Source organism: Hellea balneolensis DSM 19091 (genome assembly GCF_000428525.1).
Lineage (GTDB): Bacteria > Pseudomonadota > Alphaproteobacteria > Caulobacterales > Maricaulaceae > Hellea > Hellea balneolensis.
Map to the genome: position 1 here is coordinate 230,135 of NZ_AUAC01000003.1, position 57,275 is coordinate 287,409.

The window sequence follows — 57,275 nt, forward strand, 5'->3', positions numbered from 1 at the left end:
CGACTTTGTGCTTGCCGCCCTCTTCAAGTGTATGGCAGGCCCTGCAGCGTTTATAGAGTTTCGCCCCGCGTTCCATGGGGCTTAAACTGCTCGCCGTTTGCACGACTGGGGCAGAAGATGTGGCCGGAGCCGACGTAGGCGTTGATGTGGATTCACCTCCTCCGCCACAGGCGGTTAAGAAAATAGCAGGTAAAATCATATGCTTAATTGTCATTGCGCGGAATCCTGTTCTGTCTTCGGATGTTATTTAACACTTGATTAAGACATTGGATAGCGGCAAACTGAGGTTAGAAGCTTACGGGAGGTAAGTTTCACATACTTATAACTTCGGCTTCAGCCGGGAAATGGGGAAATTATGGATATTGTAAGCTTAGGCCTTGGTCTTTTAAGCGGTGGCGGTGGCGGTCTTTTAGCCGGCAAAGTCATGAATTCAAACATGGGTACAATGGGCCGTGTCATTACAGGTATTGTCGGCGGGACAGGTCTTGCGGCGATTGCGCCAATGATTCCGGGTCTTGACGGTATATTCGCTTCACCTGCTGATGGGGCTGGCCTTAATGTAGGATCACTACTTGGCGGTGTTGTCTCCGGCGGTGTTGGCGGCTCAATCCTGACATTCATTTTGGGTAAAGTCATGGGCGGCAAAGCATAGTCTGCGCCCTTTCATACTATCTGAAACCCGCTTTCGAGCGGGTTTTTTTATGGGTAGCTTCATTTAATAATGCGCAGTGACGCGTCAAATTGTGCCTTTATCTTTGGGCTATCGATATGCAATTAGATGCATATAAACACCGAGGATATTATGTCATTTACCGCCCCTGCCAAGTCCATACAATTTTTACTCAATCACAGTGTAGATCTTGACGCAATTCTATCGGCTCCAGCCTTTGAGGATGTTAACCGCGAATTGATCGGGGATATCCTGCAGGGCGCCGCTGACTTTGCCGAGAATAAATGGGCGCCGACCAATTGGGATGGTGACCAGAACCCGGCGACACTGAAAGATGATAATGTTTATTCCTCACCTGGGTTCAAAGAAGCTTATCAAGACTTCGTCGAAGCTGCTTGGCTCTCTATAGCCAGCCCCGCAGAAATTGGCGGCATGGGTTTGCCGCAACTTGTCAAAGCAGGCGCAGATGAAATGTTCTATGCGGCCAATATGGCGCTTGGCCTGTGTCCAATGCTGACCTCAAGTGCAGCAAAAGCGATCCATGCCCATGCCAATGATGCGCTTCAAGCGAAATATTTGCCCAAAATGGTGACAGGTGAATGGACGGGCGCAATGTGCCTAACTGAGCCGCAAGCCGGCTCTGACCTTGGGCCCGTGCGCACGAAGGCCGTAGATAATGGTGATGGGACTTATGCAATTACGGGCCAGAAAATTTACATTACCTGGGGCGATCATGATGTTGCGGATAATATTATCCACCTTGTGCTTGCACGGTTGCCCGATGCGCCCGAGGGCTCCAAAGGCATTTCACTATTCTTATGTCCAAAAATGTTTGTCGATGATGCGGGTAATCTTGGCGAGCGCAATGCGTTTAAACCGATCGGGCTGGAACATAAATTAGGCATTCACGGCTCCCCAACCTGCGTCATGGAATTTAACGGCGCGACAGGTTGGCTTGTGGGCGAGGAAAATCGCGGCCTTGCTTGTATGTTCACCATGATGAATGAAGCACGGCTCTTTGTCGGCGTGCAAGGCGTGGCCATAGGCGAGCGCGCCTATCAGGCGGCGCTAGATTATGCGAATGAACGCGTTCAAGGCCGCACCCTAACGGGGCAAGAGGCCATTATCGGCCATCCCGATGTGCGCCGTAACCTGATTGATATGAAAACCAAGCTGTTAGGCGCACGGGCGATTTGTATGGCAACTGCGGCAGCAGGGGATTTGGCTATTCATGCTGAAGATGAAGACACCCGCAAAGCGGCGCATATTCGCGAAGCGCTTCTCACGCCGCTCGCAAAATCTTATGGCTCGGATATTGGCGTCGAGGTCAGCTCAGTTGGCGTGCAAATTCACGGCGGCATGGGCTTTGTCGAAGAAACAGGCGCGGCACAACATTATCGCGATAGCCGTATTGCCCCGATTTACGAAGGCACAAATGGTATCCAAGCGATGGATTTGGTTGGACGTAAACTCCGCCGCGATGGCGGGGAAGGAATGAGGGCTCTTATTGCCGATTTAGAGAGCATCACGGAATTAGCGCAAGGGTCAACATTGGATTTATCTGTTTGTACGCATGCCCTTAAAAACGGCATCGAGACGGTTAAAACCGCGACAGATATCATGCTTAATGCTGACGATGGCGACGCCCTCTCGGGCGCAACGCCTTATCTAAACCTCGTCGCTCATGTGATATCAGGGGCTTACATCATCCGCGCCGTTGCAAATGGCGCGATCGCGGGGGACGAGTTGACAGAAAATATGGCGAGCCTCGCACGCTATCATGCGCTGTCCATCATGCCCCAAGCGAGTGCACAACTCGACTTCCTTAGGGGTGGTCAAAAAGCCGTTTTTGATTTCCCAGTTCAGCAGCTCGCAGATTTATAAAGGGGAACTCCTATGATTGGTGTCACAGCAAAATTAACAATCGCCCAAGGCAAAGAAGCCGAATTTGAAGAGACCGCTAAAGCATTAGTTGCGAAGGTTAATGCGAATGAAGAGGGCTGCGTTATGTATGAACTTTACAAATCCCCGCAGGATAGCTCTGTCTATATCTTCTTGGAAAAATACACAAATCAAGCCGCTTTGGATGCCCACGGAAAAACTGATTATTTCCTCGCGGCGCAAGCTCCACTTGGCGCTTGCCTTGCGGGTGCCCCAGATATTCAGATTTTTCACGCGGTGGGCTAGCAACGTAAGGGGCTTTACGGGTTTGCCTAATACGTCCTGCTAGCCCAGGACAATGGGAAAAGGATAAAGCCTTGCTTGCCCAACCTCTCCCCTCTGCCTATATTCTGCCTTCATAAAGAGGCCTAAACATGTCTGCACAAACTCACATCCCGCGCATGACGGCGCCTAAAATTACGGCGCGTAAAGGCGGGGAGCCTATTGTGTGCCTGACCGCTTATGATGCGCCGACGGCGGCGATACTGGATGAGCATTGCGATCTTATTCTTGTCGGCGATAGCGTCGGCATGGTGGTCCACGGCCTAACCACGACAGTGGGTGTGACACTCGATATGATGATAATGCACGGCCAAGCGGTGATGCGCGGCTCAAACACGGCGCTTGTTGTCGTGGATTTGCCCTTTGGCTCCTATGAGGACAGCGTTGAAACTGCGTTTAAAAGTGCGTCACGCGTGATGATGGAAACAGGCTGTCAGGCGGTAAAAATAGAGAGCGGTTCTTATGCGGCGGAAACGATTAGCTATCTGGTCGAGCGCGGAATACCTGTGATGAGCCATGTTGGGCTGCGCCCGCAAAGCATGAATGTGCTAGGCGGTTTTCGGGCAAGAGGACGAAAACAGGAAGTCGCCGACGAGATTGTAGAAAACGCGATAGCTGCGGCTGAGGCGGGGTCTTTTGCCGTTGTCGTTGAGGGAACATCTGTCGAGATTGCAGAGAAAGCCACGAAAGCCGTGGACATTCCAACCATCGGCATTGGCGCGTCAGCTGGCTGCGATGGGCAAATATTGGTCACGCCGGATATGCTCGGTCAATTTGACCGCGTTCCGAAATTTGTCAAAAAATTCGCCGATATGAAGGGACTGATAGAAGGCGCAGCCAAAGACTATGCCGCACAAGTCAAAGACCGCAGTTTCCCGGGTGAAGCCAACACCTATAAGTTCACGAAGAAATAAATAGAGAGCGCGTCCATATCTCACTTATGCGCTTTTTTTCGAAATAAGTCGCTGTGGGGAAAGCAGGAGAAGAGCGCTCTCAATATTATACCTCATCCTGAGGCTGCGCGAAGCGCAGGGACTCGAAGGATTGATAGCGTTTATCTCCTATCTTTCGCTGGCCCTCGTTTTGATAACCCAGGCAAAGCTTCATAATCACCGCGAATGAGCGCTTCTTTCTTAGCACGGCTCCAGCCTTTGATTGAGCGTTCTGCTTCGATTGCGTCAATCGCCCACTGAAATTGTCCTGCCCAGACTAATTTAACGGGGCGTCTTTTTCGCGTATAGGCTTTAGGGTAAACACCCAAATTATGCTCATCTACTCGCGTTTCAATATCCTCGCCGCGATAAGTACCCGTATAATATCTGCCATCAGCACAGAGCAATATGTAAACCCAAGTCGGACGCATAGCACACACTAACGACCAATCCTTCGAGACGCCATTCATTCCTGTAGGAATAAATAGCTCCTCAGGATGAGGTGGAAGGCTAGGTTTTTATAACCCTTATCTTGAGGCGTTGCATAGCAGCGGGATTCGAAGGACCTCCAAAATTACAGTGTCTTCATAATGACCTTAGCTGTTGCGAAAGGGCGGGTTGAGCGATAGGTTCGCGCAAATTTGGCGTCTTGCGTCTTGAGTCTTTAAAGGGTGGCCCTGTGGTCGATTTTATTAATGAAGTCGAAGAAGAACTTCGCAAGGATGAATATAACCGTCTGCTGAGGCGTTATGGACCATTTATCGTGGCCGTAATCGTGGCGATTGTCGCAACGGCTGGTTTTCTAGAGTATCAAAAATACACCAAAGATAAATCAGCTCGCGCGACTTCTGCTAGCTATGTTGCGGCGGCAAATAAGGCTGCGGCCGGAAATGACGATGACTCCATTGCTGACTTTATGGCAATCGCTGACGAGGCTCCTGCGGGTTATGCAGGATTATCGCTTGTAAGGGCTGCGGCGCTTAAACTGGAAGCAGGAGATAGCGGCGAGGCCGTGCGCCTTTTGGATCGGGCGGCTTCGACTTTTGAAGCTCCGCGTCACGCGCAACTTGCGCAGATCAAGGCGGCTTACATTTTGGCCAATGACGGAGCCTATTCTGACGTTATTAATCGCTTAGGTCCCTTGATCGAAAAAGATGCGCCTTATGAATTTTTGGCGCGGGAGCTGATGGGCTTTGCCGCGCTTAAATCCGGTGACGAAATTTTAGCGCGTGAGCAGTTTGGGTATCTTGAATCTATTCCTGGCGTTCCAGCCACGATTAAAGAGCGGGCGAAGCAAAACCTTAGCTTAATGCGCACGGCTGCGGCGTCAGCAACGATTTCAGCGCCTGAACCTGCCGCGCCTGATGCTGTTCCTTCTGAAACTGAAACAGAGACTCCTAATGAAAATTGATTTTACGAAACTCAAGATTTCAGCGGCAGCAGCTTTGATGCTCAGCGCCTGTTCGACATTGGGCGCGATTGGTGACTTAAACCCCTTTGACCGATCTGAAGAGAAGGCCAAAGAAGCTCAGGGCGATGTTGCGGGTGATACTGACCGTATCTCTATTTTGGAACTAAATGAGACATTGACTGTTTCAGGCACAATAACGCCCGATCAGGTGGTGTTACCGCCTGTCTATGCCAATACGGATTGGCCGCAAGTGGGCGGGAACCCGTCTCATGTCGTGCAGCATACAGGCGCGACGGGTAATTTTGATAAGCTTTGGTCCAAGGACACAGGTAAGGGTTCTGCCCGTAAAGGCCGTGTTGTGGCCCCGCCAGTTGTTGCGGGTGGCCGCATATATGCCATGGACGGCGCCAACCGCGTCACCGCTATGGATGCCAATTCCGGCGATAAAATCTGGGATATTAAAATCGAATTGGAAGAGCGTGAAAGAACTCGCGTGGGCCGCACAGGTATCATTGAACGCGTAAGAGACCCGCTGACATTTTTTGATGGATCAGGCACAGATAAAGAATCTGTTGGCGGCGGCGTGGCTGTTGCGGATGGTAAGCTCTATGTCACATCCGGCCTTGGTGTTGTCTCAGCCTATGACGCACAAAGCGGCGAAGAGATCTGGAGCCGCGTAACGCGCGTGCCAATGCATTCTGCGCCAACTGCGGCGGGCGGGCGTGTCTTTGCCGTTTCTGACGATAATGAGCTTTATGCTTTTAACGCTAATACAGGCGAGGTGATTTGGACCTATCAAGGTATTGTCGAAAGTGCGCGTATGCTAACCGCGCCTAGCCCCGCTGTCGTGGGGGATACAGTTATTTCAGGTTTCGCTTCTGGCGAATTGATTGCCTTCCGCGTTCAAAATGGCGGTGTGTTATGGCAAGACGCTTTATCATCTTCAGGACAATTGACGCCTTTGGCCTCTCTGAATGATATCGCCGCGGGTCCTGTTATTGCGGATGGCTATGTGATCGCATCGGCACAGTCCGGCGTAACGAGCGCATTTGATCTGCGCACGGGACAACGTATTTGGAGCCAGCCTGCGGGGTCTTTGGGCTTTCCGCTAGTCGCGGGTGATTTTGTGTTTTCCGCAACAACGGATGGGCAGGTTGTTTGCATGTCAAAGCTGGACGGTTCTGTTGTTTGGATTCAACAGTTGCAGTCGCATAAGAATTTGAAGAAGAAAAAGAAACGCATTGCCTGGTCAGGTCCAATCCTGGTGGGGGAACGTCTCATGGTGATGTCATCTCAAGGGAAAGCCGTGACGCTGAGCCCTTATGACGGAACCGTCATTAGTGAATTTAAAGTTGGCGAAGATGTTTTTGTCCCGCCGATTATCGCAAATGAAACAGTTTATGTGATGACGGATTCTGCTAAACTTATTGCACTTCGCTAGACCCGCTTCTTAAGGGCGAATGAACATGACAGACGTTGAAGATTTCGAGGAGGAAGCTCCCGAAGAGCCCACTGGGACATCTGAAGCCGCGCCCGAAATGCGCCCGGCAAAGATTGCAATTGTGGGCCGTCCTAATGTCGGTAAGTCGACCATCTTTAATCGCCTCGCCGGTAAGAAACTCGCCATTGTAAATGATACGCCGGGCGTGACGCGCGATGTGCGCGAGACGCGCTCTAAGCTGCGCGGCCATGATATGGTGTTGATGGACACGGCCGGTTTTGAAAATGCTAAAGGCGAAAAGCTAGAAGCCCGTATGCGCGCACAAACCGAGGCCGCTGTTTTGGATGCGGATATTTGCCTTTTTGTCTATGATGCCCGTGAGGGCGTTACGACGCTTGACCGTACATTCGCGCAATTTGTTCGACGTACGGGCAAGCCGATGATTTTGGTGGCCAATAAATGTGAAAGCAGTGCTTCTGATACCGGAGTCACCGAAGGTTATTCCCTCGGTATGGGAGACCCTGTTGAAGTGGCCGCCGAGCATAATATTGGCTTTGTTGATCTGGATGATGCGGTAGAGCTTGCCCTGCGGGATGTTGATTTGGGCGTGCGTGAAGACAATATTGATTTTGAAGAAGCGCCCGTGCGTATCGCTATTGTGGGCCGTCCCAATGCGGGGAAATCCACACTGATCAATACGCTTATTGGCGAAGACCGTTTATTGGTTGGCCCTGAAGCAGGGGTCACGCGCGATTCCATAACGATTGACTTTATGTGGCAGGGCCGGCGTGTGCAGTTCCACGATACGGCGGGCCTTCGCAAAAAAGCCAAGGTACAGGAGACGCTCGAAGTCCTCTCGGCACAAGATACGCTCCGCGCGATTAAATTTGCTCAAGTTGTTGTGCTGCTGATGGATGCGACCTCGCCTTATGATAAGCAAGACCTTCAAATTGCCGCGCTTTGTGAGCGGGAAGGGCGTGCCCTTGTCGTCGGCGTGAGTAAATGGGATTTGGTGCAAAATAAATCCGAAGCCTCGAAATTCCTAAGGGATGAAACGGCGCGACTCCTTCCTCAACTTAGAGGCCTCGAAGTTGTCATGTTTTCTGGCCTGACAGGGAAAAGCGTTGACCGCTTACTCCCCGCTATTGAGCGCGTGCAGATTAACTGGTCGGCTAAAGTCAAAACCTCAGAGCTCAATGATTGGCTCCGCGAAAAGGTGCAGCGCCATCCGCCCCCCGCCGTCAATGGCCGCCGCATCAAGCCCAAATATATCAGCCAAACCAAGACCCGCCCGCCGACTTTCGTGCTGAAATGCTCGCGCGCGAACAAACTCCCTGAGAGCTATCGGCGCTACCTGATTAACGGCCTAAGAGAAGATTTCGACCTCCCCGCCGTGCCGATAAGGATGTTCGTAAAAGCGGATGAAAACCCGTATGACAACACGGTCAGAAAGCAGGGCTTTGAACCGCTAAAGCAGAAAGAACGGCCTTAAAGCAAGTTCTATCCGTCCGTCATTACAAGGCTTGTCCTTGTAATCCATCACCAATTGTTTTCACTTTTACCGTTGGTTTTGTGATGTGATTGCGAGTGATGGATTGCAAGAACGGGGCCTGAGCAGTCATCACTCACTCCGATACTTTAAAATTATAGGATTTAACTCTGAAAATATTTCAGGGTAAGATTCTGAAAACCAGGAAGGCGGGTGCAAATCTAAAAACCCTTTATCCGCAATTAATTGCTCAATGCTTTTACCCCAAACACCCTCAGACTCGTAGAGGTATTCCAAGTACAACATTTGTAATTCAACCAAATATGAAAATGATGGCATCGAGCAAATACGCTCTCTATAGCATGATTTCTCTATAACGAGTTTTCCAAAATTCTGACGCCAATGCTTATAAAAACTTGGCCCCAAATTATTTCTAAAATTATACTGCTCAGACAAATAGAGAAAATTGAACAACAATAGATGTTCATCAAACCAAGCTGTGTAAAGCTTTGATGAATTATTAGAGTTTTTATAAATATTACATTCTATTAAACCTCTTTGATTAAGCCTACCTGAACTAGTAAATTTATCAGCATTACATTCCTCTAAATAAATAGTTTTCAATGAAAATAAGCTTTCATATTGAAAATTTAGGTAATCAGAAATCACCCGTAAATCACGTTGAATATTATCAAGGTCAATCTCTGACTTATCTGATTCAATAAGTGCAATTAGAAAGTTTGAAATTTCAGCATTTAATCTTTTTTTGTCATGAGATTGCGAAAGCTTAACTAACTCATATGCTTTTTCATTTGCATTCAATTCATCAATATTACTGGAATGAGTACAACTCCCCTTAGTTTTAATCTGATTTACATGCCCGCTCCCGCCCAACTTAAGCGGCGGTTGATAGACTTGCTTATAGACAGATTTACAATTTTGGTCCGATGATGGATTATTCTTTGGCGTAGTCGCGCAAGCTGATAGGATCGTGGTTGCCATGCCTAACAGCACCGCTCTGGCATATGACGCCAAATAACTCATCTACCCCACCTGACCGCGGTGCCTCAATTTATGATCCGCGAGCACACAGGCCAGCATCGCTTCTGCTACAGGAACGCCTCTAATGCCTACACAGGGATCATGACGCCCTTTTGTTCGCACATGAATCTCATTGCCATCCGCGTCGATACTTTGCACGGGGGTCAGCATAGAGGAGGTGGGTTTTATGGCTAATCGCGCGACGATTTCATCGCCATTGGAGATGCCGCCTAATATCCCGCCGGAGTGGTTGGAGAGGAAGAGGGGATTGCCGCCCTCCATACGGATTTCATCGGCATTGTCTGTGCCGTTCCAGCCTGCCGCCGCGAAGCCTGCGCCGATTTCCACACCTTTGGCGGCGTTAATGCTCATTAATCCCATAGCGAGGTCGGAGTCGAGTTTCCCGTAAACCGGCGCGCCCCATCCTGCGGGGACGCCGCTGGCGCGGACTTCTAAGATAGCGCCAACAGAATTGCCGTCTTTGCGGATGCTGTCGAGATAATCTTCCCACTCTTTGGCCGCGATGGCATCGGGGCACCAAAAGGGGTTGTTATTGACTTCATCCCAATCCCAATTTTCAGGGTCCACCATCTTCTCGCCGATTTGAATCACCGCGCCTTGGATTTTAATGTCCTCGCCGAGCACCTTACGGGCAATGGCCCCCGCTGCGACGCGGTTGGCTGTTTCGCGGGCCGAGCTGCGCCCGCCGCCGCGATAGTCGCGAATGCCATATTTGGCGTCATAGGTTAGGTCGGCATGGCCGGGGCGATAGCGGGCTTTAATCTCGGAATAATCCTTGCTGCGTTGATCGGTGTTTTCAATCAAAAGACTAATCGGTGTGCCTGTTGTCTGGCCCTCAAAGACGCCAGAAAGGATTTTGACGGCATCAGGTTCATTACGCTGGGTGACAAAGCGCGACGTGCCCGGACGGCGCTTATCCAAAAAGGTCTGAATATCAGCCTCGCTCAGCGGAATACGCGGCGGACAGCCATCCACGACACAGCCAATGGCCGGGCCATGGCTCTCGCCCCAAGTGGTAAATCTAAATAAGTGGCCGAAGCTATTATGTGACATGGGAGGGTGTTTAACGATGAAGCAGCGCTTAGGCTAGTCGGAAGTTAGTCCCACAAGCTAGAATCAAATTGAAACACCTCTTCCACGGGCTCGCCGAGGACATGGGCAATGCGAAAGGCGAGCTCTAGCGAGGGCGCATATTTTTGCGCCTCAATCGCGATGATGGTTTGCCGCGTCGCGCCGACTCGCTCTGCCAGCCCTGCTTGCGTAAACTCGGTTCGGGCTAAGCGGATACGCTTAATGTGGTTTGTGATGCTCGTCTTTTTACCGCCCATGGCCTTAGGTCCTATAGGCCCAAATGACGATGCTCTGTTTCGCAAGGTCGGCAATATAACTGATCACTAATAAGGCAAATATAATCTCCGTTGGTTTCTCAATAGAGATAGGCCAGATGAAGTCTTCTCCGCCAAGGCTATGGAGCAAAACTGTGATAATTATCCCGCCAACGCCCCATTGCATGAGACGGTAACCCCAATGCGCGCCTTTGCGTTCAATCGCGATATCGCGTTCGTCTTTTTCATAGAGCTCTTTGCGCTTTCGCATGTCGAATATACTTGCAATGACGGCATGTAGAATGACTGTCACAATTACCACACTCAGGATAATTTTCCCGAACGCCTCTATATTCGTGTGGATAAGTTGGGGCGATAGGCCAATCGTCGTCTTGGACCAGAAATAGGCAAAGACAGCGCCATCGGCGAGAAGGGTAATCCAGGCCTGACGTTGAGGCTCGCTCATATCTTCAATTTTTGTCATGCTATCTCCTTTGCGTTGGGGGTTAATCAGCCACAGCAGATTGAGCGCGGAACAAGACGATCTGCGCCGCATAATGCAAAAATTGCGACACCATCAGCGTCCCAAAAACCAAATGAAATAATTGGTTCCCATCATAGCTCAGCAGATAAAGCCCACATGAGATGAGGATGCCTATGCCCATGACGCTATCGGCCAAAGATCTCGCACGCGCCGTAATGGCGCGTTCGCGCTCATCCATCGGGTCATTGGCTGTCTTGAGGGAGGTCAGCGCTGCAGCAACATGACCTATAATCGCAATGATAGCTAATATGCCGCCATAAACCGCGACCACGGGAATAAGCGGCGGCATAGACGCGCCCAATTCCTGGCTGCCGGATATAACAACCCCAAAATAAAATACGCCGCCCAACAAAAGGGCCACGGACATAATCCAAGCGGTCTTCTCTCTAAAGGCCATAATCGTCTCCTAACGATGTAAACTATCTTTTACATAGCGAGTGGAGTGGGTGATGTAAAGTATTTTTTACTTTTATATTAACGCTGTCTCGGAAAACTATTTGTGTAAATTGTGTATGTGGTACAAATTCAACTCATGATTACAAAGTTAGCAATATCGGGATATCGTTCTCTGCGGGATATTCATTTGAACCTAGAGCAGGTGAATATTGTTACAGGTGCCAACGGAAGTGGGAAATCAAGTCTTTTTAAAGCGCTTAAATTATTGACGGAAGTGTCCCGCGGACAGCTTTTCTCATCACTTGCGAAAGAGGGTGGCTTTCCTTCAACACTTTGGGCGGGCCCGGAAAACTTCTCCAGGGCGATGCGCATTGGGGAAGAAGCTATACAAGGTACGAGGCGTAAGGGGCCGGTCGCTCTTAAATTGGGGTTTGCGAGCGAAAGTTACAGCTATCTGATAGATTTGGGTCTGCCAACACCCAGCGATTCTGCTTTTGGCCATGATCCTGAAATTAAGCAAGAAATTGTGTGGCACGGTGAGGTTTTCAGGCCTTCTACGATAATTGCCAAACGAACGGGTAAGCTTGTTTCACTCAAAAATTCTGAGACCAATTCCTGGACGAATACCCACACAGAATTGGCATCATTTGACAGTATGATGACACATGGCACAGACCCGCAATTAGCGCCTGAATTGCTTATACTTCGGGATGAAATGAGAGAGTGGCGTTTTTATGATCATTTCAGGACAGATGAAAATGCTGCCGCAAGGCAAGGTCAAATTGGAACACGAACACCTATTCTAAGTCCCGATGGTTATGACCTTGCTGCCGCTATTCAAACGATTAGGGAAATAGGGGACCGGGATAGCTTGTCCGCGGCTATTGAGGATGCTTTCCCCGGGGCATCTCTGTCTGTCGAAATTAGCGAAGGACGGTTTTATCTCTACATGCGCCAATATGGGTTACTTAGAAAGTTATCTGCTAAGGAGTTATCAGACGGGACGCTCAGATATATTCTGTTAGTGGCCGCTTTATTAAGTCCAAGGCCCCCGAAGTTTCTTGTGTTAAACGAACCGGAAACAAGTCTTCATCAAGATTTGTTAGCACCTCTTGCAAGATTGATAGCAAGAGCGTCTGAGGAGTCTCAAATATTAGTCGTATCGCATTCCGATTTGCTCATAGACTACCTAACAACCGAAATTGGATGTCAGCTCATCAGACTTGAAAAAGATCTTAGCGAAACTGAAATACCCCTAGAAAATCAATCCCGTTGGACATGGCCCAAGCGGTAAATAAAGAGCGTGCCAAGATGGGTCTTGTAAATCTCATGCAGCCCTAAAGCCCTTACCTAAAGACAGGATCGTCCAAACTTCGCAGCTTCCTTGAATGGAGCGTGCCGGATTGCGCGGCGTCCTTTAAGATCGACATGGCTTCGAGCCCGATATTAAGGTGCTGCGCGACGCGGGAGCGGTAAAAGGCTTCGGCAGAACCGGGGAGCTTAATCTCGCCGTGCAGGGGCCTGTCAGAGACGCACAGCAATGTGCCGTAAGGCACACGGTAGCGATAGCCATTGGCGGCGATGGTGGCGCTTTCCATATCGATGGCGATGGCGCGGGCTTGGTTGAGCCGTGTGCGCAGGCTCGCATAGCGCATTTCCCAATTGCGATCATCCGTTGTGACGACAGTGCCAGTGCGCACATTCTGCTTCATCTCTTTGCCTGTCAGTTCCATCACTTGGCCAATGGCTTCCGTCAGCGCGATTTGTACTTCGGCAATGGTCGGGAGCGGAATGGTTGGCGGGAGCATTTCGTCAAGGATTTGGTCATCGCGCAAATAAGCATGTGCGAGAACAAAATCTCCGAGGGTTTGCGTATTACGAAGGCCACCGCAATGGCCGAGCATCAACCAGCAATGAGAGCGGAGCACCGCAACATGATCGGTAATAGTTTTGGCATTAGACGGCCCCACGCCGATATTGATGATTGTCACGCCCTCATTATTATCACACATGAGGTGATAGGCTGGCATTTGCGGGAGCTTAAATTTCGGATCGGGTTTATAATCCAAAGGATCCGAGATAAGCCCGACGCCCGGACTGCTAAAGCTGTAACACTCTTCGGTTTTGATCACCTCTTTGGCATGTTCGATGAACTCATCGACATAGCGTTGGTAATTGGTGAAAATCACGAATTTCTGAAAATGCTTAGGCTCTGTGCCTGTATAATGTTTGAGGCGCTGCAGTGAATAATCCGTTCGCAAAGCGGGGAAAAGCGAGAGCGGTAAGGGCGCGTCATTGGGATGCTCAAACGCGCCATCCGCGAGATCGTCATGAATACGCTTTAGGTCAGGCAGAGGGAAGTAATCGCCAATTTTCTTAGACGCGCCGTCTTTCATTTCAAAAGAAGAGGGATCAATTGCAAAGGCCACCGGGATAACCTCGTCGCTATAGCCGACATAATAATCGACTTCATAAGCGGCCTCTATGTGGCCGAGTTGATCTGCGAGATAATCTTTGAATATTTCGGGGTGAGTGACGGATGTGCCGTACCACCCCGCACCGCGAATGCTCACAAAGCCATAAGGCTTGACCCCGTCGGGTTTTTTCTTGCGCAAATGCAAAAGCAGATATGGGTAAGTTGAGAGTTGGTCGCCGTGATATTCCCCTTCTTTGGCAAAGATAGAGAAGGCTTTGTTTAGGTGATCTGTGGCTTCGCTATAGAGGGTTTCAAGCTTTAAGATGGCTTCTGAGCTATCTTTGCAAAGCGTCAATGTTTCGAAGAAATGGGGCTTGTCGCCGATTTGATTTAAAATGGTCTTTTCCTTTCGTGCGGACATTTTTATCTGTCCGAATGACAAATAAAATTTCCATGTCCTATCAAAATTGGGACTGCTGTGTCAAGATTTTTGAATAGAGTGAGGGGGCAAAAAAAATGGAGAGCCGAAGGCCCTCCATTTGGAATTTTTTTTAAGTGTCGATGCCTAGAATTCGTACTTAGCACCAATTTGAATTTGCCAAAGTGACTGCTGAAGGACTTCCAGATTGTTAATCCGATCTTCGCTTTGCAGATTGTTATAGATGAACTGGTTTGTATTCGGATCAATTTGAGCCGAAACAACATCACGCTCATATTCATAACGTGTACGCTCAATACGTCCCCAGTCACTATTGATGAAGTTTCCGATGTTCTCGAAATCCAAGAACAGCTTCGTCTTGTGACCTTCCATCAAGCCTGGCAATTCTTGCTGTAGGCGGAGATCAAAGATCGTTGTTGAAGGTGATGTATCGCCATTACGGTCTGTTACACCACCAGCATATTGAGCCAGTTCAGAGCTATTGATGTAATCAAAGAAGCTAGCTTGTGCGGCAGCTGTTGCTGCTGCATCTAGATTTCCAGAGTCGTCAAACCGTTGGAAGGATTGGCTTGAAAACGCCGGATCGTTTGGTCCAGAAGGAACATAGAGCAGGTGACCCGCATCATCGACACGGCTTTCACGGCGACAACGGCCACCGCCCAGATCAAATACACACGCATTGTTTTCGCTGAATGTGTAGCTGTAAGGCTGTCCTGTACGGTGTGTACCGAAGAGAGAGACTTTCGTCGCAAGGTCGTTGAAAAACTCTTTTTCCCAATCCAAGCGAAGCTTGATATTATGCTTCACTTCAAAGTTCGAGGTGCCAACACTGAGATCAGGTCTCTGGAAGTCATAGCGCGCAGAGTCTGAATAGTTCGACGTTGCGGTTGAGGATGTACCGCCGCCGAAGTCATTGACATCAGCATAGGTGTAGCTGGCGAACATATCGATATCACCGAAAGCTGTTTCCCAGTTTTTCGTCGCTGAGAACGCAATCAAGAATGAGTCGCCTTCATCAACACTGCCAACTCCGAGCGCTTCTGGACCACTGCTACAATCATATATGCTGCGTCCATCAGGTCCTGCACTGACGGCTTGTCCGCAACGTAAGTCATACCAGTAAGGCGTATTGTTCTGAACATTATAAAGAATGTCAGCTGACAGCAGTAAATCTTCGAGAAGGAAGTTCGTATTGATAGACGTACCAAGATTAATTTTCCAAACCGTTGGAATTTCAAAGCTTTCGTCCAGAGCATTTACGCTTCCGTCAGGGGCTGTATTCGCAAGCGCATCAAGTTGCGCTTGAGGAATAAACTGACCTGTCGCAGCATCCGGCGTTGTCGGGACGTTCACAACGCCAAAGGCATTTGCACCGTCATTGATAACACCATCATTTGAATAGCTGTTAGAAATCCAAACGGTTGGTGCGCCGCCAGAGAATTTACCAACGCCGCCGCGGACACGGATATTATCCGTTGCATCCAAATCAAATGAGAAACGTGGTAACCAAACACCTTTGCCTTGAAGATCATTTGTGTTCGAGAAGCCATACCGATTGATGAAGTTTTGATTTTCACGAATTTCGCCTTCTGACTCATAGAAGTCATAGCGCAGACCAAGATCGACCGTCAGATTAGATGTGACATCATATGTGTCTTGGACATAGAGTGAGTTGAAGTTATATCCCCAAATCGCTCGAAGATCATTTTCATCATTTGTGATGGCGTTATTATAAAGCAAGCCACTCGCCTGTGCATTCGCAAGGTCGTCAATTGTGTCGAAAACATACGTACCTTCTGAGTTTTGAGCAAAGAGGTTGTTTACATTCACTTCTTCGCGCTCAAAGCCGAATTTGAAAGTATGATCACCAGCAAAATATTCACCCTTGAACTTCATCGTCAAGAATTCTTGGTCAAGTGAGTTACCATGACGGAAGCGGTCAGGGCCGAATGCAATGTCTTCATCGTCATTGAAGTCGTCATCCGTACCGGCAATACCATCTGCTCCAACGTTGTTTCCATAAATGCCGTCTACGCCTGGCGTGGTGACTGCGCCTAGGAAGAATTCAGCACCATTCAAAGAATCTTGTCCAGTATCTTGAGTGGTGTAAGCGAGTTTCATTTCTGTTGAGAAATTGTCTGTCCAATCCGAGAAGACGTGTCCAATATATGAATTCACAGTTTCCCGGCGCTCATACCAAGAGGATGAGAAAGCGACATCTGCATTGCCTAGGAAGTTGTTACCATTTTGCTCGCGAATGGAAGAGCCATCTGTCTTTAGATATGTAAACTTAGCACGGTGATTATCTGTAATGTTCCAATCAATATTGGCCAAAAACTTTTCGTCTTCAACAGGTGATTTATCAAAACCGCCGACATCAAAGCCCCAAACATTTTGGACTGTTGAACGCACGAGCTCTGCGTCTGCCGCCGTAACTCCAATTTCATTCACGGCATTAGAGCCCAGAACACCTGTTTGTGTTGTCGCGGCTTCTTCGAATTTATCGTAAGACACAAAGAAGAAGAGTTTATCTTTGATGATTGGTCCGCCTAGCGTACCGCCATAAGTTTTTTCTTCAAATGACAGATCAAACTCTCTGTCTTCTGATTTCGATCCTGCAAATGAATCGTCAGTGTAATATCCGAAGACCGAACCGTAAAACTCATTTTTACCAGATTTGGTCACAGCGTTTATTGTGCCGCCGGTAAAGCCATTATATTCGACGTCGAACGGCGCGGTTAGGACAGAGAGCGACTCAATCGCGTCAAATGATATGGGTGAACGTTGTGTCGGGTAACCATTCGCATTCAAACCGAAACGGTCGTTCAAAGCCACGCCGTCGATTGTTAGTGTGTTGAAGCGGTTATTTGCACCCGCAATAGATAGCTCTTTAGACCCACCAGATTGTACATTAATCGTGACAAATGGATTTTGCTCAGCTGCATCAGCTATATCGCGGTCAATCGAGGCAACTTCTTCCAGTGCGTCAAGTCCCAGTGTTGTTGAGAGACCTTCATTTCTAAAGCCTTGACTAGAAAGTATTGTACCTGTTGCCACGACCTCGTTTGCGCCCAGTACAGACACATCAAGCGGGTATGTTTGGTCTACGCCCAAATAGATATCTTCCACCGTTGTGCCTTGGATGCCCGCGCCGCCTATAGTAACAGTGTATGGACCGCCAACGCGAAGTCCGCGAGATGTGAATACGCCGCTATTGTTGGTAGATACGGTTGAAACTGTTCCTGTTGGCTCATGCGTGATGATAATTGTCGCATTCGTAACAGGCGCGCCTGAGCTTGTAACGATTTCGCCGCGCATAGATGACGTCGTCACCTGTGCATGTGCAGCTGTTGTGAGGCCCATTGTCAGGGCGAGAGCGGATGTGCTCAAAATGGCTCTTAAGCCGAGTGATGTGATGTGGGAATTCATATTGATCTCTCTAAATGTTAGAATTCTGTGGGATATATAAGATTGGGTGTTCCCTAAGTGCCTCGCATCACAGTTTTATGACAGATTCGTCATCTTCGTCAGGGTAAGAGTCGAGATACTTTTCAACCGTTGCATCTGTGCCACAGTTTTAAGCGTTTTAAGACAAAATTTGCCTCACTTATCCGCAAAGAGGGGTATTTAGACTCGCTTAGCTTTGAATCACGGGCTACGCATATGGCAAGGCAAGTATAAAAGACGCGAATTTAGAGAATCACTTAACATGTCAATCATCATCGCTATCGCCGGAGGAAGCTGCTCCGGCAAAACGACATTAGCGCGCCATTTGCAGCACCGATTGGGCGCGGCTGAGGCGATGCTGATCCGTCAAGATGATTATTATCATGATATTCGGGATCGCGGCGCCAAAAAAAATGGGGGCGATGAAATGCCAAATTTTGATGTACCCGAAGCTTTGGACTTTGGGTTATTGGCAGAAAATTTAGAGGCGTTAAAGAATGGTGACGCGGTTCAACTCCCTAATTATGACTTCACAACGCATCAACGTATTCGCGCAACAGAGCCGCTAGACGCGAAAACCTACACGATTGTCGAAGGACTTCTTTTGCTCAATGATCCTTTTATTCGAGAGCAAGCCGATGTCTCTATATATATGCGCTGTCCCTATGAGACCCGGTTTGAGCGCCGTTTGGCGCGGGACGTGGCGGAACGCGGCCGCACGGAAGACTTTGTGCATCATCAATTTGCACAGGATGTTGAGCCTGCGCATCAAAAATATATCCAACCCTCGGCGGTTCATGCGAACCTCTTGATTGAACAGGATGATTATGTCAGCTCTATTGATGCTGTGTTGGAACGCATCATCGAGGCTTTGCCCAATATTGACGCGCCTCAATTGACCTTGGCACTTTGAGATAAAATAGATTAGGCCGTAATTATGAATCATCCTGCTTTCGGTCTTATTGGTGTTTTTCTTATCCTGTTTGTAGCGTGGCTGCTCTCTGAAAATAAGAAAGCCATTCGCCCGCGCACGGTTGTGGTCTGTTTTGCACTGCAGGTTTTTATAGCCATACTGGTGCTTTATGTGCCTTTGGGCCAAAAGGTTCTGACGGGCATGTCTGATAAGGTGACCACATTGTTGTCTTATGCAGATGCAGGCATAAATTTCATCTTTGGGGATTTAGCCAACACGGAAAAAGTCGGCTTTGTTTTTCTGGTCAAAGTTCTGCCTGTGGTGATCTTCTTCGCCGCATTGATGGAAGTCATGTATCATCTGAAAGTCATGCAGTTCATTGTGCGCTATGGCGGCACAGCTATCCGAAAGCTAACAGGGACGCGGCCTGTTGAGTCGCTAAATGTGATTGCCAATATTTTTGTCGGCCAGACCGAAGCGCCGCTATCGCTAAAGCCTTATCTGCCAAGTATCTCGCGGCCTGAGCTATTCACGATTATGGTCACCGGTATGGCCTCAATTGCGGGCACGGTGCTCGCAGGTTACATATCGCTCGGCATTCGCCCAGAATATTTAATTGCGGCTTGCTTTATGTCAGCGCCTGCAGGTTTGCTAATGGCCAAAATTATCATGCCGGATGATCCCGAAGATGATGACAAGCCGATGGATGAAGTGTTTGAAATGGCAGATGATCGCGAACATGCCAATGTGATCTTAGCCGCCGCCATCGGCGCGCAAAACGGAATGAAGCTCGCGGTTAATATTGGCGCGATGCTCCTGGCATTTGTCTCGCTCATTGCGCTTTGTAACGGACTGCTCGGTTGGGCCGGCGGATTTTTTGGGCAGGACAATTTATCCGTTCAGACAATTTTGGGCCTTATCTTCACCCCCGTTATGCTCGCGCTCAATGTGCCTTGGGCTGAGGCGCAGCAAGCAGGAGCCATTTTTGGCGAGAAAGTCGTGCTGAATGAATTCATAGCCTATATCAGCCTCGTTAATGTGCAGGAGACCCTGTCAGAACGCACCGTCGTTATCCTGACATTTGCGTTATGTGGTTTCGCTAATTTCAGCTCCATCGCCATCCTGCTGGGCGGGCTTGGGGCCCTTATCCCCGACCGCATGTCAGAAATGGCTAAGATGGGGATTAAGGCGGTTATAGCGGCCTCGCTTGCCAACCTAATGAATGCGGCACTAGCCGGGATATTGGTCAGCGGGTTTTAAGTTTAACCCTCAGGGTGAGGACTTAAAATTTCTTCTAAGCTTTCTTAAGGCCAATCTCGATCAGCCGTTCCGTCAGATAATCCCCTGCTGTAATATCCGGCTCGCCGCGGCCGCCCATATCAAGGCAGCTTTCTAGCGGGCTTATCACGGCATCATTATTGAGATGTAAAAAGAACGGTTTGGAATAGCGCGGAAAACGTGAGCGTTCCGGCGCAGGGTTCAAAACGCGATGCGTTGTGGATGGCAGAATACCCGCTGTCATGCGCTGCAGCATATCTCCGACATTGACAACAACTGCGCCTTTGGGGGCGTTTACGTCCAGCCATTTTCCCGAGCGGTGCTTGGCTTGCAGCCCGGCTTCTTCCGCGCCGAGTAATAGCGTTATAAGATTGATATCTTCATGGGCACCCGCACGCTCTGTGCCTTCTGGAGGCGGCGTCTCTTGCGGCGGATAATGGAGCAAGCGTAGGATAGAATTGCCGACATTGACCTTGTCGTCAAAATAGGTCTCTTCCAGCCCTAGATAAATTGCTACGGCGCGGAGCAAATCTGCGCCAAAACTATCGAGCGCATCATAAAGCTCTCTTGTGCTCTCATCAAAACCATCAACTTCTGATACGCTTGGCGTATCTTTCATGCTCGCGCGATAAGGCGAATTTGCAGGGAGCTTGCGTCCCGTATGCCAAAACTCTTTGAGGTCCGCTTCTTTTTTGCCTTTGGCATTTTCTGTCCCCATCGGCGAATGTCCACGCTGAAACCCATCTTCAGGATCGGCATATTTGCGCTTGGTGTTTTCATCCAAGGCGAAGTATTTTTTAGAGGCCTCATCGGCAGCCTCAATCACATCATGCGCAATCGTGTGATCGGAAATGATGGCAAAACCCGTCTCTTTAAAAGAGTCGCCAAGGGTCTTAGCAAAAGAGGCTTTGTCGGTTTTCCAGAGATTAAAACTAATCGGATCTATAGTTGTCATTTTACGTCTTTCGGGCATTTGAGTCTTCCACTGCGCGGTCGATTTCATTAGCATATTTATGACGGGCTTAAACCCCACCCTAAGAAATATCTGTGAGAGAAAAATGACAGACATCAAAATATGTGCCTTGGGTTCCGTGAATTTGGATATGATTATTCAGACAAAAACTTTGCCGTGTGCGGGGGAGACGATTGCGCAGGGACGTTTTGAGTCGCTGCCGGGCGGGAAAGGCGCAAATGTGGCTTTGGCGGCGCAGCGTCTGGGCGCAAATGTTGAATTAAGGGCGGCAGTCGGCGGCGATAGCTACGCCCTACAGGCGCTCTATTTGTTGCAAGCAGGCGGTGTTGATTTAACTCGCCTCGTCAAAATCGCAGACAGTCATACAGGCCTTGCCTTTATAAATGTTGCCGATGACGGAGAAAACCAGATTGCCGTGGCGTCCGGCGCGAATGATAAATTTAAACCTTCGCATCTAACGCCCATATCGGCAGATGGTATTATCACCCAATTTGAAATCCCGCTTGCAACAATAGAAGCCGCGATTAAAGGCTTTGAGGGTTTTGTAGCGATCAATGCTTCACCCGTGACGGACGGATTAGAAAGGCTATTGCCTCATGCTTCGCTCATTATCGTCAATGAAGGCGAATATGAGGCCTATAAATCTGCCCTTTCACCTTATGACGGCTTACTTGCGATCACGCTCGGCTCCGAGGGGGCAAAGCTCATGAAGGGCGAAGAGTTGATTGCCGAAGCGCGGCCACCCAAGGTCGAAGTTGTGGATACGACAGGGGCAGGGGATAGTTTTGCAGCTGGGCTCACAGTGGCTTTGATGGAAGGGCAGTCGCCAAAAGACGCCTTGCAATTTGCTTGCACAGTGGGTGCACTGACAGCGACGAAATTAGGCACGCAAACGGCGACGCCGAGCCGTGCGGAGGTAGATTCTAGTCTTTAGGTAATAGCCCGAGGTAATAGCCCGAAAATACGCTCTGGTAAGGGCTTGGTCTTGCGAATTTCATCCACGGATAAGCCGTCCATTTCATGTGGGAAGACCGTCCACTGATCCGTCTCGCGTAAGTAAAAATCAGGCACGCGGGTCGTCGCATTGCGGCGCGGCTTATAATAGACGGTGGCCACGCGAATATCGTCGGGCGTGTTGCGGCGGCACTTCTCACCAAGCGTTTTGATGATGGCATCAACAGAGCGCCCGCTATCAAAAATATCATCAATGATAAGAAGATTATCATCGACATTTATCGTATCAACGAGATGTTGCAGACCAAAGACTTTGACCTCTTTGGACTGCTTATCCATGCCGTAATAAGAGGAGGTGCGAATAGCAAAATGGTTAGTTTTGCAGCCGAGTAAATCAAGCACTTCCTGTATAGCAATCCCTACGGGTGTGCCGCCGCGCCAGACACCGACAATAAAGGTTGGGCGATAGCCGCTCTCGAAAATCCGTAGGCCGAGTTCAAATGAATCGGCTAAGAGCTCTTCTGCGCTGACAAATAATTTTTCCATCATTTTTCCTTTGGGGCCGCTTAATTCATAGCGCTTTGCTAATCAACTGTTCTAATTTTCAAAAGCCGCGTTATGGTAACCTATGACGCGTAAACTCATCATCGATTGTGACCCTGGCCAAGATGACGCCATCAACCTGTTTTTGGCCCTGCCGCCAACGGAGGATTATGAGATTTTGGGTATCACAGTTGTCGCGGGGAATGTTGGGCTTGAGAAGGTTTCGCGTAATGCGAGGCTGCTGTGTGAGTTGACGGGACGCATAGATGTTCCCGTTTATGAAGGCTGCGCTGCCCCGCTAAAATACCCGCTCGTCACCGCTGAAGAAGTCCATAGCCGTGAAGGTCTGGAAGGCGTTGAATTGTTTGAACCGAGCATAAAAGCCCAAAACCAAAATGCGGTGGACTTCATCGTTGAAACACTCATGGCGGCAGAAGATAATTCCATCACCCTTGTCCCGACTGGCCCGCTGACCAATATCGCGGCGGCCCTCCAAAAAGAGCCAAAGGTTGCGGGTAAAATCCAAGAAATTGTCCTGATGGGCGGGGCGCTGCGCGAAGGGGGTAACATCACGCCCTCAGCTGAATTCAACATCTATGTCGATCCCCACGCCGCGCAAACCGTCTTTGACAGCGGCTGTAAATGCATTGTCTTCGGCCTGGACGTCACGCACCAAGTGCTGTCCTCTGATGCCGTGCTAGAGCGCATCAAAGCGGTGGATAATAAAGTCGCCCAAACCGCCTATAATCTGCTGACCTATTATGGCCGTTTCGACGCTGAAAAATACGGTAGCAACGGCGCGCCGCTACATGATCCGTGTACGATGGCTTATATTTTGAAGCCGGAACTGTTCGATTTGAAGGAATGCAACATCCGTGTCGAAGCTGACTCCGAGCTAACCCGAGGTCATACGGCTGTGGATTTTTGGTATGCGACAGAGCTGCCAAGAAACAGCCTCTGGGCCTATAAGGTCGATTCGGAGGGGTTCTTTGATTTGCTGGTGGGTCAGTTGGGGAAATATGGGTAGGGATCTATAGAAGCCGATAAAACTGAATTTCAATTATGGACTTGCTGAACAAATATCTAAATGGCTACTCTCCCTATATTCAGCGGATTACGTATGATTTGGATGAAAGAAAACTAGTTATAGCTTGTTCAGCTAACTCAGATAATCGAATCCAATTTAAGGAGCTGATTTTTAGAGATATTGTGAGTTTTAAGGAAGTTTTATTTGAGGATGCTTTTGATGATAACCTGACTGATTCAATTATTGGAATTCATATGATTTCGGATGGAGTTTATTGTGTGAATACAGAGAAGCGAGAATTGTTTATGCAGGTTGATAAAGAACCGATAGTTCAAGTTATCGAAAAGAAAGCTATTTAAACCTGCCGAGACGTTTTCTTTTCGAGCCAATGCTGCCGGCACAAGCTAATATATTTCTCATTGCCGCCGACTTTGACTTGTTTGCCTTCTGTGATGGCGTCGCCGTTTGAGTCAAAGCGCATTGTCATGGTGGCTTTACGTCCGTGCCAACACAGGGTCCTGATTTCACGCAAGTCATCGGCGATGGCTAACTGACATTTGCGATATAGCTTTTATGATGCTATAGTACATCAAATATACATCACTAAAAGGACGCTTTGCCGATGACACGTGCCAGCATTTCTCTGACAGAACCTAATGACGATTGGATACAGGCTCAAATTGAGAGCAAAGAATTTTCATCGCGGAGTGAGGTTGTTAATGACGTGCTTCGCAAAGCTAGAGAGCAGTGTCGTGAGCGGGATTATATCCGCGCGAAATTGATAGCATCGGAGCAATCCGTGTCAAAAGACGGTTGGGATGAGCGCAGTAAAGAAGACATATTAGAGAGTTTCAAAGAGAAAGCGCGTCAACTTGGCAAGCTATAGGCTGGCCCCAAATGCGACAGCTGATTTGGAACGCATTTGGCTATATGGATTTGAAAGATGGGGATTAGAGGCCGCCGTAAAGTATAATGATGATTTATTTATGCATTTCGAAGAGTTGAGCCGAAATCCAGAATTGTATCCCGTAATAAGTGAGCGTAAAAACTATAGGCGGAGTCTCTGCGGCAAAGAGAGTGTCTATTACCGCGTTGCAGATGATTGTGTAGAAATCATGGCAATTATTGGCAGGCAGGACGTTGGAAAGTGGTTAAGGTAATTACACCTCCCGAGAGCTCTTCTTCTCGAGCCAATGCCGTCTACACAGACTGATATATTTCTCATTGCCGCCGACTTCGACTTGCTTGCCTTCTGTGATGGCGTCTCCGCTTTCGTCAAAGCGCAAGGTCATTGTCGCTTTACGGCCGCACCAACATAGGGTTCTGATTTCTCTTACGTCATCGGCTATGGCGAGGAGGGTGGCACTCCCCGGGAAGAGCTCACCTTTGAAATCTGTGCGCAGCCCGTAACACATGATTGGGATTTTGGTGTAGTCTGAGATGCGGGCGAGAGCCCAAACTTGGTCGGGGGTGAGGAATTGCGCTTCGTCCAGCAGCACGCAATCAATAGGCCTCTCGGCGTGTGACGTCTTGATATGCGCTTCCAAATCCGTCTCATTTGTAAATAAATCCGCTTCTCTGTTCAGGCCGATACGCGAGACGATATGATTAGCTTTGGGATCACGGTCATCGAGCTTGGGCTTTAGCAGCATGGTATGCATGCCGCGCTCTTGATAATTATAGGCCGATTGCAGCAGGATAGCCGATTTGCCAGCATTCATGGCAGAAAAGCTGAAATATAATTTGGCCATAGGGGAGGCGCTTTCCTGCGAGTCGAATCTTACAGGGCAACCCTATGGAAAGAAAAAGATTCGGCCAAGCGCCTAGGCCGAGATTTTTAAGTTGGGGGGTCTTAAAAAGCGCGGCTTCGGGCTTGGACGCGAAAGGCTTTGGGTGCTGGGGGGATCAGCGTTTGATAGGCCTCTTTGGCTTGGAAGAAAGCCGGTATATTGGCGTAGGGACTATCTGGGTGAAAGAACTTGGCCTTCTTGCGCCATGCTGCGCGGATTTCGGCTTCGCGGGCGGATTGGCTGAGGCCCAAGGCTAGTAAAGCTTGCTGACGTGTCATGGCATTTCCCAACTCTCAAAAGGTTTCCCCAAACCTAATGTTTATACTTAACGTATTATGACTTAAGCCCTATAGGGTTAATAAGTCGCTGAAAGACATGGTTAATTTTGTGTTTCCTGCGTAAAAGTGAGCGTTTAATGCCTGATTCCGTAATTCCGTCCTCTCCCAGTGCTGATGATTATGCCGAGGAGGGCACGCGTGACCTAAGCTGGACAGACACGGAAAATCCAATTGCTCTGTTCGAAACATGGCTTGCCAAAGCCGGCGAGACAGAACCTAATGACCCGCATGCGATGTCGGTGGCGACGGTGGACAGGGCGGGTTTGCCAGATGTGCGGATTGTGCTTTTAAAAGGCTTCGATGACCGCGGTTTTGTGTTTTATACGAATAGTGAAAGCGCCAAAGGTGAGCAATTACGCGGGCAGGGTAAAGCGGCGCTGTGTTTCCACTGGAAAAGTCAAAAGCGTCAAGTGCGTGTGCGCGGCGAGGTAGAGCCTGTCAGCGAAGCGGAATCGGATGCTTATTTTGCCTCACGCGCGTGGGGCTCACGCATAGGGGCATGGGCCTCAGATCAATCCCGCCCGGTCGCAGACCGTGAGGCGTTACTGTCCAAGACAGTTGAGACAGAAACCCGGTTTGAGGGCCAGGATGTCCCGCGCCCACCCCATTGGTATGGGTGGCGCGTAAAACCCAAAATGATAGAGTTTTGGCAGGACGGCGCATTCCGTTTACATGACCGTATTGTCTTTCAGCCACAAGGTGATAGTTGGGGAAAAACGCGGCTTTATCCGTAAGGCGTTTCAGTCTATGGTTTCTGCATGGAGCTGATACCTTTTCTTATTTTTGCTGTTATTGCCTTTAATATTTTCAAAGGCTTTACCAAAGCTGCGCCCTCTAAAGATGGTAATGCGGCGCAAATACCAAATGATTTGATGCGGCGTTTGCAGATGCAAATGGACGCCTCAAATGACGCCCGCAAGACTCCGACCCAGCGGGGACAAGAAAGTCTGGCACGCAAGACTCAAAGCTCGCCTTGGGGCGAGAATGGGAGCTTTTCAGCGGGCGGACAAACGGCCTCTAAATATTTACAAACGCGCCTGAATACGAAGACAAAGTCCGATAGAGTTGCCTCACATAAAAACCCTGAACAGCATGGTCGCCGCGGTAAAAATGTTGATCAAAACCGAAACCGTACAGATGAGTGGGGAGAGCGGGGAGATAAAGGGATTTTATCCGGCAAGCCTTTGCTTTTTTTACTGGTTCTAGGCGGCATCGGACTCTATGTGCTCTCGAATCTGCCCGCCGGATAAGCGAAAATAGGATAAATCATGTCAAGTGAACTCGTAAATGTCTCGCAACCCGAAAAAGGTGTAAAGCGCCGTAAGCTCCGCCATTGGTATCTTAAGCTTGTTCTCGCGCTCGCTATTTTTGTGCCACTATTTTTCCTGATCTCGACATTAGGGGTGAAGTTTGGGTTTTGGGACTGGACTGTGGGATTGGGGTTGAATGTTAAGTATGCTCCAGTCTTGCTCCCGCTCCTCGCGCTGTCGGGGCTAATTGGACTGTTATTGTCTTTTATTATTCAGCCGCGGAAAGGCTTTGCGGTTTCACTTGCAGCGCTGATCATAGGCGCTGCAGGATTGGGACACGGAGCCAAGGTTAAAAAAACAGCCGGAAGCCTGCCCTTTATTCACGACATTACAACAGACACCCAGGATGTTCCGACATTTACCGTTGCCATTATGTCCGAGCGCGCTCAAGTCAAAGGCGTCAATACGGTGGAGTATGTTGGCAAAAAAGATAAAGAAGGCGGGACATTAGTTTCTGTCCTGCAAAGTCAGGCCGAAGCCTATGCCGATATTCGTCCGCTTATTTTGCAAGACGCCCCGAATGTTGTCTTTGGTGAAGCAAAAGCGGCTGCCAAGCAGATGGGCTGGGTCATAAAATCTGAAAATGTTGACGCAGGCCTCATTGAAGCGACGGATACAACATTCTGGTACGGTTTTAAGGATGATGTTGTTATCCGCATCCGCCCGTCAGAGGGCGGAGGCACAGTTTTGGATGTGCGCTCGGTCAGCCGCGTCGGCGGATCTGATATCGGCGCAAATGCTGACCGCATTCGTGGTTTTCTTAAGATAATGAGTAACGCTTAGAGTCGATTCGTGACAGCATCTCACGAGCAGGATTGGGACAATTATTGGCAAGGCCGGGCTGCGCAGAGCTCGGGCGAGGCTTTGATTGGTGTCGGGATTGAAGATAATGCCCGACTCTCGGCATTTTGGATTCAGATATTTCAGGCTATGCCGAAAACGGCACGCATTGCTGACTTTGCGTGCGGCGCGGGCTCGGCCTTAAAGCATGCGCATGGCGCGGGCTTCTCTGATCTTACTGGCATTGATATCGCTGCTGATGCAATTAACGTTTTAAAAAAGGCCATTCCGAGCGTCAAAGGCTGTGTGAGTAGCGTCACATCAACTCCTTTTATAGATGATACGTTTGACGGCTTAGTCAGTCAATTTGGATTTGAATATGCGGGCGGCGAGAAAGATGTTCTTGCAACGGCGAGGGAAATGGCACGTCTTATGTCGCCAAGCGGAGTTTTTGCTGCCATCGCCCATATGAAGGGCGGTGCCATCGAAAAAGAGAGCTTAGTTTCTTTGAATAATATTCAGCAAGTCATTGACAGTAACTTTATATCTTGCGCGCAAGACATGTTTAGGGCCGCTTATGCAGCCGATGAGTCTCTTTCGCCGCAGACCCAAGAGGCCTCTTTAAAGTCTCTTATTGCTATGGGGCAGGCTGAAGGCAAAATTGTACTCTGGCTTAGGTCTGCGGAGGCTAAGGGAAATGAATTTGCGCGTTTCGCTCATTATCTCGTGACGTCTACGCGGGAAATGTTTGAGCGCCGTAAGATGCTACCCCTAAAGGAATGTCTGCAATGGCTTGAAGATATGGAGGGTGAAACAATGGCTTATCAAGGGCGTATGAAGAGCATGGTTGAGGCCGCGCTCAGTAAGGAAATGACGCAAAAAATCATGACCGTCTTTGCTGATTCAGGATTTGAGACGTCTGAGCCAGAACCATTTTACTTTGATCCATCAGAGCTGCCTGTTGCCTGGACTTTGAGGGCCAAGCGATAAGAGTTCACGTCGTTTAAGCGGCGGGAGCGTAAGCTGTTTTCAGACCGTCTTTGCCGTCTGCCGTAACGCGGCCTGTTTCGCGCATATGAATAAGGTGTGAGAGGACGCTATGCGCTGCGGCAGGGTGAAGGCGCCTATCAACATCCGCGTAAAGTTTTGCAACAATATCCATAATATCGGACAGCCCGTCATCAAGAGCCCCCATTATCTGAGTCTCTCGGGCAATGCGATGGTCGATATAAGCGCCGACAAATTCATCGACATCATCAATGCAGGGGCCGTGAGTCGGCCAGATACGGCCAAATTTGCGCGCCTTAATACGCTCTAAGCTATCTAAATAATCGCCCATATGCCCATCAGGCGGAGAGACGACGCTGGTCGACCACCCCATAATATGATCGCCTGAAAAGAGGGTATTTTCTTCGCGCAATCCAAAACACATATGATTTGAGGTATGGCCTGGCGTATGAATGGCATCGATTGTCCAACCATCGCCCTGTATCACGTCACCGCAGCGAATCTCCACATCAGGCTTGAAGGACAGGTCATCACCAGCCTCCAGACGGACTTCACCGCCTTCGGGCGGCCGGATTTGAAGGCCATAACCATAGACTTTACAGCCATGATCTCGCGCAAGGGGTATAGCGAGCGGAGAGTGATCTATATGATGGTGCGTCATTAAAACATGCGTGACGCGGCGACCCTCAAGCGCCTTATCAAGTGCCGCGCGGTGTTCAGGCAAAGCCGGGCCGGGGTCGATCACGGCGACATCCTTATCGCCAATGATATAAACGCCGGTGCCAGTATAAGTGAATGGACCTGGGTTATTAGCAATCACACGATCAATAAGCGGGCTCAGCGAAATGCATGTGCCGTATTCAAACTCAAATTGACGTATAAAGGGTATGCTCATAACTGGTATCATCAATTAGTCAGCTTTCACTCAAGCGTCCAGTGTCAATTAGTGACAAAGTTGTGAGAGATGTTGGGAAATACGTTTCGTTCCCTAAACAGCTAGGGAGCTGTAGTTCTATAATTATGACATGTTTCTGTTAATGAGAGCCTTCTGACTGAATAGGTGATAAATATGCAACAGAGTGATAAAATTCACGTCAAATCTTAAATTTTGTTTAGATTTGCCCTTGAGAGTCTTCGGCTTATGCGTTTTAACATGCGATTATATGCGGATAAACCGCAAGCATGACATTGAAACCAGTTCGAAGGGGTTCCGGAAAATGAAGAATACAGATAAGTTGAGACTCTTACAGTCCACTATACTAGGCGGAGTGATAGCCAGTTTAAGCACGGTCGCTTTTGCGCAAGATACAATAGGTGATGCTAATACTCCTGCTGCTGTAGAAACAATCGAAGAAGAAATTGAAGAGGCTGAGGCTGGTGAAATAGTTGTTACGGGTTCGCGGATTAAACGCGATACATTTAGCTCTCTTGCACCATTGCAAGTTATCGATTTTGACGAAAAACGCGACTTAGGAATTATTGACCCCGTTACAATTCTTCAAACAACTGAATCGGCTGCGGGTCAGCAAATTGACTCAACTTTCAGTGGGTTTGTATTGGATAATGGTCCTGGATCTGAAACAATCGACCTTCGTGGACTAGGTGCTAATAGAACCTTGGTGCTGATTAATGGCCGCCGTATTGCGCCTGCAGGCGTTGAAGGTGCTCCATCTACACCATCAATCAACCTAATTCCAGGCTCGCTAGTCGATCGAACAGATATCCTTCTTGAAGGTGCATCATCCGTATATGGTTCTGATGCGGTTGCAGGTGTGGTCAACGTGCTCTTGAAAAAAGATTTCGAAGGCTTTGACGTAACAGCTACTTATAACCCGGCGGAACAAAGTGGTGGACAAGATTACAACATAGCCGGTTCATGGGGTAAAAATTACGACCGCGGTTTCATTGGCGTTGGTGCTGAATATGACTTCCGTGATGCTATCAAGCTTGTTGATCGTGATTATCTTGCGGGTTGTGATCGTCACTATGAGATTGATGAAAATGGCGAAATTCGCACATTTGGCCGCGGAGATGAAATTCGTTTCAACGAATGGTTCGGCGGAGACTTTCAAGCGTTTCCTGCTAATGAGTGTAAAGGGTCAAGAATCGCGGGCCGTATCGTAGAACTTGGGGGAACATTCGGTTCAATCTACTTTAATGCGGATGGCTCAAATACTGGTATTCCTAACTTTGTTGACCAAACGCTGTCTGGTGTTCCAGTAGATGGAAATGGCGATGGTATTCAGGATTTTGACTTCGCGCAGTTCGCTCTAAATGGAGCTGACCCTAACCAAGATTTGATACCTGAGCAAAAGCGCCTCAACTTGATGGCATTCGGTGAATACACTTTAGAAGGTGAAGCCAATATTACGCCCTTCTTTGAAGTTCTTTATTCTCGTGCAGAAACAAATATCGATAGTGGCACATTCCAGTTGTTCCCAACTGTCGGACGAGACAATCCTTTCAACCCCTGCGGTGTGAATGGTTCAGATTGCGGGTCTAGCGGATTTAATTTTGATGATGCATTCATACAACGCTGGAATACATATCAACGTGATCGCGACCCTAACCGTGATGGCGATGAACGTGATGCGCGTATTTGCGCCACATTTGCTGGTGGGCTTTTTGATAATGCTGCATGTACACCTTTCCTTTTCGGTTTTGGTGCTAATGACCTTGTCGGCCCTCAAGATACAATTCCTGTTGTTGGCATAAACGGCGATCGTTCCAACACAGAAGTCGTGATTGAAAGCACACGTCTAGTGGGCGGTTTCCGTGGTGATCTTCCTTTTATGAACTTTGGAGAGTTTTCCGATTGGACGTTTGAAACATCTTTCACATGGTCTATATCAAATGGTACATCTAACCGTCCAGGTATCCGTGAGGATCGCTTGAACTTTGCACTTGGTAACGATCTTCAAACAGGCAATCCAATTCGTGGATTGGCACCTTGTACTGCAGCTCCGGGCGTAACTGTTCGTCCTGATGTTCTCGCAAATTGTGTACCGGTGAACTTATTTGCTCCATCCTTGTTTGAGAATGTTGCAGGTGATTTGGCAACGCAGGCTGAACGTGATTATCTCTTTGATGACCGTCGTTTTGACACACAATATACGCAATATGTTGTCTCAAGTTTTATATCGGGGACAGTTGCTGAAGTTCCAGCCGGTAAGATTAATGCTGTATTAGGTGTGGAATATCAAAAAGATGATATCGAATCGACACCTGATGAAGTAGCCCGTGATGGATTGTTCTTTGGTTTCTTCTCTGATGGCGGTGCTGATGGTACCAAGTCCGTCACATCTGCCTACGCCGAAGTTGATATTCCTTTGGTTGCAGGGCAGACACTCTTCCAACAGCTTGATTTAAACCTTTCTGGTCGTGTTTTGGATGATGAGTTCTACGGCAGCGCTGCGACTTACTCAGCAAAAGTTGGCTGGCGTCCATTCGATAGCTTACTCTTAAAAGCAAGCTATGGTACATCATTCCGCTCACCAAATCTGCGTGAGAACTTCTTGCAACCGCAAACGGGCTTCTTGACCCTGACTGACCCATGTGTTGTGCCAATCGGTGCAACAAGGCCAGACTTGAATAACCCAAATGGACCAAATGTTTATGATCCTACACTTGAGACACGTGATCCTGATACGATTGCACGGTGTCAAGCTGATGGGCTTGATCCATTTACCTTGAATATCGGTGGGAACAATACATTCTCCACAGAAGTTTCAACGACGGGTTCACTTGATCTTGATCCAGAAGAATCAACATCTTTCACAACTGGTTTCTCTTTTGAGCAACCTTTCACAGATGCATTTGACCTAACTATTGGCGCGACATATTATGACATTGAAGTGACAGACTCTGTTGTTACGCCAAGCGCTCAGTTCATTATTAACGATTGTTATGTCAACGAGCGTGATGGTGTCAGTCCATTCTGTTCGCGTATTTCTCGTGATGCAGATCAACTTCTTAATGGCGTGAACCAAGGCTTTATTAACCTGAACGAAGATCAAGTTCGCGGTATAGATTTCAATGCGCGCTTTAACAAAGAATTCACAATGTTCGAGCGTAACTTTGACTATTCTGCAAATCTTCGTGCGAATAACATTCTTGAGGTTCGTAACTTGTTCATTGGTGATGACGGTACACCAACAGAAGACAATGATGAAGGCGAATTTGGCTTCCCCGATTGGAGCGGTAGCCTAAACCATCGTATCTCATATGATGACTTTTCATTCTCATGGGGTACACGCTATGTTGCTTCTGTGAGCCAAGATGAAGATTTTGTAGATGAGTTCTCTAACGCTTTTGGTGTTGATACAACAGGTAATGGTATTGCAGATACCTTCTCCGATACTTGTGGAGGCCCATTCATTGGCGATGTGAACTGTCGTGACGTTGGTTTTGCTGGCGATTACTTTGTTCACAATGCTGGTGTTAGTTACAATAATGACGACAAAAATTGGGGTGTGACATTGTCTGTCTCAAACATATTTGATCGTGAACCTCCTAGAGCCGATAGCTCAGAAGTTACGACTGTTGCTAACTCTGTTATCGGTAATGGTTATGATCTTGAAGGGCGTAAGTTCTTCATTCAACTCCGTAAAGGATTCTAGTTAACGTTGGTTTCCTGACCTCACGGTAAGGTGACTGTGTCATAACTCTAAAGAGTAGCCCGAGGTATTTGCCTCGGGCTTTTTTTTGTGCTTTATCGTATACCAATAATTCAAATAAAATGTTTTAGGAGTTTTTATGCGCAAACTGCTTTTGTCCTCGATTGCTATTTTAGGAGCTGCTGTTGTAACTGCACTTCCGACCACGGCTATGGCCCTCAACACCCCAGTACCTATGGAATATTGGGCTGCTCCTGATTTTATGAGTAATGTTTCTGTTTCGCCAAATGGCAAATATATCGCCTTTATTAAATCGACGAGTCAAAAAGGTGATAAAATCGTTGAAGTTTTCGACTCGGCTGATTTGTCGAAAAAGCCATATCGTGTCGGTGCGAAAAAAATGCGCCTACAAAGTTTTCAATGGGTTGGTGATGAAGAAATGGTCGTTAGTTTTGATCAGCAGGTTAGCAAGCGAATAAAAGGCTTTAACCAAGGCGCATTTAAGTCAAAAATTGCTCTATTTTCTATGGAAAGTAAAAAATTCAAAGAGCTTAACGATGATAATTTTAATTTATCACTAGCAAGCGGACTCGTACATGATCCGGATCACGTTCTTGTACGCTATGCATATTTTGATCGTTCAGAAAGCCGCCGAGCACCCAGTTTTTATAAATACAATCTTAAAAAAGGCACTAAGAAATTAGTTCTAAAGGGCAATGACAAAGTGGGCCGCGTTCGCTTCGATGAATATGGTAACCCCCGTTTTGCCAGTAAGTTTGATATGGGAAGTCAAGAATTTGTTGAATATTACCGCGAAAAAGGCGGTTCTGAATGGAAAGAATATCATCGTCAGCACGAAGACAGTTTTGAAACCTTTAGTTATGGAGGCCTTGTAGAGGGCGATGATGACCGTATTTATGTTTTAGCGAATAATGGAAACGATAAAGTAGGTCTTTGGAAATATAATTTGAAAACTAAAGCGTTTGAAAGTCTCGTTTATCGACATAATGATGTTGATTTGGTTACTACTTTGCGTCCTGCCAATGCTTGGGAAAACCCGTCTAAGATGACTGGCGTCGCCTACAATAAAGAAACACGCCATCGCAAATATTTTGATAGAAAAGAAGAGGCGATGATAAAGCAATTTAAAAATGCTTTGCCTAATGCGGACTACGTATCAATCAGCAGTATGTCGCGAGATGAAAAAACTATGGTTGTGCGGAATACAGGGCCGAAAGATCCAGGAACTTTCTATCTTTATCGAAATGGTAAGGTATCAAAACTTGGTGGTATTAACCCACTTCTCGCAGCCAATGATTTGGCCAATGTTGAGTATATTGAGTATAAATCGAGAGACGGAAAAGATATTGCGGGTTATTTAACCCGCCCAAATGGCCCAGGCCCGCACCCTCTAGTGGTTATGCCACATGGAGGTCCGTTTATTAATGAAGTCGTTATTTATGATGATTGGGCGCAGATGCTTGCCAATAATGGTTATATGGTTTTGCAGCCACAGTATCGCGGTTCACGTGGATATGGTCTAGATTTCTACAAGACCGCTTTCATTAATGGCGGTGAAGGCGGCAAAAAAATGCAAGACGACAAAGATGACGGCGTAAAGCACCTCATCGCCAAAGGAGAAGTATCAGCTGATCGTGTTGCGATGTTTGGATGGTCATATGGTGGCTATGCTGCCCTTATTGCTGCGGCGCGAGAGCCTAATATTTATCAGTGTGTTATTGCGGGCGCAGCTGTAGCTGACAATAATCAACAGGTTAACTATTATCGTGATCGTATCGATGGTGCTGGCCGGATTGAACAAGTTCCTTTCTGGGACGGTTCGATAAGCCCTATTAAAGAAGTGAGTAATGTCAACGTTCCAATGCTTGTTATACATGGTTCAGTTGATCAGCGCGTTCCGCCACTACATTCGAAAAAATACGTCAAAGAGCTAGAAAAATATGGCAAAGATTTTGAATATATTGAGCTTAAAAATGCGGACCATTTCTCAAACACGCTTTTTTATGACCACAAAATGAAAGCTTATCCGCGTATGATAAGCTTTCTTAAAAATGATTGTGGTCCAGGCGGGCTTTAATGGAATTTGACAACCTTTAACTTAAAACGAGCCTTAGGGTTCGTTTTTTTTTGTAGAAATAAATATTTATTGATTATCGATAAATTCAATGATATTATTTTATTTAAACTGGATTAACGAGATAATATGATACGTGTGAAAAAATCGTCAAAATTTCTCTTTTTTATTTTGCTCGTAACAAAAATACCAGCTTATGCGCAGGATCAATCGGGTCTAATTTCTCCAGTTGTTACTCAAAATATAAACTTGCAAACCACATCTTCCTTTGATGTTTTTAGTCCCAAACCAAGAACTGATATGCGTCGTCTAGACTACCAGCTGTGGGATGATGTCTTACAGAATATTGTCATAAATTTTGGCTTATCCACACGCATTCGGGCTACTCGCCCGCAACAAAGTACAGGCACAAGAGTCGCGTATGGCCATACATCGCCTTACCGTTTAGAGGGTAGTCGGGTGGCTTTTGGTTTTTTAAATGATAACTATCGCGATGTTTTAACCCATTATAGAGAAGACCTGACGAGCATAGCCAACCAGATGGATATCACGCGCTTATCTAAAGATGAACAACTCGCATTTTGGTTTAACCTTCATAACGTGGCTCTGATTGAAAAAATTTCTCGAGCCTATCCTGAAGATGAGCCTTCCACTTTATCGTTTGATATAAATGGATCTGAGATATTGCTAGATGATTTTAAGTTTATTGAAATTCGAGGGAGAAACTTATCTCTAAAAAACATCCGAGAAGATATCGTATATCCCAATTGGTCTGACTCGCGAGTCATTTACGGTTTTTTCCGGGGAGATATTGGCAGCCCTCGTATGCTGCGCTTAGCTTATACCGCTAATAATTTAGAGTATAGGCTTAATGGGAATGCGAATGAATTTGTAAATTCCCTACGTGGCTTTCATGAGTCGAGCAGAGCTCGAAAAGTGTCTAAAATTTATGACGAAGCTAAACGGTTTTATTTTCAAAACTGGGATTTAGACCTTGAAGAACATCTCAGAAAGTATGCTGAGGGTGAAACATTAAAAGAATTAAGTGTAAGTAAGCCATTTGAATTAGATCGCTACGAAACAAAGATTGCAGATTTATCAGGAGGTCGTAGGCGGGCTTCAGGGGCATATATTGACGGCGGTGGGAATTTACCGCCTGAAACAGCTCGGCTTTTATCCGAGGTAAGGCAAAAACGAGATATATTACGTCGGCGCGGAGGCTCAACGGGGCTGAACAGCGGATATGTAATCATCGAAGATATTTACACAGATCCTGGACTTCCTACGGGATCCAGTATTGATTAAGATGTCCTAAGTCAGTTGAGATGAGGGCTCGTTTTGGGTCTTTATTTCCGTCTTGTTTATTCGACTATCGCAATATCTGCCTTTAGCTCATTGCCCATCCTTGCGGCGTTTCGCGCTTTTATTGCGGCCTGAACTTCGGGGATTTGAATGATTTCGCTGAGTTGCGCGAGGTCTGCACTGACTTGGGCTGAGCCGCCAAACAATTCTGCGAGCTGCTCTGAGGTTGTTTTAACGCGCGGATAGCGTTTGAGATTGATTGTCGTGTCTTCATCAATATCTGCCATCTCTTTGGCGATTCCGATGGCTTTCATAAAGCCGCCCAATTCGTCGACGAGGCCAATCTCTTTGGCTTGTGTGCCTGTCCAAACGCGCCCTTTGGCAATTTCTTTAACGCGCTCTAGCGGCATATCACGTCCTTCGGCCACTCGGTTCGTGAAGTCATCATAGATATCTTCGAGCTGTCCGCGATACGCTGCACGCTGTCCCTGGTTGAAAGGCTCATCAGCAGAGAAAGCGCCTGCATAATCACCGCCTATTGTAATGCCTTCGATATTATATCCGACTTTGGCGAATGTATCCTCTAAGGCCAATTTGCCGCCATACACTCCAATGGACCCTGTTATAGTTCCGGGAAGGGCCACAATTTTATCGGCATTTGCGGCCACATAATAACCACCTGATGCCGCATATTGACCCATTGAAATGATAACGGGTTTGCCAGCCTCTTGTGCCCTTGCAACCGCATCATGAATTTGGTCAGAGGCCGCAGGTGAGCCGCCCGGGGAGCTAACCCGAAAGATAATCGCCTTGACCCGTTTATTTTTGGCCGCATCGTCAAAAGCTTTAGCGAGCGTATCGCCGCCCATTGTAACACCGCCGCCTATAAATGGGTTGCTTCCATCGGCTGAGCCGCCAGTAACCACAGGGCCTTGGCCGCCAATAAAGGCAATTGTCGGGCCGGAGAAATTATTCCCAGTGCTATAATCCTTAATGGATTTGAGTTTAATTGAATCGCCGCCGGCTTTTTTGCGGGCATATTCCCGCGCCTCTTCGACGTGTCCCATCTTATCAACCATCTTGGCCGCGAGCGCATCTTCGGCACTATGTGGAGAGGAGAGCAAAATGCTCTTTACAGAGTCTTCAGAGAGGCTGCGATCTTCCGAGATATGAGAGACAGCCGTTTCATAAAGGGATGTCATATAAGATGTCACTGATTCGCGGTGTGCCTCTGTGAAGTCTGTTTGCGTATAGGTGTTCACTGCGTTTTTATATTCATGAAATTGTTCAAATTCCGGTTTTGCTCCGAATTTTTCAAAAACGCCTCCATAAAATTCCGTTTCACTTCTCAATCCCGCAACGGCAAAGCCTGTTGTATCCTGCATCCAAAGCTCATCAGAGGCTGCAACGGCGCGGTAAGGCATGACAGATGTGCCTTCAAAACCTTGTGCGTGAGTGATCACAAATTTACCGCTAGTTTTGAAATCTTTAATGGCGAGGCGAATCTCCTCTGAACTGGCTGGGGCCATGCCATATTGATTAGCGCGTATAAATAAGCCTTTGACTAAGGGGTTCTCTTTGGCATGGTTAAGTGCGCGGGCCGTGCCGACAACGGAAAGCGGCGCGCTACCGAAAACAGACTCGCCTGCACTGTGGTCACGAAGGCCTTGCCGCAAATCCAGGGATAAGACAAAGCTGTCCTTTGTTTTCATGGAGGACATAGCCCCGCCAATGCCGCCAATCACCATGAACAGGGCGATAAGAACAAAAAAGAATGCAAAGATGCCGACGACTGTTCCGAAAACAACGGTAAAGAATTGACGCATGAGAATATCCTTCAAAAAGCTCAAATTGGATTACACACTATTTATCGATTAAAGGAAAGTGAATTCGTTGATAAACGATAAGTAATCGCAGTTTAGGGTTAATTTCTGAAGATTTATGAATCATTGCCATTAGGGCGTAAAAACGCATTGCAATTGTAAAAGTGAGGGGATAGAACCCGCGCTTATTATAAGGTTCCATTCTGATATTGGGGCGTAGCCAAGCGGTAAGGCATCGGGTTTTGATCCCGTGATCGTTGGTTCGAATCCAGCCGCCCCAACCACCTTAACTGTCATTCATTGAATTGCGCGCTTGAAATCAGCATATTATTTTGATATATTATAACAAGAAGCTGCGCTAACTGCTTATAGCGAAAAATTAATCGAAAAAAACCTTGCGTCAATCGCGTCGTAATGATTGATTAACTTTTCAGGCACGTGTAAGCGTCGCTTAAAGATCGATGAAGTCTCAGCATAAGAGGCTATGAAAATTGAGTTGGAGGACGTGAGTGGTGAATTTCTCTATCGCCCGCAAAGTAATATTTGGCAGCACTGCTGGCTTAGCTTTATCTATGGCTATGTTCGCAAATGTGTCTGCGCAAAACGCTGATGCCGAAGCGGAATACGCGGCTCTCTTGCAGCAGATTGCAGACATAAAAATCGCAACAGCGCAAAAAGAAGTTTACGTCCAAAATCAGCAACAGCAGATTGATAACATCAAGGCACAGATGGAGGCCATCCCGGCGACCTCTGCGACGGTTGAGCCTATGCTCGAAAAAATGGCTGTCGCCATCGAAGCCGAAATTACGTCAGACTATCCCTTCAAGCCTGTTGAGCGTTTCGCGCGTTTGGATGATTTTCGCGAGACATTAGCGGACAAGGAAGCATCTCCTGGGCAAAAAATGCGAAAGGCGCTTAATATTTACGGTCAAGAAGTCGAATATGGCAAAACGGTTTCTGCATATGTAGGTAACAATCCTAAGACCCCCGGAACACGTTTTGACGCATGTATGGCAGATGAGTCTTCCAAGGCATGCGGGCTAACGAGTGATCATAAAAAGAAAATGGGTTATACGCCTGATGGTGAGCCAACAGGAAATGGCGCTACCGTATCAGATCTGAAGTCTGAACTTATGGATGGGGCTTATCTTCACTATGGGCGTTTGGCGCTTGTCTATCTCGAGTTCGATAGTTCGGAAGCGTGGCGCTATGACAAAGAAACAAAAGACTGGGTTGAACTTTCCGGTGCTGACGTGCTTGATGTTCGTCGTGCCGTTCGAATTGCGAGGGGGCAATCGGCTCCGGGCGTAGTTGCGGCTCCAGTTAATTTAGTCAGATAATAGGGTGGGGATGCTGTCTCAGTTCGGGTCAGCAAAACTGAATTTAATGAATAACGAAAGCAAACTTGGAAGGAAACCATGTTAAAATCTTCAATTGCCAAGCGTTTACTGCTTGCGGGTGCTGCGGGGCTTTTAATGTCCGCTCCAGCTTCTGCGCAGCTCGAAAGCGCTCTAAATACGGCCAAGGCCTCGACTTCCGCTAGTGCGGCTTCACAGCAACGCGTTGAGCGCTTGGATGATGAGGCTGATACAGCGGTTCGCGAGTTCCGCGCCGTGCTTCAGCAGAAAGACAATATCGCGCTTTTCGTGGCACAGCAGGATATTTTCTTGCAGTCGCAAAAGTCAGAAATTGCCAGTTTGCGTCGTCAGCTCGGAACTGTTGAACAAATTAAGCAGGGTATGTCGCCTATGATGCTCAAAATGGCGGCTGAAATAGAAGACGCTATTAAAGCCGATATGCCTTTTAATATGGCGGAACGTCTGGCGCGTGTTGAGCGTATGAAAAATACCTTATCCGATCCGAATGTTTCCCCAGCTGAGCAATATCGCCAAGTCCTCAATGCTTTCAAAATCGAGGTTTCCTACGGGCAGGGTATTGACAGCTATGAGGGTATGCATCCGACCAAGCCCGGCAATGTGGTAAACTTCCTGCGCTTTGGACGTGTTTCTCTTGTGTATATGACAAAAGACGAAAGCGAAGTTGGACGTTATAATCTCGATACGAAATCTTGGGATGTTCTTAGTGGTGCCGATGCACTGGCACTGCGTAAGGCGATACGAATATCAAGAGGCGAAGCGGCTCCTGATGTTGTCTTCGCGCCCGTGTCGGTCAGCAACTAGGTTTGAGGGATATAAAAGTGAGTAACAAAATGAAATTCTTTACAAAATCAACAGCTGCCTTTGTTGGCGCCGCTGTTTTGCTCTCTGCCGCCCCGGCGAGTGCACAAATAAATTCTATTAGCGATCTGTTGAATCAGGTTCGCTCTGACTCAGCCAAAACTGAGGCTGAAAATCGCGATCGTGAGGCGAAGTTCCGTCAACGCGCAAACGAGCAGACCGCCATGTTAGGCGAGGCGCGCCGTGAATTGGCGCAGCTAGAGCGTAAGGCTGCGAGCGTGCAGTCTACATTTGATGCGAACGGCAATACAATTGCGCGTCTTGAGGGTGAACTTCGTGCCGCTCAAGGTGACTTTGGTGAAGTCTTTGGCTTGGCGCGCTCTAAAGCGGGCGAGTTTAAAGCTATCCTCGATAGTTCATTGATTACAGCTCAATATCCACAGCGGACGCAGGTCCTTGGGACGGTTGCTGAATCAAAAGCACTTCCAGATTCGGCTCAGCTAAACGCTATTTGGCAGACAATGCTGCAAGAAATTAAAGCTCAGCGTCAAGTCGCGACATTTACAGCGCCTGTTGCCAATGTCGATGACGGTGCAGAGCAATCTGTAACGCGCGTTGGTCCTTTCTCTATATTTACCGAGCAAAGCGCTGATTTTCTTCAATATACGCCACCTGCCGGTGAAGAGGCGAATGTGCTTCTTGCGAAATTGCCGCGTCAACCTGGCGGTGCAATTTCATCGGCGGCGTCAGATGTTGCAAATTCAAGCGGTGGTATCGTTTACGCGCCGATTGACCCAACACGTGGTGAGCTCTTAAAGTCATTTGAGCGTGTGCCGGATACAGGTGAGCGTATTGCCCAAGGTGGTACAATCGGTAAGATCATCCTTATCCTATTGGCTATTGGTGTTATCTTTGGTGTTCTCAACATTATTCGTCTGGCGCTTGCTAAGATGGCTGTTGGTGGACAGAAGCGTAAAGCTCAGCCGTCCAAATCAAACGCTCTTGGCCGCATTATGATGGCTTATGAGGGTGCGAAGAACAAAGATGCTGATACCGTAGAGCTCAAGCTCGACGAAGCTATCTTACGTGAATCGCCTAAGTTTGAATTTGGTCTAAACTTCTTGAAACTCGCGGCTGGTATTGCCCCGCTCCTCGGTCTTTTGGGTACTGTTACTGGTATGATCAAGACCTTCCAAGCTATGATGATCTACGGAACAGGTGATCCACAATTGATGGCTGGCGGTATTTCAGAGGCGCTTGTGACAACAATGTTGGGTCTGATTGCGGCTATCCCGCTTCTCATTCTCCACAGCTTCTGCTCCTCTTTGGCCCGCTCTATTCAGGGTACGCTAGAAGAGCAGTCTGCGGGTATCGTTGCGCGTCACGTTGAAAGCCGCGGCGTCTAAGAAGGTTCATAATAACTCTAGCGAAAGGGTCAGATTATGAACCCCATTAATGTTTATAACGGCCTCCAGGAATTTCTGGGGGTCGGCGGAGTGGTCCTCTTTGTCATCATGATTGTGACATTTGCCCTCTGGACATTTATTCTCGAGCGATTTGCTTATTACCTTTTCGCGCACAAGCCGACTAAGGCGCGCCTAAAGAATGAATGGGAAGCGCGCACGGATAAGACATCTTGGAGAGCTCACGCTGTTCGTGATGAAATGGTCTCGCAGGTCAAAGAGCGTACAGACACAAATGTAGGTATCATTAAAACACTTGTGGCTTTGTTGCCTCTCTTAGGTCTTCTCGGAACAGTGACAGGCATGATTGAAGTGTTCGATGTCATGGCTTTGTCTGGGTCATCTAATGCACGCCTCATGGCGGGTGGTGTCTTTAAGGCTACTATTCCGACAATGGCAGGTATGACAGCTGCGTTGTCCGGTCTGTATTTCTCGACAGTGCTACCGCGTTGGAGCACACGGGAAACAGCCCGCTTCTCTGATGAATTACAGGTAGGATAAGACTATGAGACGAGGACGCCGTAAATCCGCGGGTGATGAAGCCGAAGTCGATATGACACCGATGCTCGATATCGTGTTTATCATGCTTATCTTTTTTATCGTAACTGCTACATTTCTGGACGAGAAGGGGGTTGATCTAACGCAGCCTCCGCCTCCGCCGGATAATGATATTCCAACTAAATCCACGCCTGCTATCACTGTTTATGTGGACGGTCGTGATCAGTGTTCCGTTGATGGTCAAAGTACAACATGTGATCGCGTCTCCTTGCGGGTCGAGCGCCTTTTGGCGGATAAACCCGGCGCGAGCGTTATACTGCGTCTCGACGAAGGGGCTCGCCACGAATTATTGGTTGGATTGAAGGACGAGCTAGACACAAAAGGTCTGGCTTCAAAAATTGAAATCCTGCGAGCGACTGGCTAGCCCGCAGGACTGCTAATGGCATTTGCATGCCGTGAAATAATGTGATAAGGTAACACTATGGCAAGACGTAGTCGCATACAAATGGACGACGAAGATACAGAACTAAACATGACGCCGATGCTCGACGTTGTTTTTATTCTTCTTATCTTCTTTATCGTGACGTCGGTTTTTGTAAAAACTCCGGGTATTGATCCAACTAAACCCACGGCTGTAACTTCTGCAGAATGGAAGCCCTCTATTCTTATTGGTGTAAATGCCGCGAATGAAATTTGGATTGATAAGCGTCCCTATGACGTTGACGAAATTCGCCCGCTTATTATGTCCATGCAAGCGGAAAATCCGAAAGCGGAAGCGATTATCAATGCTGATAAAGATGCCGAAGTCGGTGTCGTTATGTCGGTTCAAGAAATGATGCAGGATCTGGGAATTGTCACCCGGGTTGGCACAAACCAGTAGGAGCGAGAGATGGGTAACATTATTCGTTGGATTGTTGGAATTCCCGTTGCGGCCTTGGTCACTGTAGGATTATTTGTCCTTATGATGACTTTAATCGCTGAAGAATTTAAGCCTCAAGAAAAAGTTGCGACAGCCTCTTTTGAAATCAACCCGACCGTTGAAGATATCAAAGTTATCAAACGTGATACAAAAGTTCAGCAGGTCAAGAAAGTTGTCACGCCGCCGCCGCCGCCTCAAATTGAGCGTCAGCAAGCGTCAAAGCCGCAAGAGCGTATCGCTTCACTTGAAGGTGCTATTCCAGAGTTTGAAGCTCCAAAGATTGACAGACAAAACTTCAAGATTGCGGTTTCGGACCGTGATGCACAGCCGCTCGTGCGTATTCCGCCAATCATGCCGCCTCGCGCTGAGAAATCAGGACACTGCCGCGTTCGCTTTGATGTGAGTCCGGAAGGCGCACCCTTCAACGTCGTTACGACCTATTGCACGCAAAAACTATTTGAGCGTGCGACAGTCAAATCCGTACAAAAATGGAAGTATAATCCCAAGATTGTTGATGGACGCTCAGTATCTCGTAAAGGCGTTGAGAATAAAGTAACATATCGCCTAACAGATGAGCGCGGTAAGATTATTCCTGAATAGGACGAATGGCTCGCGCATTTGTGCGATCTTTAATCATATCTTTCATGGGACCTGAAAGTTTAAACGTATTTAATTGGAGACATTGATGACTCTTTATAAAAAACTTATCGGTGCCACAGCTCTGGCGCTATTCGCCGCAACGACATCGCCGTCAGTTATGCCTTCTGGTCTTGCAGCCGCTCAAGAAGCGTCTGAAGGGCGTCAGTTCTCGGCTAAAGCCGGTGAAGCGGTGAATGAAGCTCTACAGCTTATTAACTCAAATCAGCACAGTGCTGCATTGTCTCAGTTGTCGAATGTTTTGAACTTTCCTGAGCTAAACGCTTATGAGCGTTCAACGATTTATCAAATGCAGGGATCAAGCTATTATGAGCTCAACCAATATGGTCCGGCTATCAGCGCTTTCGAAAACGCTATAAATGCCGGCGGATTACTCCCTAATGAAGCAGATAGCCTACGCGTAAATATTGCGCAGCTCATGATCGCGAATGGGCAATATGCACAAGGGGCACAGGCGCTCGAGAATTACTTGAACCGCGGGGGTCAACAAAAGCCGCAATATACAGAGATGTTGGTCCAAGCTTGGGTGCAATCAGAAAATTACTCTAAAGCTTTACCGTGGGCGGAGAAATGGTTCCGTGGTGCAAGCCCTAAAGAGCGTAAGCATTTCGATCTTATGAACTTCCTTTATAACAATTTGGGCATGCAAGGGCGTCAGGCTGATATTGTTAAGCAGATGATCAATCGTTGGCCCAATGATAAGCAGCTTTGGGACGCCTGGGCCTCTATGCTTGCCAATGGCGGACGTGAGCAGGAAGCTTTCGAAGTCACAAAGATGCTTTACCTCGGCGGTGCTTTAACCTCAGAGCAAGATCTTATGAAAGTGGTTCAATACTACTCTTTTTATGACATGCCATTCCAAGCGGCGCAGATTCTTGAAAAAGAAATGAATGCTGGCCGCATATCCCGTAATTCTGAAAAGATGGTTCAACTATCGTCTCTCTTCCGTCAGGCCCGCGAATATAAGCGCGCGATTCCTGTCCTAGAAAGCGCTGCCTCAAGTTCGGGACAAGCTAAGCTTTATGCCGATCTGGGTGAAGCGCTTTATAATGAAGGCCAATGTGTCAAAGCTGAAACAGCCTTTAAGAGTGCTATCAATAAAGGTTATGATGCGGGTAAGTCTTGGATGCTTATCGCGACATGCCGTTATGAGGACACGCAAAAGCAAGAGCGTATTGACTGCAAAATGACTGAGGCTCAAAAAGATGCCGCTCCGATTACAAAAGCCCGTCAGAGTGCAATCGAAGCTTTTGAACAAGTTCCAAGTTCGTCTCGCGAAGGCCGTAATGCTAAGAAGTGGATATCCTTTATACGCGCGGAACGTGAAGCTGTTGAAAACCGCTGTATCTTTGAGGCTAATGTTGAGAAAGAGCTTTGCTTTGCCATCATCAAGGGCGCTTATGACAATGAAGTCTTTGTCGGTAGATTTGAGCTTGATGATCCAAAATGTGAAGCCTTCAAAGCTGAGTATGACAGCAAATATCGCGTAAAGATCGTTGATCAATAAAACCAAATATATACCTTTTAAAAACCCCGGTTCTATCCGGGGTTTTTTTATGGCTTATCATGACTGGCGGTTAATGAGGCGAAGTGTCGGGCTGAGAATATAATAATGTTATACTATTGCATTTGTAGTTTAATTATGTTATAAAATATCATAATTAAACTATGGGAGGAATAATATGTCATTCAAAAGATTAGTACCAAGTGCAGGTTTAGCCGTCGGGGTTACGTGCCTCATTACTTTGGCAATGGCCGCGATGATCAAACAGGATTTTACCCCAGAGGACAAACCTGAAAAATTAGCTCTAGAGATAAATCCTGTAGCAGTTGATATCAAAGCTCCGCCGCCTCGTGAAAAACCACAAGAGGTTAAGCGCGTAGAAACACCGCCGCCGCCGCCAATTATAGAGCGTATAAAATCGCCAAAACCAACTGAACCCATCGTTGACGAAACAGGGGAAATACCGATCTTTAAGGCTCCAAAAATTGATCCTACAGATTACATTATCACAGTTTCTGATCGCAATGTTGAGCCTCTCGTTCGTATTGCGCCGATTATGCCGCCGCGCGCGGAGAAATCCGGACATTGCAATGTCCGCTTTAACGTCTCTGCCCAGGGTGTGCCTTATGATGTTCAGGCGACATATTGCACCCAATCACTCTTTGAACGAGCCACCGTCAAATCAGTATCAAAGTGGAAGTATAGGCCCAAAATTGTTAATGGCCGTGCCGTCGCCATGACGGGAGTGGAGAACAAAGTCAGTTACCGCCTCACGGATGAGCGCGGCAATATCATCCCCGAATAGGAGGGCGATATGCCATACGCAAATCCATATGTCAGAGCCTGTGCTCTGGCGGCCTTGACGCTTGGCTGTGTTTTGGCTGTACCTTTCCAAACTTATGCCCAAAATAACGCCAAAACCGAGGCCGTTGTGACGCGCCAATTTTCTGCGAAAGCTGGTGAGTTAGTCTTAGAAGCCCAAAACCTTTTAGCGGCTGAACAATATCAAGATGCTATTCTTATCCTAGCAAAAGCGATAACCTTATCAGAACTGACGCCCTTTGAGCGTGCTGTTATCCATCAAATGCAAGGCTCAATTTATTACGCTTTGGAACAATTCCCGGCAGCTATTATAGCGCTTGAAAAAGCCGTCGGCTCCATGGGCCTAAACGCAAAGGAGCGCAGTGATTTAGAGGTGAAAATCGCACAGCTTATGATCGCAAACGGTCAAAACGGGGCCGGGGCTGAAAAGCTTGAAGCTTACCTCTCCCGTGGCGGAGCGTTTAAATCAGAATATGCGCAACTGCTTACTCAGGCATGGATAGAGCTTGAGGCCCATGACCGCGCTTTGCCTTGGGCGAAAAGATGGTTTGAAACAGCGCGCCCCAAAGAGAGAAAGCATTATGACCTGCTAAATTTTCTCTATAATAAATTAGGCGAACATGGCTCGCAGGCTGATCTTGTAAAAGAGATGATTGAGCGTTGGCCGCAAGATAGAGACCTTTGGACAGCATGGACATCGCTTTTCTCAAATGCGGGGCAAGATGATGAGGCTTTTGCTGTGTCCAAGCTTCTATATTTGGGTGGCGCGGTTAAGACAGAAACGGAAATCCTAAAGCTCGTACAATATTATTCCTATTACGATATGCCTTATCAAGCCGCCAAAATTCTAGAACGAGAGTTGAATAGCGGACGGGTCAATGAAACGCCGGAAACACTAACGCGGCTCGCAACGCTATTGCGACAAGCTCGTGAATATGCCCGCGCTATCCCTGTCTTGGAAGCAGTGACGCGCTCACTTGCCAGCGCGCAAAGCTACGCGCAATTTGGCGAAGCGCTCTTTAATGAAGGAGAGTGCGGCCGAGCCGAGATAGCCTTTAAGCACGCCATTGATCAAGGCTACAATAGCGGCAAAGCTTGGACCCTAATCGCAACCTGCCGCTATGAAGGCGTGCAAAGGCAGCAAAAGCTAAGCTGTAAAATGAGCGAGGAGGAAAAAGCCGCCGCGGCCAGAACAAAAGCTCGGGAATCGACAATCGCCGCTTTTAAAAATGTGCCCCCAACGTCATCACAAAAGCGAAATGCTGAGAAATGGATTTCCTTTATTAATGTCGAACGGGAGACCTTTGATAAAAGATGCGAGTTCGAGCGGATCATCCTGGAGCAAGAATGCCAAAAAGAAATCGAGCGCTCTTACACAATCCGAATTTTCGAAGAGAATTTTAAAGTCAGCGATAAGTGCAAGCCTTTTAAGAAAGGCTATGATGCTAAATATCGCGTTGGAATTGAGGGATGATGTTAATATCCCCATTTATCGCGGGGACAGTAAGTAAGCTCCGAATTAGTTGGCTGTAAGCCTACTCTCCCCCCACAACTGCCACGGCAAAGGCATATTCGAGCGCGGTTTCCTTTAAGCTGTCATATCTTCCGCTTTCGCCTTGGTGTCCGGCGTCCATATTTATTTTCAGAAGTATCGGCGCATGACCTGTTTGATACTCGCGGAGTTTGGCGGCCCATTTTACGGGCTCCCAATAGGTCACGCGCGGGTCAGTCAGCCCCCCTGTGATCAGTGTCGGCGGATAGGCCGTCTGCGCAATATTATCATAGGGCGAGTAACGGACAATATTTTGATAGGCTTGTTCATCGGTCAACGGATTGCCCCATTCCGGCCATTCGGGCGGAGTGAGGGGCAGGGTGTCATCGCTCATAGTGTTTAGAACATCTACAAATGGCACTGCGGCGATAACCCCGCCAAAGAGCGCGGGGTCTTGATTGAGCGCCGCGCCGACAAGCAAGCCGCCCGCCGAGCCGCCATGGGCGATGATCTTGCCGCGCGCACTATACCCTGCCTTCGCTAGAGCACGACCCGCATCGACAAAATCGTTAAAGGTGTTTTCTTTCTTTTCGAGCTTACCGTCCAAATACCATTGATAGCCTTTTGACATGCCGCCGCGAATATGGCCAATGGCATAGACAAAGCCCCGGTCCACGAGCGACAGGATAGAGGTGCGAAATCCTGCCGGAATGGTTATGCCGTAAGAGCCATATCCATAAAGTAAAAGCGGGGCGGAGCCGTCTTTTACAAGCCCTGCTTTATAGAGCAGAGTGACGGGGACCTTTTCGCCGTCCCGCGCGGTTATGTGAATTCGTTCGCATTGATAATCAGACGGTTCATGCCCACTTGGAACCTCTTGCGTTTGGCGCAGGACACGCTCACGCGTTTCCATGTTATAGTCAAAGGTCTGGCGCGGCGTGGTCGGGGAGGAATAGGCAAAGCGCATCCAGAGCGTTTCATATTCATAGCCGCCCATTAGGCCCAGCCCGTAAGCGGCTTCGTCAAAGGCAATATCATGCTCGGCTCCATTCCTCATATCACGAATGATGATGCGGGGCAGGGCGTTCTCGCGCACTAACCGCACAAGGAAATGCTGATAGGTCTCAATCCCGATAATCAGCGTTCCGGAGCTGTGCGGGATATATTCTTCCCAATTCTGAAATCCGGTATCCCCAATGGGGGCGCGCATAATGGAAAAATCCGTTGCGCCATGCGCATTGGTTAGGATGTAAAAATACCCGCCTTGATCATGCAGGCTATATTCAATCCCGGCTTGGCGTTTGGACACGCATTTAGGCGCGGCCAGAGGCGTATCAGACGCGATGAGCCAGATTTCGGAGGTTGTATGGTTATGGGCGCTGATCTGAATAAAATTACCGCTATCGGTCTCGCTGACAGAGACAAAGAAGCCAGGGTCTGTTTCCTTATAAATCAGGCGCGGCGTGTCGTTACTGTCATGAATGTTCTTAGCAAAGACCGCATAGGGACGCTGATTTTCGTCGCGCTCAACCCAGAACATGGTGGCATTATCACGCGCCCATTGGAGCCCGCCTGCGGATTTGGTGATGCCTGTGGCCACAGCCTGCCCGTCCATGGGTTTGACGAACACCTCGTAATTTTCAGCCCCTGTAACGTCAACGCTATAGGCGAGCCACATCTGATTATCACTATGGGCCGCAGCGCCAAGGTCAAAGTAAGCTGGATGATTTTTAGAGAGCGCTTCAGCGTCCAAAATGGTTTGCGGCTCCCCTATAGGCGACTTGGTTATGGGGTTTATGGCGACGCGCTCATAGAGGCCGTGTTGATCGCCTATGCGGTAGCGGTGATTATATGCAAAGGCGCCATCAGGCGAGGGAACAGAGGATGCGTCTGATTTCATCCGGCCTTTCATTTCCTCAAATATCGCGTCTTTCAGAGGCGTTAAATTTTCCATCGCGCCAGCGCTGTAACTGTTCTCTACCTCTAAATGTGCGCGAATATCCGCATCGAGCTTAGACGTATCGGCCATCATAGCTTGCCAGTTTTCGTCTTTCATCCAGGCGTAATTATCTGTGCGGCTATAGCCTAGCTGTTCTGTTTTTACCGGGCGTTTTGGTGTTGCGGGCGGGGTCAGATCTGTTTTTAAAATAGCGGTCATGGCCGCGTTCTAGGCAGGGGAAAGCTGTGCCGCAAGCCTTGAACTGTAAAGTCACGCTTATTTAACGCTATTTTGTTAGAGAACGGGAAAATATAAAAATGGTGGTGCGGCGATGAAATTAATCATTCAAATTCCTTGTTATAACGAAGCTGAGAGTCTTCCCGAAACCCTTATCGCGCTGCCGCGCAAAATTGAGGGGATAGACGAGATTGAATATTTGGTCATTGATGATGGCAGCGCGGATGATACGAGCGGTGTTGCCCAGCGTTTTGGTGTTCACCACATTGTCCGTCACCGCACAAATCGTGGTTTGGCCGCAGCGTTTAAAACGGGTCTGAACAAAGCTCTGGCCGAAGGGGCGGATATTATCGTCAATACCGATGCGGATAATCAATATGATGCGCGTGATATCGCCACCATTGTCGCGCCTGTTTTGGCGGGCGAAGCTGATATTTGTATAGGGGATCGCCAAGTTGCGAATAACCAACATTTCGGCAAGTTTAAACGTAAGCTCCAAGTCTTTGGCAGCCACGTTGTGCAGCGCCTTTCGCGCACAACCGTGACAGATGCTGTGAGCGGGTTTCGCGCCTTTAGCCGCAGCGCAGCGCAACGCATTCATATTGTTTCACGTTTTTCTTACACGACGGAAATGCTGATACAGGCGGGGCGTAACCGCCTTTCCGTTAAGTCTGTGCCTGTGCGCACAAATTCAGTCGAGCGCCCCTCGCGATTATTTAAATCTGTTCCTCAATTTATAACAAACCAAGGCATCACCATATTGCGGGCTTACGCCATGTATAATCCGCTTCGCGTTTTTGTTTTAGCGGGGGGCGGCTTGGCCGTATTGGGCGCCTTGCCAATTTTACGGTTCCTCTATTTCTTTGCTATCGGGCAGGGCGGGGGACATGTGCAGTCCCTTATATTGGGCGGAACGCTACTCACCCTTGGCACAGTCGCTATGATGCTTGGTCTTATTGCGGACCTAATAGGGCGTAACCGTCAATTGATGGAGCAGATGCTAGAGAGAGTGCGGGTCTTGGAAGATTCCGTGGCCGAGAACAAAGCTTCTGAGTCAAATGTAACACCGCTTACAGAAAATGTTGAGCCACCGGCCCGCCGCGCGGGATAATATCAGTGGTCAATATTTCAGCTCATTCTTTAAAGACAGAAAGGCGCAACATCTCAGATGCGCCTTATTCTGTTCTTGGGATAAAATTATCCGCGCTGGAAATAGGTCTGTGTTTTTCAATTACGCTTATATTGTCTCTGCAGCTTTATCTGCAATTTATCCAAAAAATAAATTGGGACGAATTTTTCTATTTATCCCACATTTATGAGGCTCAAAACGGGCAGCTCGATAAAACCCTCCAAATGGCGCATATCTATCTCTTTGGCTGGATAACGAAGATACCCGGCGGCGAAATGGTGCAAATTACAGTGGGCCGTTTCTTTATGTGGGCCGCGCAAATCGGCACGCTTATTTTAATTTTTAAGATAGCCGCCAAATTTATGCCGCGCCCTTACGCGTTATTCGCTGTCTTGTCCTTTCTGGGTATAGGCTTTATTTATGTCCACGGCACAAGCTTTCGCGCAGATCCAATCGCCGCGCTCTGTATCATTTATGCGGTTTATGTTTTTATAGTGTCGGATCTCAAGTCCAGAGACTTGGCCGGCTTAGCGATAGCCTTGGCCTTAGGTGCATTTATCACGATAAAGATTATATTATTCGCGCCTTTATTGGCGGCCTTGGCCTTGCGTAGACTCATAATGTCATCCCGCCCATCAGTATTGTTCATACGCTTTGGCTTAACAGTAATCGCATCTGCTATTTTATTTGCGGCTCTTTTGTGGGGGCATAGCTTGACATTGGCGGCAGGAGAAACAGCAGATAATGCGGCATCTTTATCTTCAACTGCAGAAACGGTCTTTTTATCAGGTGGTCTATTCCCAAGGCTCGCAGTTATAAAGACAGGTTTTATAACAGGACTTATCCCGTCTATTTTAATTTTCTCGGGACTAGTAATGGCAATCCTTTCAGTGGCGGCTGATAAGCAAAAGCGAAAGGAGGCATTGGTCATTCTGTCTATGGCTTTACCGCTTTTGACATTTACTTTTTACAGCAATGCCTATCCTTATTTTTATGCTTTCATTCTTCCGCCAGTCGTTATTCTGGCGGGTTACGGGGCTTTCCGCTTGAAGCTCTCATCCTTTATGCTTGCGGCTCTGAGCGTACTAATAATGGCAAATATAGTATTTCTGCACATAACCCGCATAGATGATATGCGGCGTGTGCAGGCGCAAACTCTTAGCGCTGTGCATAAAATGTTTCCGGAGCCCGTTTCTTATTTTGACCGTAATGGCATGGTAGCCTCTTTTCCCAAGGCCGGATTATTTATGTCCAGTTGGGGGCTCAGAAATTACAGACGGGCCGCTCAGCCTATCTTCTTAAATGAGATGCAAAATAAAACGGTTCCTCTGCTCATTGATAACAGTCCTGCGATCTCAGCGGCCCTTGGCGGAGAAACATCAACGCTCCTGCCAGAAGACGCCGCCGCATTGCGCGAAAATTATATTCCACATTGGGGTCAGATATGGGTCGCCGGGAAGCAGCTTTCCTTAGATATTGAGACCACAGAGTTTTCCATTCTCATTCCGGGGGAGTACACGCTTGAGAGTGCAGACAATGTTTGGCTCAATGGAGACCTGCTAAAAATCGGAAATGTTATTACACTTGAGCGCGGAGTTCACAGTCTTCGCAGCGCCGTGCCACAAGAGATTACTTTGCGCTGGGGAACGGCTCTACCCCGCCCACCGCAAAAAGCGTTGAGCGGCCCGATTTTTGGGGCGTTTTAAAGTGGTTGATGTTTTTAAACATTATTACGAGCGGATGAAAGCCTTTGGTCAGCGTCACAGAAGTTCGATTTTTTATATGGCTTTCTTGGCCTTTATTTTGGGCCTTATTGTTACTGTCAAAGCGCTGGATATAAGGCTGACTGATTTAACATTATTACCCTTATTAGCCGCCATATTTTTAACTCAGCCTTTGTTGGTATTATTCAGCAGTCTTGAGTTTAAACTTTGCGGCGCAGTAACGCATGTCGATATTGATCTTCGAGATGCGATCTATGTCTCTTCTTCTGCATCACTGGCTAATATCCTGCCCCTGCCTGCTGGCCTTTTAGTGCGCGGAGGTTATCTAGTAGACCGCGGAGCAAAACTTGGTTTTGCGGGCAAAATATTATTTCTTGCGGGGCTTATGTGGATGACAGTCGCTATAGCGGTAAGCGGCGCCGTAATAACATCATTGCCCGGGCATTTATTTATCTTCATTTTGGGTCTGGGCCTAACGGTCGGAGTGATGGCTATTATCTCGAAATTGGGCTCTCTGAAACTAGCACTCGGATTTCTTATCGTCAGAGTGTTCTTGGTCGTCATTTTAACGGTGCAACTCAAACTCTGTTTTGAAATATTTAGTCAATTCGTTACGTTGCGGGGGTCTGCCGTTTATGTCGTTTCCAGTTTGGCCGGCGCTGTCGTATCAATTGTTCCAGCGGGTTTGGGGCTGACGGAGGCCTTTGGCTCATTCTTAGCCAAGCTCGACGGCGCGTCTGCTGCCATGGCTTATCTGGTTTTAAGTTTGAACCGCGTTATAGGGATATTTGTAACGGGAGTGTTCTTTTTCCTATTCGCAAAACTTAAGCCATCTTGCCTTACGAGTCAGGCCTAAGTCGTGAGCGCCCATGAGCTTTCAGTTCGCTTTATAACCCGCAAATGGGCGCCAGCGATAGGCGGTATGGAAACGTATTGTCTACAGCTCACAGATCATATCCAAGATGATGTAGCTTTGGAAATTATCGCGCTTGCGGGGCAGGGCAATGGGAGCGCACCGTCTAGCAAGGCGATTATAAGTTTTGGGCTAAAGACGGCGTTTAGGCTGTTGAGACTACCCAAATCTGATGTGACCCATCTGTCTGATATGGCGAGTTGGCCATTAGCGTTGATAGCAAAAATGCGGCACCAGGGAACCCGTATTGTGTTATCCGCCCATGGGTCGGATTTAAGTTTTGGGCAAGGGGAAGGCTTTTTGGCAAAGCTATATAAGGCCTATATGAAGCTTGGCGCTCTCTGTTTGCCGCGCGCCATTATTCTAGCGAACTCCACATGGATTGCAGCATTGGCCAAGGCGCATGGATTTAAAAATGTGCGTCATATTCCGCTTGCCTCCGATATCCAGCCTGCTCGCCAAAATTCTAAAATACCAGGGGACTTGTTTTTTGCCGGACGTGTTATGCCGTCAAAAGGCACCTCATTTATAGTAAATGAGGTTTTGCCGCGCCTACCCGAAGCCGTGCATTTAAGGATAGCAGGCACGATTTGGGATGACGAAGGGGGAGCTATCACTGAACATCCTCGCATACGTTATCTGGGCCGCTTGGATGCGGCGGCATTAGCCGAGGAATATGCGGCGGCGCTGGCTGTATTGGTTCCCAGTATTGCGCCGGAGGGTTTTGGTCTTGTGGCGGCAGAGGCCGCGATTGCAGGCGGCGTGGTTATAGCGTCTGATCATACCGGACTGTCAGAGGTCTGCTCAGAGGGTGTCGGTTTATTGGCAAAGCCCTCAGATGCAGAGCATTGGGCCCAAAAAATCAGTGCGGTTGCCGCTTGGGACGCCTCCAGGCGGGCAGCTTTTCTAGCTAAATCACAGTCCCAAGCGCAAAGCCGCTATAATTGGGCGCGCGTTGCAAAGGATACATTGCAGGCTTACAGACCTTAATTTTAGTAAAGCTTAGTTAACGCTCTTTGTTTAGACTTTAACAAAATCTTTTGGAATTTTGATATGCAAGCGCAACAAGCCCTCGAATTGTCGCCTGATGCCGCAGTGGCAGCGCCGCCGCCGCTTGATGATGTGCGCCGTCAGCTTGCCAAGCGCCTCTCCGATGTGATCTGTATTCCGGCGAGTCATTTGACGCCGCAAGAGCGTCATATGGCCGGGGATATTCTTGTCGAATTATTACGCGATGCCGACATCAAACTCAGAGAGTCTGTTGCTAAACGTTTAGTGATGCTCAACGAAGCGCCGCGGACTATTTTGGTTATTTTGGCGAAAGATGATATTCAAGTCGCGCGGCATGTCCTTGAGGAAAGCAATAGCTTATCAGACTCAGATCTGATTCAGATTGCCCGCAAGGTATCGTCCGAACACCGCAAAGTCATTGCTCGCCGTAGAAAAGTGTCGGACTCAGTCGTTGATGTTATTGTCGAATTTTTGGAAGAAGATGTCGTAGAAGTTTTGTTGAAAAACAAGGGAGCCAGTTTTTCGGAAACAGCCCTTCAGCGCATATTGACAATCTCTCGCAGTCATCAACCTTATGTTTCGCTTCTAGTAAAAAGAGACGAGCTGCGTCCCTCTCATGGCCTCACCATGTTCTGGTGGTCGGATTCGGATACGCGCAAGAAAATATTACACCGTTTTGGCGTCACGCGAAAAGTCCTCCAAGAGTCATGTCATGACTTATTTCCAAAAGCGGCAGCAGAAGGTTGGTCGGATGCCGCGGTGCGTAAGGCCTTGCAATTTATTGAACGCCGCCAACGTAACCGTGCAGCGCTAGACCGCAGTGATTATGACTCGCTCGAGGAGGCCATCGAAGCCGCTATGACAACCGGGCTTACGCGTAAGCTCACGGAAGAAATATCTTATATTGCGGGCGTGAAACCCGCGACAGGTGCTCAAATCCTGACAGATAAGAGCGGCGAGGCGATTGCAATTCTTTGCAAGGCTCCAGGGCTGAACCGTGAATATGTAGAAAAGTTATGGCGGGCCTTAAAGCGGCCTGTGCACGATGTAGAGGGAAATACTCACCCGGACTTACAACGCGTAATGCAAACCTATGATGTAATTTCAACGGATAAGGCGCAAACTGTTTTGCGCTATTGGAACTGGTCATTGACGGCCTCGCTCAACGCAGATGTTCTGCGCCATATTAAAGACGGCGTGATACCACGCGAAGAAGAGTACGGCGCAGCAGCAATAACTGCGGCGCTTGTCTTTGGGAACCGGCGCTAATTCACAAGTAATTCCAAGAAAAACATCGCTTTTTGAGCGATTAGACTTTCACTTCACAAAACTGCGGTCTAAACACCACTTTAAGACCAAAAAGAGTCGTCGCCGTATTCGGCAAGGTGGAGTGGATATAAATGCGTTATGCATTGATTTTAGCTATAATGATGACTGTGGCATGGCTCACCTTGTCGGGCTATTTTATTCCCTTAATCCTTATCTTCGGCGCTATTTCTATTGCGATCGTCGTTTGGATTTGCGCGCGAATGGGTATCTTGGATGTGGAAACTGTACCCTATATGTCTCTACCCAAGACGCTCTCCTATTTCATTTGGCTCTTTGCGGAAATCGTCAAAGCCAATATGCAGGTGATAAAGGCAGTTCTCAGCCCAGATTTGAAAGTCTCGCCCACCATGGTCAAAATTCCTCTCAATAGTGATGAGGATATCGCTGAAACTATGTTTGCAAATTCGATTACTTTGACGCCGGGCACAGTTAGTGTTGATATGCAGCCTGATTATATACTGGTTCATGCTTTGCTCGAAGAGATGAGCGCCCCTGAAGACTTTAAAGATATGGGCGAACGTTCAGCTTGGGCGGTCGGCGTAAAGGCGAGGGAGATATAAGTGGATATTTTCCTCGGATATTTTAATTTGGCCGCCGCATTTTTCGTGATTATCAGCATGGTCATGATGCTAGGCCGCTTACTGGGCGGGCCAACCCTATATGATCGTCTCTTGGCGGTGAACTCATTCGGAACCAAGACGATTTTATTTCTCTGTGTCTTTTGCTTTGTGATTAACCGGCCTGATGGTGTGGATATCGCGCTGCTCTATGCTTTGATGAACTTCATCGCGACAATCGCCGTGCTGAAATATTTCAACTACCGGAGTTTGGGTGTGCCCCTCATCGAAGAGCAGATGGAGGACAGCGCATGATGATGTCCCTTATTCTTGCGGCAGCGGTCTCCTCAGCAGATCAG

Annotated in this window: 56 protein-coding genes, 1 tRNA gene and 1 pseudogene (2 of these 58 running past the window's edge); 41 read left to right on the plus strand and 17 right to left on the minus strand. The window is 48.0% G+C overall.

The window, feature by feature from the left end; translation table 11 throughout:
* Positions 1-214: the 5' end (the start) of a c-type cytochrome gene (locus F569_RS16980; protein WP_084168889.1), read on the minus strand. It extends 230 nt beyond the left edge of the window; the window shows 214 of its 444 coding nt (coding positions 1-214); its start codon is at positions 212-214; its stop codon lies beyond the left edge, outside the window.
* 141 nt (positions 215-355) lie between these two features.
* Between F569_RS16980 and F569_RS0107110 the strand changes: the two genes are divergently transcribed.
* The 4 genes from F569_RS0107110 (at position 356) to panB (ending at position 3,807) form a co-directional block, all read left to right on the plus strand.
* Positions 356-652: a hypothetical protein gene (locus tag F569_RS0107110; protein ID WP_026941633.1), complete on the plus strand. Its 297-nt coding sequence runs from the start codon at positions 356-358 to the stop codon at positions 650-652.
* A 150-nt stretch (positions 653-802) separates the two neighbouring features.
* The gene (locus tag F569_RS16985) at positions 803-2,554 is read left to right on the plus strand and encodes an acyl-CoA dehydrogenase family protein (RefSeq protein ID WP_051279747.1); all 1,752 of its coding nucleotides are present in this window, start codon (positions 803-805) and stop codon (positions 2,552-2,554) included.
* 12 nt (positions 2,555-2,566) lie between these two features.
* Complete coding sequence (locus F569_RS0107120; protein ID WP_026941634.1) at positions 2,567-2,857, plus strand: putative quinol monooxygenase; 291 nt, start codon at positions 2,567-2,569, stop codon at positions 2,855-2,857.
* A gap of 128 nt (positions 2,858-2,985) precedes the next feature.
* Positions 2,986-3,807 (plus strand): 3-methyl-2-oxobutanoate hydroxymethyltransferase, encoded by an 822-nt coding sequence (panB, locus tag F569_RS0107125; protein WP_026941635.1) that lies wholly within the window; start codon positions 2,986-2,988, stop codon positions 3,805-3,807.
* Positions 3,808-3,947: 140 nt separating this feature from the next.
* Here panB and F569_RS0107130 read toward each other — a convergent pair whose 3' ends face one another.
* Positions 3,948-4,256, minus strand: coding sequence for a GIY-YIG nuclease family protein (locus F569_RS0107130; RefSeq protein WP_026941636.1), 309 nt, complete (start codon positions 4,254-4,256; stop codon positions 3,948-3,950).
* Between the two features lie 248 nt (positions 4,257-4,504).
* Here F569_RS0107130 and F569_RS0107135 point away from each other — a divergent pair, with 248 nt between their 5' ends.
* The 3 genes from F569_RS0107135 to der all read left to right on the plus strand — a co-directional run bounded on the left by F569_RS0107135 (position 4,505) and on the right by der (position 8,169).
* On the plus strand, positions 4,505-5,236 hold the full coding sequence (locus F569_RS0107135) for a tetratricopeptide repeat protein (protein WP_026941637.1): 732 nt from the start codon (positions 4,505-4,507) through the stop codon (positions 5,234-5,236).
* Positions 5,226-6,677: an outer membrane protein assembly factor BamB family protein gene (locus F569_RS0107140; RefSeq protein WP_051279526.1), complete on the plus strand. Its 1,452-nt coding sequence runs from the start codon at positions 5,226-5,228 to the stop codon at positions 6,675-6,677. Before F569_RS0107135 ends, F569_RS0107140 begins: the two co-directional genes overlap by 11 nt.
* A gap of 97 nt (positions 6,678-6,774) precedes the next feature.
* Positions 6,775-8,169: a ribosome biogenesis GTPase Der gene (gene der, locus F569_RS16990; RefSeq protein ID WP_051279749.1), complete on the plus strand. Its 1,395-nt coding sequence runs from the start codon at positions 6,775-6,777 to the stop codon at positions 8,167-8,169.
* 129 nt (positions 8,170-8,298) lie between these two features.
* Here der and F569_RS0107150 read toward each other — a convergent pair whose 3' ends face one another.
* Genes F569_RS0107150 through F569_RS0107170 form a run of 5 tightly spaced genes read right to left on the minus strand, consistent with a single transcriptional unit; the run spans position 8,299 to position 11,494 of the window.
* Positions 8,299-9,210, minus strand: a complete 912-nt coding sequence (locus tag F569_RS0107150) for a hypothetical protein (protein ID WP_026941639.1) — start codon at positions 9,208-9,210, stop codon at positions 8,299-8,301.
* The gene (aroC, locus tag F569_RS0107155) at positions 9,211-10,281 is read right to left on the minus strand and encodes a chorismate synthase (RefSeq protein WP_026941640.1); all 1,071 of its coding nucleotides are present in this window, start codon (positions 10,279-10,281) and stop codon (positions 9,211-9,213) included. It abuts the gene before it with no gap.
* A gap of 44 nt (positions 10,282-10,325) precedes the next feature.
* A complete protein-coding gene (locus tag F569_RS0107160) occupies positions 10,326-10,556 on the minus strand; it encodes a helix-turn-helix transcriptional regulator (protein ID WP_026941641.1) in 231 nt (76 codons plus the stop codon).
* Positions 10,557-10,560: 4 nt separating this feature from the next.
* A complete protein-coding gene (locus F569_RS0107165) occupies positions 10,561-11,037 on the minus strand; it encodes a hypothetical protein (protein WP_026941642.1) in 477 nt (158 codons plus the stop codon).
* A gap of 22 nt (positions 11,038-11,059) precedes the next feature.
* Entirely contained in the window at positions 11,060-11,494 is a 435-nt protein-coding gene (locus F569_RS0107170) for a hypothetical protein (protein WP_026941643.1), read from the minus strand.
* A 135-nt stretch (positions 11,495-11,629) separates the two neighbouring features.
* Between F569_RS0107170 and F569_RS0107175 the strand changes: the two genes are divergently transcribed.
* Positions 11,630-12,787 (plus strand): AAA family ATPase, encoded by a 1,158-nt coding sequence (locus F569_RS0107175; RefSeq protein WP_026941644.1) that lies wholly within the window; start codon positions 11,630-11,632, stop codon positions 12,785-12,787.
* 52 nt (positions 12,788-12,839) lie between these two features.
* On the opposite strand, the gene F569_RS0107180 is transcribed toward F569_RS0107175, so the two are convergent.
* Entirely contained in the window at positions 12,840-14,330 is a 1,491-nt protein-coding gene (locus F569_RS0107180; protein WP_051279529.1) for an AMP nucleosidase, read from the minus strand.
* A gap of 144 nt (positions 14,331-14,474) precedes the next feature.
* Positions 14,475-17,777, minus strand: coding sequence for a TonB-dependent receptor (locus tag F569_RS0107185; RefSeq protein WP_026941646.1), 3,303 nt, complete (start codon positions 17,775-17,777; stop codon positions 14,475-14,477).
* Positions 17,778-18,057: 280 nt separating this feature from the next.
* On the opposite strand from F569_RS0107185, the gene udk reads away from it, so the two are divergent.
* Together udk and F569_RS0107195 are read left to right on the plus strand one after the other, a co-directional pair.
* A complete protein-coding gene (gene udk / locus F569_RS16995) occupies positions 18,058-18,708 on the plus strand; it encodes a uridine kinase (protein WP_051279531.1) in 651 nt (216 codons plus the stop codon).
* A 24-nt stretch (positions 18,709-18,732) separates the two neighbouring features.
* Entirely contained in the window at positions 18,733-19,968 is a 1,236-nt protein-coding gene (locus F569_RS0107195; protein ID WP_026941647.1) for a NupC/NupG family nucleoside CNT transporter, read from the plus strand.
* 34 nt (positions 19,969-20,002) lie between these two features.
* Here the strand turns inward: F569_RS0107195 and F569_RS0107200 are convergent, their stop codons facing one another.
* The gene (locus F569_RS0107200; protein ID WP_051279752.1) at positions 20,003-20,941 is read right to left on the minus strand and encodes an isopenicillin N synthase family dioxygenase; all 939 of its coding nucleotides are present in this window, start codon (positions 20,939-20,941) and stop codon (positions 20,003-20,005) included.
* A gap of 103 nt (positions 20,942-21,044) precedes the next feature.
* Between F569_RS0107200 and F569_RS0107205 the strand changes: the two genes are divergently transcribed.
* Complete coding sequence (locus tag F569_RS0107205) at positions 21,045-21,893, plus strand: ribokinase (RefSeq protein ID WP_026941649.1); 849 nt, start codon at positions 21,045-21,047, stop codon at positions 21,891-21,893.
* Here the strand turns inward: F569_RS0107205 and F569_RS0107210 are convergent.
* Positions 21,890-22,462, minus strand: a complete 573-nt coding sequence (locus F569_RS0107210; RefSeq protein WP_084168895.1) for a phosphoribosyltransferase — start codon at positions 22,460-22,462, stop codon at positions 21,890-21,892. The genes F569_RS0107205 and F569_RS0107210 overlap by 4 nt on opposite strands.
* Positions 22,463-22,541: 79 nt before the next feature.
* Between F569_RS0107210 and F569_RS0107215 the strand changes: the two genes are divergently transcribed.
* The gene (locus F569_RS0107215; RefSeq protein WP_026941651.1) at positions 22,542-23,483 is read left to right on the plus strand and encodes a nucleoside hydrolase; all 942 of its coding nucleotides are present in this window, start codon (positions 22,542-22,544) and stop codon (positions 23,481-23,483) included.
* Between the two features lie 35 nt (positions 23,484-23,518).
* Positions 23,519-23,842, plus strand: a complete 324-nt coding sequence (locus F569_RS0107220; RefSeq protein ID WP_026941652.1) for a hypothetical protein — start codon at positions 23,519-23,521, stop codon at positions 23,840-23,842.
* Here F569_RS0107220 and F569_RS19350 read toward each other — a convergent pair.
* Positions 23,839-24,033, minus strand: a pseudogene (locus F569_RS19350) (thymidine kinase); the annotation flags it as partial. The gene F569_RS0107220 and the pseudogene F569_RS19350 overlap by 4 nt on opposite strands.
* Before the next feature lie 72 nt (positions 24,034-24,105).
* On the opposite strand from F569_RS19350, the gene F569_RS0107230 reads away from it, so the two are divergent.
* Together F569_RS0107230 and F569_RS0107235 are read left to right on the plus strand one after the other, a co-directional pair.
* Positions 24,106-24,369 (plus strand): ribbon-helix-helix domain-containing protein, encoded by a 264-nt coding sequence (locus F569_RS0107230; protein ID WP_026941653.1) that lies wholly within the window; start codon positions 24,106-24,108, stop codon positions 24,367-24,369.
* Positions 24,356-24,643, plus strand: coding sequence for a type II toxin-antitoxin system RelE/ParE family toxin (locus tag F569_RS0107235; protein WP_026941654.1), 288 nt, complete (start codon positions 24,356-24,358; stop codon positions 24,641-24,643). The genes F569_RS0107230 and F569_RS0107235 overlap by 14 nt, the downstream gene beginning before the upstream one ends.
* Here F569_RS0107235 and F569_RS0107240 read toward each other — a convergent pair whose 3' ends face one another.
* Positions 24,644-25,234 carry a thymidine kinase gene (locus F569_RS0107240; protein ID WP_026941655.1) on the minus strand — a complete coding sequence of 197 codons (591 nt, stop codon included), beginning with the start codon at positions 25,232-25,234 and terminating at the stop codon, positions 24,644-24,646.
* Between the two features lie 101 nt (positions 25,235-25,335).
* Positions 25,336-25,551 (minus strand): DnaJ domain-containing protein, encoded by a 216-nt coding sequence (locus F569_RS19355; RefSeq protein WP_084168899.1) that lies wholly within the window; start codon positions 25,549-25,551, stop codon positions 25,336-25,338.
* Between the two features lie 137 nt (positions 25,552-25,688).
* Here F569_RS19355 and pdxH point away from each other — a divergent pair, with 137 nt between their 5' ends.
* From pdxH to F569_RS0107265, 4 genes are read left to right on the plus strand one after another with little or no spacing between them, the layout of a single operon-like run.
* A complete protein-coding gene (pdxH, locus tag F569_RS0107250) occupies positions 25,689-26,345 on the plus strand; it encodes a pyridoxamine 5'-phosphate oxidase (RefSeq protein ID WP_026941657.1) in 657 nt (218 codons plus the stop codon).
* A gap of 24 nt (positions 26,346-26,369) precedes the next feature.
* Positions 26,370-26,861: a hypothetical protein gene (locus F569_RS0107255; protein WP_026941658.1), complete on the plus strand. Its 492-nt coding sequence runs from the start codon at positions 26,370-26,372 to the stop codon at positions 26,859-26,861.
* An 18-nt stretch (positions 26,862-26,879) separates the two neighbouring features.
* A complete protein-coding gene (locus F569_RS0107260; protein ID WP_051279534.1) occupies positions 26,880-27,704 on the plus strand; it encodes a DUF1499 domain-containing protein in 825 nt (274 codons plus the stop codon).
* Between the two features lie 9 nt (positions 27,705-27,713).
* Positions 27,714-28,691: a class I SAM-dependent methyltransferase gene (locus F569_RS0107265; protein WP_026941660.1), complete on the plus strand. Its 978-nt coding sequence runs from the start codon at positions 27,714-27,716 to the stop codon at positions 28,689-28,691.
* 13 nt (positions 28,692-28,704) lie between these two features.
* Here the strand turns inward: F569_RS0107265 and F569_RS0107270 are convergent, their stop codons facing one another.
* A complete protein-coding gene (locus F569_RS0107270; RefSeq protein WP_034388307.1) occupies positions 28,705-29,604 on the minus strand; it encodes an MBL fold metallo-hydrolase in 900 nt (299 codons plus the stop codon).
* Positions 29,605-29,926: 322 nt separating this feature from the next.
* On the opposite strand from F569_RS0107270, the gene F569_RS0107275 reads away from it, so the two are divergent.
* From F569_RS0107275 to F569_RS0107285, 3 genes are all read left to right on the plus strand, one after another.
* Complete coding sequence (locus F569_RS0107275) at positions 29,927-33,328, plus strand: TonB-dependent receptor (protein WP_034388309.1); 3,402 nt, start codon at positions 29,927-29,929, stop codon at positions 33,326-33,328.
* Between the two features lie 136 nt (positions 33,329-33,464).
* Positions 33,465-35,423: an alpha/beta hydrolase family protein gene (locus F569_RS0107280; RefSeq protein ID WP_034388001.1), complete on the plus strand. Its 1,959-nt coding sequence runs from the start codon at positions 33,465-33,467 to the stop codon at positions 35,421-35,423.
* A 126-nt stretch (positions 35,424-35,549) separates the two neighbouring features.
* Positions 35,550-36,725, plus strand: a complete 1,176-nt coding sequence (locus F569_RS0107285; RefSeq protein ID WP_026941664.1) for a DUF547 domain-containing protein — start codon at positions 35,550-35,552, stop codon at positions 36,723-36,725.
* Positions 36,726-36,781: 56 nt separating this feature from the next.
* Here the strand turns inward: F569_RS0107285 and sppA are convergent, their stop codons facing one another.
* The gene (gene sppA / locus F569_RS0107290) at positions 36,782-38,548 is read right to left on the minus strand and encodes a signal peptide peptidase SppA (RefSeq protein WP_026941665.1); all 1,767 of its coding nucleotides are present in this window, start codon (positions 38,546-38,548) and stop codon (positions 36,782-36,784) included.
* A 207-nt stretch (positions 38,549-38,755) separates the two neighbouring features.
* Between sppA and F569_RS0107300 the strand changes: the two genes are divergently transcribed.
* The 11 genes from F569_RS0107300 (at position 38,756) to F569_RS18880 (ending at position 48,059) form a co-directional block, all read left to right on the plus strand.
* Positions 38,756-38,829 (plus strand) — tRNA-Gln (locus F569_RS0107300).
* A 225-nt stretch (positions 38,830-39,054) separates the two neighbouring features.
* Positions 39,055-39,885, plus strand: coding sequence for a DUF3450 family protein (locus F569_RS0107305; protein ID WP_026941666.1), 831 nt, complete (start codon positions 39,055-39,057; stop codon positions 39,883-39,885).
* A gap of 78 nt (positions 39,886-39,963) precedes the next feature.
* Positions 39,964-40,725, plus strand: a complete 762-nt coding sequence (locus tag F569_RS17005) for a DUF3450 domain-containing protein (protein WP_051279538.1) — start codon at positions 39,964-39,966, stop codon at positions 40,723-40,725.
* A gap of 29 nt (positions 40,726-40,754) precedes the next feature.
* A complete protein-coding gene (locus F569_RS0107315; protein WP_026941667.1) occupies positions 40,755-42,128 on the plus strand; it encodes a MotA/TolQ/ExbB proton channel family protein in 1,374 nt (457 codons plus the stop codon).
* 36 nt (positions 42,129-42,164) lie between these two features.
* The gene (locus tag F569_RS0107320) at positions 42,165-42,686 is read left to right on the plus strand and encodes a MotA/TolQ/ExbB proton channel family protein (protein WP_026941668.1); all 522 of its coding nucleotides are present in this window, start codon (positions 42,165-42,167) and stop codon (positions 42,684-42,686) included.
* 4 nt (positions 42,687-42,690) lie between these two features.
* Complete coding sequence (locus F569_RS0107325) at positions 42,691-43,107, plus strand: ExbD/TolR family protein (RefSeq protein ID WP_026941669.1); 417 nt, start codon at positions 42,691-42,693, stop codon at positions 43,105-43,107.
* A gap of 57 nt (positions 43,108-43,164) precedes the next feature.
* The gene (locus tag F569_RS0107330) at positions 43,165-43,563 is read left to right on the plus strand and encodes an ExbD/TolR family protein (RefSeq protein ID WP_026941670.1); all 399 of its coding nucleotides are present in this window, start codon (positions 43,165-43,167) and stop codon (positions 43,561-43,563) included.
* Positions 43,564-43,572: 9 nt separating this feature from the next.
* A complete protein-coding gene (locus F569_RS0107335) occupies positions 43,573-44,202 on the plus strand; it encodes an energy transducer TonB (protein ID WP_026941671.1) in 630 nt (209 codons plus the stop codon).
* Between the two features lie 85 nt (positions 44,203-44,287).
* Positions 44,288-45,766: a tetratricopeptide repeat protein gene (locus F569_RS0107340; protein ID WP_026941672.1), complete on the plus strand. Its 1,479-nt coding sequence runs from the start codon at positions 44,288-44,290 to the stop codon at positions 45,764-45,766.
* Positions 45,767-45,941: 175 nt separating this feature from the next.
* Positions 45,942-46,568 carry an energy transducer TonB gene (locus F569_RS0107345; protein WP_026941673.1) on the plus strand — a complete coding sequence of 209 codons (627 nt, stop codon included), beginning with the start codon at positions 45,942-45,944 and terminating at the stop codon, positions 46,566-46,568.
* A 9-nt stretch (positions 46,569-46,577) separates the two neighbouring features.
* Positions 46,578-48,059, plus strand: coding sequence for a tetratricopeptide repeat protein (locus F569_RS18880; protein WP_026941674.1), 1,482 nt, complete (start codon positions 46,578-46,580; stop codon positions 48,057-48,059).
* Positions 48,060-48,120: 61 nt separating this feature from the next.
* Here F569_RS18880 and F569_RS0107355 read toward each other — a convergent pair whose 3' ends face one another.
* A complete protein-coding gene (locus tag F569_RS0107355; RefSeq protein ID WP_026941675.1) occupies positions 48,121-50,235 on the minus strand; it encodes a S9 family peptidase in 2,115 nt (704 codons plus the stop codon).
* Between the two features lie 112 nt (positions 50,236-50,347).
* Here F569_RS0107355 and F569_RS17015 point away from each other — a divergent pair, with 112 nt between their 5' ends.
* The 8 genes from F569_RS17015 to mnhG all read left to right on the plus strand — a co-directional run.
* Entirely contained in the window at positions 50,348-51,364 is a 1,017-nt protein-coding gene (locus tag F569_RS17015) for a glycosyltransferase family 2 protein (protein ID WP_034388010.1), read from the plus strand.
* A gap of 5 nt (positions 51,365-51,369) precedes the next feature.
* Positions 51,370-53,088, plus strand: a complete 1,719-nt coding sequence (locus F569_RS0107365; protein ID WP_026941676.1) for a hypothetical protein — start codon at positions 51,370-51,372, stop codon at positions 53,086-53,088.
* 1 nt (position 53,089) lies between these two features.
* Entirely contained in the window at positions 53,090-53,962 is an 873-nt protein-coding gene (locus F569_RS0107370; protein WP_026941677.1) for a hypothetical protein, read from the plus strand.
* Between the two features lie 66 nt (positions 53,963-54,028).
* Complete coding sequence (locus F569_RS0107375; protein WP_162143754.1) at positions 54,029-55,009, plus strand: glycosyltransferase family 4 protein; 981 nt, start codon at positions 54,029-54,031, stop codon at positions 55,007-55,009.
* Between the two features lie 63 nt (positions 55,010-55,072).
* The gene (locus tag F569_RS17020; RefSeq protein WP_154813677.1) at positions 55,073-56,299 is read left to right on the plus strand and encodes a DUF2336 domain-containing protein; all 1,227 of its coding nucleotides are present in this window, start codon (positions 55,073-55,075) and stop codon (positions 56,297-56,299) included.
* Between the two features lie 131 nt (positions 56,300-56,430).
* Positions 56,431-56,919: a Na+/H+ antiporter subunit E gene (locus F569_RS0107385; protein ID WP_026941679.1), complete on the plus strand. Its 489-nt coding sequence runs from the start codon at positions 56,431-56,433 to the stop codon at positions 56,917-56,919.
* Between the two features lie 57 nt (positions 56,920-56,976).
* Positions 56,977-57,231: a monovalent cation/H+ antiporter complex subunit F gene (locus F569_RS0107390; protein WP_051279759.1), complete on the plus strand. Its 255-nt coding sequence runs from the start codon at positions 56,977-56,979 to the stop codon at positions 57,229-57,231.
* Positions 57,228-57,275, plus strand: partial view of a monovalent cation/H(+) antiporter subunit G gene (mnhG, locus tag F569_RS17025; RefSeq protein ID WP_233353621.1) — the 5' end (the start) only. The gene runs 363 nt beyond the window's last position; only the first 48 of its 411 coding nucleotides appear in the window; the start codon lies at positions 57,228-57,230; its stop codon lies beyond the right edge, outside the window. Before F569_RS0107390 ends, mnhG begins: the two co-directional genes overlap by 4 nt.

What these genes read in the sequence shown, in the direction of transcription:
- F569_RS0107110 (WP_026941633.1), top strand. Translation starts at nt 356, where the DNA reads ATGGATATTGTAAGCTTAGGCCTTGGTCTTTTAAGCGGTGGCGGTGGC.
- F569_RS16985 (WP_051279747.1), top strand. Translation starts at nt 803, where the DNA reads ATGTCATTTACCGCCCCTGCCAAGTCCATACAATTTTTACTCAATCAC.
- F569_RS0107120 (WP_026941634.1), top strand. Translation starts at nt 2,567, where the DNA reads ATGATTGGTGTCACAGCAAAATTAACAATCGCCCAAGGCAAAGAAGCC.
- panB (WP_026941635.1), top strand. Translation starts at nt 2,986, where the DNA reads ATGTCTGCACAAACTCACATCCCGCGCATGACGGCGCCTAAAATTACG.
- F569_RS0107130 (WP_026941636.1), bottom strand. Translation starts at nt 4,256, where the DNA reads ATGCGTCCGACTTGGGTTTACATATTGCTCTGTGCTGATGGCAGATAT.
- F569_RS0107140 (WP_051279526.1), top strand. Translation starts at nt 5,226, where the DNA reads ATGAAAATTGATTTTACGAAACTCAAGATTTCAGCGGCAGCAGCTTTG.
- der (WP_051279749.1), top strand. Translation starts at nt 6,775, where the DNA reads ATGCGCCCGGCAAAGATTGCAATTGTGGGCCGTCCTAATGTCGGTAAG.
- F569_RS0107150 (WP_026941639.1), bottom strand. Translation starts at nt 9,210, where the DNA reads ATGAGTTATTTGGCGTCATATGCCAGAGCGGTGCTGTTAGGCATGGCA.
- aroC (WP_026941640.1), bottom strand. Translation starts at nt 10,281, where the DNA reads ATGTCACATAATAGCTTCGGCCACTTATTTAGATTTACCACTTGGGGC.
- F569_RS0107160 (WP_026941641.1), bottom strand. Translation starts at nt 10,556, where the DNA reads ATGGGCGGTAAAAAGACGAGCATCACAAACCACATTAAGCGTATCCGC.
- F569_RS0107165 (WP_026941642.1), bottom strand. Translation starts at nt 11,037, where the DNA reads ATGACAAAAATTGAAGATATGAGCGAGCCTCAACGTCAGGCCTGGATT.
- F569_RS0107170 (WP_026941643.1), bottom strand. Translation starts at nt 11,494, where the DNA reads ATGGCCTTTAGAGAGAAGACCGCTTGGATTATGTCCGTGGCCCTTTTG.
- F569_RS0107175 (WP_026941644.1), top strand. Translation starts at nt 11,630, where the DNA reads ATGATTACAAAGTTAGCAATATCGGGATATCGTTCTCTGCGGGATATT.
- F569_RS0107180 (WP_051279529.1), bottom strand. Translation starts at nt 14,330, where the DNA reads ATGTCCGCACGAAAGGAAAAGACCATTTTAAATCAAATCGGCGACAAG.
- F569_RS0107185 (WP_026941646.1), bottom strand. Translation starts at nt 17,777, where the DNA reads ATGAATTCCCACATCACATCACTCGGCTTAAGAGCCATTTTGAGCACA.
- udk (WP_051279531.1), top strand. Translation starts at nt 18,058, where the DNA reads ATGTCAATCATCATCGCTATCGCCGGAGGAAGCTGCTCCGGCAAAACG.
- F569_RS0107195 (WP_026941647.1), top strand. Translation starts at nt 18,733, where the DNA reads ATGAATCATCCTGCTTTCGGTCTTATTGGTGTTTTTCTTATCCTGTTT.
- F569_RS0107200 (WP_051279752.1), bottom strand. Translation starts at nt 20,941, where the DNA reads ATGACAACTATAGATCCGATTAGTTTTAATCTCTGGAAAACCGACAAA.
- F569_RS0107205 (WP_026941649.1), top strand. Translation starts at nt 21,045, where the DNA reads ATGACAGACATCAAAATATGTGCCTTGGGTTCCGTGAATTTGGATATG.
- F569_RS0107210 (WP_084168895.1), bottom strand. Translation starts at nt 22,462, where the DNA reads ATGATGGAAAAATTATTTGTCAGCGCAGAAGAGCTCTTAGCCGATTCA.
- F569_RS0107215 (WP_026941651.1), top strand. Translation starts at nt 22,542, where the DNA reads ATGACGCGTAAACTCATCATCGATTGTGACCCTGGCCAAGATGACGCC.
- F569_RS0107220 (WP_026941652.1), top strand. Translation starts at nt 23,519, where the DNA reads ATGGACTTGCTGAACAAATATCTAAATGGCTACTCTCCCTATATTCAG.
- F569_RS0107230 (WP_026941653.1), top strand. Translation starts at nt 24,106, where the DNA reads ATGACACGTGCCAGCATTTCTCTGACAGAACCTAATGACGATTGGATA.
- F569_RS0107240 (WP_026941655.1), bottom strand. Translation starts at nt 25,234, where the DNA reads ATGGCCAAATTATATTTCAGCTTTTCTGCCATGAATGCTGGCAAATCG.
- F569_RS19355 (WP_084168899.1), bottom strand. Translation starts at nt 25,551, where the DNA reads ATGACACGTCAGCAAGCTTTACTAGCCTTGGGCCTCAGCCAATCCGCC.
- pdxH (WP_026941657.1), top strand. Translation starts at nt 25,689, where the DNA reads ATGCCTGATTCCGTAATTCCGTCCTCTCCCAGTGCTGATGATTATGCC.
- F569_RS0107255 (WP_026941658.1), top strand. Translation starts at nt 26,370, where the DNA reads ATGGAGCTGATACCTTTTCTTATTTTTGCTGTTATTGCCTTTAATATT.
- F569_RS0107260 (WP_051279534.1), top strand. Translation starts at nt 26,880, where the DNA reads ATGTCAAGTGAACTCGTAAATGTCTCGCAACCCGAAAAAGGTGTAAAG.
- F569_RS0107270 (WP_034388307.1), bottom strand. Translation starts at nt 29,604, where the DNA reads ATGAGCATACCCTTTATACGTCAATTTGAGTTTGAATACGGCACATGC.
- F569_RS0107275 (WP_034388309.1), top strand. Translation starts at nt 29,927, where the DNA reads ATGAAGAATACAGATAAGTTGAGACTCTTACAGTCCACTATACTAGGC.
- F569_RS0107280 (WP_034388001.1), top strand. Translation starts at nt 33,465, where the DNA reads ATGCGCAAACTGCTTTTGTCCTCGATTGCTATTTTAGGAGCTGCTGTT.
- F569_RS0107285 (WP_026941664.1), top strand. Translation starts at nt 35,550, where the DNA reads ATGATACGTGTGAAAAAATCGTCAAAATTTCTCTTTTTTATTTTGCTC.
- sppA (WP_026941665.1), bottom strand. Translation starts at nt 38,548, where the DNA reads ATGCGTCAATTCTTTACCGTTGTTTTCGGAACAGTCGTCGGCATCTTT.
- F569_RS17005 (WP_051279538.1), top strand. Translation starts at nt 39,964, where the DNA reads ATGTTAAAATCTTCAATTGCCAAGCGTTTACTGCTTGCGGGTGCTGCG.
- F569_RS0107315 (WP_026941667.1), top strand. Translation starts at nt 40,755, where the DNA reads ATGAAATTCTTTACAAAATCAACAGCTGCCTTTGTTGGCGCCGCTGTT.
- F569_RS0107320 (WP_026941668.1), top strand. Translation starts at nt 42,165, where the DNA reads ATGAACCCCATTAATGTTTATAACGGCCTCCAGGAATTTCTGGGGGTC.
- F569_RS0107325 (WP_026941669.1), top strand. Translation starts at nt 42,691, where the DNA reads ATGAGACGAGGACGCCGTAAATCCGCGGGTGATGAAGCCGAAGTCGAT.
- F569_RS0107330 (WP_026941670.1), top strand. Translation starts at nt 43,165, where the DNA reads ATGGCAAGACGTAGTCGCATACAAATGGACGACGAAGATACAGAACTA.
- F569_RS0107335 (WP_026941671.1), top strand. Translation starts at nt 43,573, where the DNA reads ATGGGTAACATTATTCGTTGGATTGTTGGAATTCCCGTTGCGGCCTTG.
- F569_RS0107340 (WP_026941672.1), top strand. Translation starts at nt 44,288, where the DNA reads ATGACTCTTTATAAAAAACTTATCGGTGCCACAGCTCTGGCGCTATTC.
- F569_RS0107345 (WP_026941673.1), top strand. Translation starts at nt 45,942, where the DNA reads ATGTCATTCAAAAGATTAGTACCAAGTGCAGGTTTAGCCGTCGGGGTT.
- F569_RS18880 (WP_026941674.1), top strand. Translation starts at nt 46,578, where the DNA reads ATGCCATACGCAAATCCATATGTCAGAGCCTGTGCTCTGGCGGCCTTG.
- F569_RS0107355 (WP_026941675.1), bottom strand. Translation starts at nt 50,235, where the DNA reads ATGACCGCTATTTTAAAAACAGATCTGACCCCGCCCGCAACACCAAAA.
- F569_RS17015 (WP_034388010.1), top strand. Translation starts at nt 50,348, where the DNA reads ATGAAATTAATCATTCAAATTCCTTGTTATAACGAAGCTGAGAGTCTT.
- F569_RS0107375 (WP_162143754.1), top strand. Translation starts at nt 54,029, where the DNA reads ATGGAAACGTATTGTCTACAGCTCACAGATCATATCCAAGATGATGTA.
- F569_RS17020 (WP_154813677.1), top strand. Translation starts at nt 55,073, where the DNA reads ATGCAAGCGCAACAAGCCCTCGAATTGTCGCCTGATGCCGCAGTGGCA.
- F569_RS0107385 (WP_026941679.1), top strand. Translation starts at nt 56,431, where the DNA reads ATGCGTTATGCATTGATTTTAGCTATAATGATGACTGTGGCATGGCTC.
- F569_RS0107390 (WP_051279759.1), top strand. Translation starts at nt 56,977, where the DNA reads ATGGTCATGATGCTAGGCCGCTTACTGGGCGGGCCAACCCTATATGAT.